The 53,279-nt window shown below is 39.3% G+C and carries 51 protein-coding genes and 2 pseudogenes; 34 read left to right on the top strand and 19 right to left on the bottom strand.

What is annotated here, in order from left to right; all coding sequences use genetic code 11:
• The 5 genes and pseudogenes from FTV09_RS05430 to rapA form a co-directional block, all read left to right on the top strand.
• Positions 1 to 438, top strand: a pseudogene (locus tag FTV09_RS05430) (ISNCY family transposase); the annotation flags it as partial.
• Between the two features lie 193 nt (positions 439 to 631).
• Complete coding sequence (locus tag FTV09_RS05425) at positions 632 to 928, top strand: hypothetical protein (protein WP_180057154.1); 297 nt, start codon at positions 632 to 634, stop codon at positions 926 to 928.
• 143 nt (positions 929 to 1,071) lie between these two features.
• On the top strand, positions 1,072 to 1,776 hold the full coding sequence (locus FTV09_RS05420) for a phosphopantetheine-binding protein (RefSeq protein ID WP_180057152.1): 705 nt from the start codon (positions 1,072 to 1,074) through the stop codon (positions 1,774 to 1,776).
• Between the two features lie 132 nt (positions 1,777 to 1,908).
• On the top strand, positions 1,909 to 2,553 hold the full coding sequence (locus FTV09_RS05415; RefSeq protein WP_180057150.1) for an RluA family pseudouridine synthase: 645 nt from the start codon (positions 1,909 to 1,911) through the stop codon (positions 2,551 to 2,553).
• Between the two features lie 142 nt (positions 2,554 to 2,695).
• A complete protein-coding gene (gene rapA, locus FTV09_RS05410; RefSeq protein WP_180057148.1) occupies positions 2,696 to 5,533 on the top strand; it encodes an RNA polymerase-associated protein RapA in 2,838 nt (945 codons plus the stop codon).
• 614 nt (positions 5,534 to 6,147) lie between these two features.
• Here rapA and FTV09_RS05405 read toward each other — a convergent pair.
• Entirely contained in the window at positions 6,148 to 6,447 is a 300-nt protein-coding gene (locus FTV09_RS05405; protein ID WP_180057146.1) for a hypothetical protein, read from the bottom strand.
• A gap of 232 nt (positions 6,448 to 6,679) precedes the next feature.
• Between FTV09_RS05405 and FTV09_RS05400 the strand changes: the two genes are divergently transcribed.
• Both FTV09_RS05400 and FTV09_RS05395 read left to right on the top strand, forming a co-directional pair.
• Positions 6,680 to 6,943 carry a PAAR domain-containing protein gene (locus FTV09_RS05400; protein ID WP_067762114.1) on the top strand — a complete coding sequence of 88 codons (264 nt, stop codon included), beginning with the start codon at positions 6,680 to 6,682 and terminating at the stop codon, positions 6,941 to 6,943.
• Between the two features lie 163 nt (positions 6,944 to 7,106).
• On the top strand, positions 7,107 to 7,913 hold the full coding sequence (locus tag FTV09_RS05395; protein ID WP_180057144.1) for an alpha/beta fold hydrolase: 807 nt from the start codon (positions 7,107 to 7,109) through the stop codon (positions 7,911 to 7,913).
• A gap of 82 nt (positions 7,914 to 7,995) precedes the next feature.
• Here FTV09_RS05395 and fabR read toward each other — a convergent pair whose 3' ends face one another.
• Complete coding sequence (gene fabR, locus FTV09_RS05390; RefSeq protein ID WP_245668191.1) at positions 7,996 to 8,670, bottom strand: HTH-type transcriptional repressor FabR; 675 nt, start codon at positions 8,668 to 8,670, stop codon at positions 7,996 to 7,998.
• A gap of 166 nt (positions 8,671 to 8,836) precedes the next feature.
• Here fabR and FTV09_RS05385 point away from each other — a divergent pair, with 166 nt between their 5' ends.
• Both FTV09_RS05385 and FTV09_RS05380 read left to right on the top strand, forming a co-directional pair.
• Complete coding sequence (locus FTV09_RS05385; RefSeq protein ID WP_180057142.1) at positions 8,837 to 9,904, top strand: ferredoxin reductase; 1,068 nt, start codon at positions 8,837 to 8,839, stop codon at positions 9,902 to 9,904.
• Between the two features lie 12 nt (positions 9,905 to 9,916).
• On the top strand, positions 9,917 to 11,011 hold the full coding sequence (locus tag FTV09_RS05380; RefSeq protein ID WP_067762105.1) for an acyl-CoA desaturase: 1,095 nt from the start codon (positions 9,917 to 9,919) through the stop codon (positions 11,009 to 11,011).
• 74 nt (positions 11,012 to 11,085) lie between these two features.
• Here FTV09_RS05380 and FTV09_RS05375 read toward each other — a convergent pair whose 3' ends face one another.
• The 3 genes from FTV09_RS05375 to FTV09_RS05365 form a co-directional block, all read right to left on the bottom strand.
• The gene (locus FTV09_RS05375) at positions 11,086 to 11,289 is read right to left on the bottom strand and encodes a hypothetical protein (protein ID WP_067762103.1); all 204 of its coding nucleotides are present in this window, start codon (positions 11,287 to 11,289) and stop codon (positions 11,086 to 11,088) included.
• Positions 11,290 to 11,465: 176 nt separating this feature from the next.
• Positions 11,466 to 12,095 (bottom strand): HAD-IB family hydrolase, encoded by a 630-nt coding sequence (locus tag FTV09_RS05370; RefSeq protein ID WP_067762101.1) that lies wholly within the window; start codon positions 12,093 to 12,095, stop codon positions 11,466 to 11,468.
• Entirely contained in the window at positions 12,062 to 13,267 is a 1,206-nt protein-coding gene (locus FTV09_RS05365) for a DUF1615 domain-containing protein (protein WP_180057140.1), read from the bottom strand. Before FTV09_RS05365 ends, FTV09_RS05370 begins: the two co-directional genes overlap by 34 nt.
• 276 nt (positions 13,268 to 13,543) lie before the next feature.
• On the opposite strand from FTV09_RS05365, the gene FTV09_RS05360 reads away from it, so the two are divergent.
• Positions 13,544 to 13,726, top strand: a complete 183-nt coding sequence (locus FTV09_RS05360; protein WP_067762098.1) for a hypothetical protein — start codon at positions 13,544 to 13,546, stop codon at positions 13,724 to 13,726.
• Between the two features lie 93 nt (positions 13,727 to 13,819).
• Positions 13,820 to 14,029: an acyl-CoA thioesterase gene (locus tag FTV09_RS05355; RefSeq protein ID WP_180057138.1), complete on the top strand. Its 210-nt coding sequence runs from the start codon at positions 13,820 to 13,822 to the stop codon at positions 14,027 to 14,029.
• A gap of 49 nt (positions 14,030 to 14,078) precedes the next feature.
• On the opposite strand, the gene FTV09_RS05350 is transcribed toward FTV09_RS05355, so the two are convergent.
• Both FTV09_RS05350 and FTV09_RS05345 read right to left on the bottom strand, forming a co-directional pair.
• A complete protein-coding gene (locus FTV09_RS05350) occupies positions 14,079 to 14,264 on the bottom strand; it encodes a hypothetical protein (protein WP_150923002.1) in 186 nt (61 codons plus the stop codon).
• 354 nt (positions 14,265 to 14,618) lie between these two features.
• Positions 14,619 to 14,999, bottom strand: a complete 381-nt coding sequence (locus FTV09_RS05345) for a hypothetical protein (RefSeq protein ID WP_180057136.1) — start codon at positions 14,997 to 14,999, stop codon at positions 14,619 to 14,621.
• Between the two features lie 417 nt (positions 15,000 to 15,416).
• Here FTV09_RS05345 and dusB point away from each other — a divergent pair, with 417 nt between their 5' ends.
• Positions 15,417 to 16,421 (top strand): tRNA dihydrouridine synthase DusB, encoded by a 1,005-nt coding sequence (dusB, locus tag FTV09_RS05340; RefSeq protein WP_373685024.1) that lies wholly within the window; start codon positions 15,417 to 15,419, stop codon positions 16,419 to 16,421.
• A gap of 89 nt (positions 16,422 to 16,510) precedes the next feature.
• On the opposite strand, the gene FTV09_RS05335 is transcribed toward dusB, so the two are convergent.
• Positions 16,511 to 17,554: a nitronate monooxygenase family protein gene (locus FTV09_RS05335; protein WP_180057132.1), complete on the bottom strand. Its 1,044-nt coding sequence runs from the start codon at positions 17,552 to 17,554 to the stop codon at positions 16,511 to 16,513.
• A gap of 208 nt (positions 17,555 to 17,762) precedes the next feature.
• Here FTV09_RS05335 and FTV09_RS05330 point away from each other — a divergent pair, with 208 nt between their 5' ends.
• The 3 genes from FTV09_RS05330 to FTV09_RS05320 are packed head-to-tail and all read left to right on the top strand — an operon-like array spanning position 17,763 to position 20,383.
• Positions 17,763 to 19,022, top strand: coding sequence for a putative DNA modification/repair radical SAM protein (locus tag FTV09_RS05330; RefSeq protein WP_180057130.1), 1,260 nt, complete (start codon positions 17,763 to 17,765; stop codon positions 19,020 to 19,022).
• Between the two features lie 9 nt (positions 19,023 to 19,031).
• Complete coding sequence (locus FTV09_RS05325; protein WP_180057128.1) at positions 19,032 to 19,808, top strand: TIGR03915 family putative DNA repair protein; 777 nt, start codon at positions 19,032 to 19,034, stop codon at positions 19,806 to 19,808.
• A gap of 53 nt (positions 19,809 to 19,861) precedes the next feature.
• Positions 19,862 to 20,383: a hypothetical protein gene (locus FTV09_RS05320; protein WP_180057126.1), complete on the top strand. Its 522-nt coding sequence runs from the start codon at positions 19,862 to 19,864 to the stop codon at positions 20,381 to 20,383.
• A gap of 42 nt (positions 20,384 to 20,425) precedes the next feature.
• Here the strand turns inward: FTV09_RS05320 and FTV09_RS05315 are convergent, their stop codons facing one another.
• The 5 genes from FTV09_RS05315 to metK form a co-directional block, all read right to left on the bottom strand.
• The gene (locus FTV09_RS05315) at positions 20,426 to 21,637 is read right to left on the bottom strand and encodes a YeeE/YedE family protein (protein WP_180057124.1); all 1,212 of its coding nucleotides are present in this window, start codon (positions 21,635 to 21,637) and stop codon (positions 20,426 to 20,428) included.
• 188 nt (positions 21,638 to 21,825) lie between these two features.
• Positions 21,826 to 22,527 carry a VIT family protein gene (locus FTV09_RS05310; protein ID WP_180057122.1) on the bottom strand — a complete coding sequence of 234 codons (702 nt, stop codon included), beginning with the start codon at positions 22,525 to 22,527 and terminating at the stop codon, positions 21,826 to 21,828.
• A 151-nt stretch (positions 22,528 to 22,678) separates the two neighbouring features.
• Positions 22,679 to 23,023, bottom strand: a complete 345-nt coding sequence (locus FTV09_RS05305) for a hypothetical protein (RefSeq protein ID WP_180057121.1) — start codon at positions 23,021 to 23,023, stop codon at positions 22,679 to 22,681.
• A gap of 325 nt (positions 23,024 to 23,348) precedes the next feature.
• Positions 23,349 to 23,525 carry a hypothetical protein gene (locus FTV09_RS05300; protein WP_180057119.1) on the bottom strand — a complete coding sequence of 59 codons (177 nt, stop codon included), beginning with the start codon at positions 23,523 to 23,525 and terminating at the stop codon, positions 23,349 to 23,351.
• Between the two features lie 222 nt (positions 23,526 to 23,747).
• On the bottom strand, positions 23,748 to 24,914 hold the full coding sequence (gene metK / locus FTV09_RS05295; RefSeq protein ID WP_067762073.1) for a methionine adenosyltransferase: 1,167 nt from the start codon (positions 24,912 to 24,914) through the stop codon (positions 23,748 to 23,750).
• Between the two features lie 438 nt (positions 24,915 to 25,352).
• On the opposite strand from metK, the gene FTV09_RS05290 reads away from it, so the two are divergent.
• From FTV09_RS05290 to FTV09_RS05275, 4 genes are all read left to right on the top strand, one after another.
• Complete coding sequence (locus FTV09_RS05290) at positions 25,353 to 25,781, top strand: pilin (protein WP_155857593.1); 429 nt, start codon at positions 25,353 to 25,355, stop codon at positions 25,779 to 25,781.
• Positions 25,782 to 26,210: 429 nt separating this feature from the next.
• Positions 26,211 to 28,199, top strand: a complete 1,989-nt coding sequence (gene tkt / locus FTV09_RS05285; RefSeq protein WP_067762068.1) for a transketolase — start codon at positions 26,211 to 26,213, stop codon at positions 28,197 to 28,199.
• Between the two features lie 135 nt (positions 28,200 to 28,334).
• A complete protein-coding gene (locus FTV09_RS05280; RefSeq protein ID WP_067762066.1) occupies positions 28,335 to 28,550 on the top strand; it encodes a hypothetical protein in 216 nt (71 codons plus the stop codon).
• 114 nt (positions 28,551 to 28,664) lie between these two features.
• On the top strand, positions 28,665 to 29,108 hold the full coding sequence (locus FTV09_RS05275) for a GNAT family N-acetyltransferase (RefSeq protein WP_067762064.1): 444 nt from the start codon (positions 28,665 to 28,667) through the stop codon (positions 29,106 to 29,108).
• 67 nt (positions 29,109 to 29,175) lie between these two features.
• Here FTV09_RS05275 and FTV09_RS05270 read toward each other — a convergent pair whose 3' ends face one another.
• On the bottom strand, positions 29,176 to 29,697 hold the full coding sequence (locus FTV09_RS05270; protein ID WP_180057117.1) for a nuclear transport factor 2 family protein: 522 nt from the start codon (positions 29,695 to 29,697) through the stop codon (positions 29,176 to 29,178).
• Positions 29,698 to 30,055: 358 nt separating this feature from the next.
• Here FTV09_RS05270 and FTV09_RS05265 point away from each other — a divergent pair, with 358 nt between their 5' ends.
• Positions 30,056 to 30,652 (top strand): YceI family protein, encoded by a 597-nt coding sequence (locus FTV09_RS05265; protein ID WP_067762062.1) that lies wholly within the window; start codon positions 30,056 to 30,058, stop codon positions 30,650 to 30,652.
• 94 nt (positions 30,653 to 30,746) lie between these two features.
• Here the strand turns inward: FTV09_RS05265 and FTV09_RS05260 are convergent, their stop codons facing one another.
• On the bottom strand, positions 30,747 to 31,376 hold the full coding sequence (locus tag FTV09_RS05260; RefSeq protein ID WP_067762060.1) for a LysE family transporter: 630 nt from the start codon (positions 31,374 to 31,376) through the stop codon (positions 30,747 to 30,749).
• A gap of 65 nt (positions 31,377 to 31,441) precedes the next feature.
• Positions 31,442 to 32,152 carry a glutamine amidotransferase gene (locus tag FTV09_RS05255; RefSeq protein ID WP_067762058.1) on the bottom strand — a complete coding sequence of 237 codons (711 nt, stop codon included), beginning with the start codon at positions 32,150 to 32,152 and terminating at the stop codon, positions 31,442 to 31,444.
• A 281-nt stretch (positions 32,153 to 32,433) separates the two neighbouring features.
• On the opposite strand from FTV09_RS05255, the gene FTV09_RS05250 reads away from it, so the two are divergent.
• The gene (locus FTV09_RS05250; protein ID WP_180057115.1) at positions 32,434 to 32,709 is read left to right on the top strand and encodes a hypothetical protein; all 276 of its coding nucleotides are present in this window, start codon (positions 32,434 to 32,436) and stop codon (positions 32,707 to 32,709) included.
• A gap of 97 nt (positions 32,710 to 32,806) precedes the next feature.
• Here the strand turns inward: FTV09_RS05250 and FTV09_RS05245 are convergent, their stop codons facing one another.
• The 3 genes from FTV09_RS05245 to FTV09_RS05235 form a co-directional block, all read right to left on the bottom strand.
• Positions 32,807 to 34,816, bottom strand: a complete 2,010-nt coding sequence (locus FTV09_RS05245) for a TonB-dependent receptor plug domain-containing protein (protein WP_373687694.1) — start codon at positions 34,814 to 34,816, stop codon at positions 32,807 to 32,809.
• A 343-nt stretch (positions 34,817 to 35,159) separates the two neighbouring features.
• Entirely contained in the window at positions 35,160 to 36,140 is a 981-nt protein-coding gene (locus tag FTV09_RS05240) for an ABC transporter substrate-binding protein (RefSeq protein ID WP_067762054.1), read from the bottom strand.
• Between the two features lie 3 nt (positions 36,141 to 36,143).
• Positions 36,144 to 36,731 carry an ANTAR domain-containing response regulator gene (locus tag FTV09_RS05235; RefSeq protein ID WP_180057113.1) on the bottom strand — a complete coding sequence of 196 codons (588 nt, stop codon included), beginning with the start codon at positions 36,729 to 36,731 and terminating at the stop codon, positions 36,144 to 36,146.
• 443 nt (positions 36,732 to 37,174) lie between these two features.
• Here FTV09_RS05235 and FTV09_RS05230 point away from each other — a divergent pair, with 443 nt between their 5' ends.
• The 13 genes and pseudogenes from FTV09_RS05230 to FTV09_RS05170 all read left to right on the top strand — a co-directional run bounded on the left by FTV09_RS05230 (position 37,175) and on the right by FTV09_RS05170 (position 53,032).
• On the top strand, positions 37,175 to 38,524 hold the full coding sequence (locus FTV09_RS05230) for an MFS transporter (RefSeq protein ID WP_067762050.1): 1,350 nt from the start codon (positions 37,175 to 37,177) through the stop codon (positions 38,522 to 38,524).
• Positions 38,525 to 38,571: 47 nt separating this feature from the next.
• Positions 38,572 to 41,118 (top strand): nitrite reductase large subunit NirB, encoded by a 2,547-nt coding sequence (nirB, locus tag FTV09_RS05225; RefSeq protein WP_218949744.1) that lies wholly within the window; start codon positions 38,572 to 38,574, stop codon positions 41,116 to 41,118.
• 20 nt (positions 41,119 to 41,138) lie between these two features.
• Entirely contained in the window at positions 41,139 to 42,749 is a 1,611-nt protein-coding gene (gene nirD, locus FTV09_RS05220; protein WP_067762045.1) for a nitrite reductase small subunit NirD, read from the top strand.
• Between the two features lie 271 nt (positions 42,750 to 43,020).
• Positions 43,021 to 45,801: a nitrate reductase gene (locus tag FTV09_RS05215; protein ID WP_180057111.1), complete on the top strand. Its 2,781-nt coding sequence runs from the start codon at positions 43,021 to 43,023 to the stop codon at positions 45,799 to 45,801.
• Positions 45,798 to 46,424 carry a molybdenum cofactor guanylyltransferase gene (locus tag FTV09_RS05210; protein WP_067762041.1) on the top strand — a complete coding sequence of 209 codons (627 nt, stop codon included), beginning with the start codon at positions 45,798 to 45,800 and terminating at the stop codon, positions 46,422 to 46,424. The genes FTV09_RS05215 and FTV09_RS05210 overlap by 4 nt, the downstream gene beginning before the upstream one ends.
• Positions 46,425 to 46,610: 186 nt before the next feature.
• Positions 46,611 to 47,735 carry a GTP 3',8-cyclase MoaA gene (gene moaA / locus FTV09_RS05205; protein ID WP_180057159.1) on the top strand — a complete coding sequence of 375 codons (1,125 nt, stop codon included), beginning with the start codon at positions 46,611 to 46,613 and terminating at the stop codon, positions 47,733 to 47,735.
• A 2-nt stretch (positions 47,736 to 47,737) separates the two neighbouring features.
• Positions 47,738 to 48,004 carry a MoaD/ThiS family protein gene (locus FTV09_RS05200; RefSeq protein WP_067762039.1) on the top strand — a complete coding sequence of 89 codons (267 nt, stop codon included), beginning with the start codon at positions 47,738 to 47,740 and terminating at the stop codon, positions 48,002 to 48,004.
• A gap of 2 nt (positions 48,005 to 48,006) precedes the next feature.
• Entirely contained in the window at positions 48,007 to 48,615 is a 609-nt protein-coding gene (locus FTV09_RS05195; RefSeq protein ID WP_180057109.1) for a molybdenum cofactor biosynthesis protein MoaE, read from the top strand.
• A 43-nt stretch (positions 48,616 to 48,658) separates the two neighbouring features.
• Positions 48,659 to 49,581 (top strand): annotated as a pseudogene (gene moaCB / locus FTV09_RS05190) (bifunctional molybdenum cofactor biosynthesis protein MoaC/MoaB).
• Positions 49,578 to 50,870: a molybdopterin molybdotransferase MoeA gene (locus tag FTV09_RS05185; RefSeq protein WP_180057107.1), complete on the top strand. Its 1,293-nt coding sequence runs from the start codon at positions 49,578 to 49,580 to the stop codon at positions 50,868 to 50,870. Before moaCB ends, FTV09_RS05185 begins: the two are co-directional and overlap by 4 nt.
• An 84-nt stretch (positions 50,871 to 50,954) precedes the next feature.
• Positions 50,955 to 51,707, top strand: a complete 753-nt coding sequence (modA, locus tag FTV09_RS05180; protein ID WP_180057156.1) for a molybdate ABC transporter substrate-binding protein — start codon at positions 50,955 to 50,957, stop codon at positions 51,705 to 51,707.
• Positions 51,708 to 51,719: 12 nt separating this feature from the next.
• Positions 51,720 to 52,400: a molybdate ABC transporter permease subunit gene (modB, locus tag FTV09_RS05175; protein WP_067762030.1), complete on the top strand. Its 681-nt coding sequence runs from the start codon at positions 51,720 to 51,722 to the stop codon at positions 52,398 to 52,400.
• 2 nt (positions 52,401 to 52,402) lie between these two features.
• Positions 52,403 to 53,032, top strand: a complete 630-nt coding sequence (locus FTV09_RS05170) for an ATP-binding cassette domain-containing protein (protein WP_067762028.1) — start codon at positions 52,403 to 52,405, stop codon at positions 53,030 to 53,032.
• Positions 53,033 to 53,279: the final 247 nt, after the last annotated feature.

The raw sequence follows: 53,279 nt of genomic DNA, 5'->3' as shown, positions 1-53,279 counted from the left end.
AACCTGCATCGACCATTAACCGAATCTGATCTTGAACTGGATGATATTTTTACCTGGCAGGAACCGCGTAAGGTCACCAAGAACCTGACGATTACCTATGACAAATGTATTTATCTGCTTGAACCGATAGAGCTGAATCATAAGCTTGCTGGGCAATACATTGCATTTCTGGAGTATCCGGATGGCACTGTGGCCCTCATGCATGAAGGACGAAAGCTCAACTACAGCATCTTCAATAAATTGGCTGGGCTACAGCAAAATGAGATTGTTGAGAATAAACGGTTAGGTTCAGTCCTGGCGCATATTCAACAGCAGCATGAAGAACTAGAAAAACAGAATAAACGTTCCCGGGCCAAGAAAAGTATGCCAAGTCGTAAAGCTCAGAAAGCTGTTGTTGAACAAAGAAACTTAAATCCTGTGCTTGACTCTTGTGGTTAAAAACAGGACATTTTAAATGGTTTATCGCATAGACATTTTAATTGGTGAATAACAAAAAAACCTAGGCACTGGCCTAGGTTTTAAATTTTAAAAAATACATAAAAATTAAGGCTATAGCCTCAATTTTTTAACCTCACATAACGTGTATTATGTTAATTTTAGAAATAATTAAAAGTTTAGGAATGCTAGTAGAATGCAGCTTATAGAAATAGAACCTCATTTTTGGGAACTATATGAGGATTGCGAAAATATATATCTCAATGTTCTTATAAATATGAGTGCAACTTCTTGGGAGAAAACTATCTGCCTAGATGAACAAACGATTCAGCAGTACCAGACTCAAGGAAAAGGTTTTATTGATGGCTTAGCTAAAAGAATTGAAAATAGCCAATTTAGAAATGATTATGAAAGATTTTACTCATATCCAGATGCTTCCAAAGAACAGAAAGAGGAAATGCTTCAAGCATTTAATCAATATAAGGCTATGTAAAATTAAATCCATTTAACATAATGGCGTTATACGAAATGTTTATGTTTACATAGGTAAATAAGTATAGAGCTAAGAACTTATCATTTTTGTGTATCTACGCTAGCATAAGTTTAACTTATGAATAATTAGCTGACTCATCTCCCATGCTGTACCCCATGCCCAAGAAAATCCAACTTTCTCCCTCAAAAGCCAAATGGCAACTCTTATCCTCCGCATCTGTTTTAGTCCTCGTAGGTTTACAAAATCTACGCATGATGCAAGGAATCCAAGACAGCGCATTGATGCAAAACCTGATTCAGGTCACTAATAAAGCCAAAGCACTGGAAATCCCAATTATCGATTTATATGGGGATGATTTACTGCAAGGCATGCAACAGCTCGGTGAATATGCAACATCACATCCGCAATTAATATTTGCAGGCCAAATTCCCCCCATGCTGAAACAGATATTGCCACACTTACAAAGCGTGACCGAGCAGATCTGCGTGGTGGATGACGCAATTGAGTTAAGTAGCCAAGAACAACATATACAATGGGTAGATAGCCTGACAACACAGGGATTTCACCACATGAACAGCTATAGTGTAACGCGACTATGGAGTTTGAGTGCACCGACTGATTATGTGTTGTCTGCTAAAGGCATATTACTTGCAGTTGCTGAACAGCTAGAAATGGAACCTTTACAAATTGATCCACTCACAGATTTACGCAGTTATGGATTAGATTCTGTGGGGATGGTGAACTTGGTTGGCCTTTGGCGTGCGAGCGGGGCAAATATTCGTTACGAAGACTTTTTACAAGATGCGAGCCTGAAAGCTTTGCTCGAAAAATTGCTTAGTAATTCCTAATTAGGTCAAATTGGAAAAATTTTTGTTCTAAATCGGAAAATACATCGGGAAATAGGGCTTTTTGCATTGTAATTGTTGGCTAAGCTTTTTATCATTGCCGCCTTGTTTTTCGTGATCAGACTGGATTGAGCTTTGAGTAACTTTCTAACAGAACACCTGATACATCGTGATACGGACTTTATGGTGATCCATAAGCCGGCAGGTTTACTCACAGTTCCGGGAAAAACAGCAGATTTACAAGATTGTGTAATCAATCGCTTATTGAAAATCGAGCCGAAAACATTACTGATTCATCGTCTTGATCGAGATACTTCAGGTATTTTAGTTTTTGCTTTGACACGTCAAGGACAAAATCGAATTTCACGCCAGTTTCAAGAACGTCAAACGTCTAAAACCTATCAAGCATTGGTGGCAGGAACACTAGAGGGTGAGGGAACTGTTGATGTTCCTGTGGTATATGACCCAGAACATCCACCTTTACATATCGCTGATCCTGCCCACAACAAGCCAGCACTCACACATTGGAAAGCTACTGAACATTTTGAAATTCAGGGACAACCAGTAACACGTGTAGCGTTAACCCCAATTACAGGTCGTTCACATCAATTACGTGTACATATGCAATATTTAGGTCATCCGATTGTTGGTGACACGCTATATGCAACTCCTGATCAGCAAAAACTCATGCCACGTCTTTGTTTACATGCTGAACACCTCAGTTTTACTCATCCTGAAACGGAACAGCCAGTTGAATTTCATTGTGCCGTACCATTTTAGGATAATCATTTAAATCCCAAAGAATTCTGCTCACTAATTTGGTGGGCTTTATGTCAAAATATATTGCTTAAAGGTCTAGATTTTTGCTCAAATAACATTCAAAGTTTGAGCTTAATATTTTCAGACCTAACTTGAGAAAAAGGTGGAAAAATTGCAGCAGTTTGCTATTGGTCAACGTTGGTTATCAGATACAGAAACAGAACTCGGTTTAGGTGTTCTTATTGATGTTGATGAGCGATCGGTCAGCATTTTATTCCCAAAAAGTGACGAAACGCGTGTTTATGCACGCCACAATGCGCCTTTGTCTCGAATCATTTTTAATGTGAATGATGAAGTGCAAGACCAAGAAGGCACAATTTGGCTTGTAGAGTCATTTGAAGACCGTGGTGGAGTTGTACGTTATAACGCAGTACGAAAGCTTGAAGATGGCTCAGAAGAGCGTAAATCACTCAATGAAACGCGTATTGGTGCAAGCATTCAGTTGGCGAAACCACTTGAGCGTTTACTTGCAAGCCAAGTCGATTATAAAGAATGGTACGACTTACGTATTGAGGCTTTATTGCTTCAAGCCAACATGAAATCAAGCCCATTGCGTGGCTTAGTAGGTTCGCGTGTCGGTTTGATTCCGCATCAGCTATATATTGCACATGAAGTTGGTAAACGTTTTGCACCACGTGTATTACTTGCTGATGAAGTAGGCCTAGGTAAAACCATTGAAGCAGGTTTGATTATTCATCAACAGTTGAAAACTGGCCGTGCTGAACGTATTTTGGTTCTGGTGCCAGATTCATTGCAATATCAATGGATGATTGAAATGCGTCGTCGTTTCAATCTTGAGTTCTCTTTGTTTGATTTGACCCGTACCGCATCAATTAAAGAACATGATCCTGATTTAAATCCATTCCTAACAGAACAGTGCATCATCGCAAGTGTTGACTTGATGATTGATCATGATGACTTGCGTGAACAAGCGCTTGAAGCTGGTTTTGATCTACTGGTAGTCGATGAAGCCCATCATTTGATGTGGTCTGAAGAAGAGGGCGGCAATGACCGTTACGACCTTGTAGAAGAACTTTCAGAAAAAACACCAGGTGTATTGTTACTTACGGCTACACCAGAGCAGTTGGGTGTAGAAAGCCATTTCGCACGTTTACGCTTACTTGATCCACAACGTTTTAGTTCTTTAGACCGTTTCTTGGACGAAGAAGAGCAATATCATCAAACTGCAAAAATTGCAGAAGTTTTAATGTCTGATATGCCGCTAGAAGAAGCGCATATTGCTGCAATTGAAACTTTACTTGGTCACCGTATTAGTGATGAGCCTGAACAGCGTTTCCGCGCGATTCACGAATTATTAGACCGTCATGGTACAGGTCGTATTTTATTCCGTAATACACGTGAAGCAATTCAAGGCTTCCCGGGTCGTGACTGTCAGCCAGCGCCACTTCCAGCACCAGAAAATTGGTCTAAAGATGGCAAGCTACGTGAACAAATGTGGCCTGAAGAAGCACAACTTGACGGTTCTTGGATGGAAAGCGACCCACGTGTTATGTGGTTGATGGAACGTTTACGTACTGATCTTAAGCACAAAAAAGTGTTGTTAATTGCACGTAGTGGCCCAGTGGTTGAATCACTTGAAAATGTACTTCGTTTACATGCTGGTATTCGTACCGCAATGTTCCATGAAGGCATGAGCTTGTTAGAGCGTGACCAAGCGGCAGCATACTTTGCAGAAGAATCGTATGGTGCGCAAATCTTGCTGTGCTCTGAAATTGGTTCTGAAGGTCGTAACTTCCAGTTTGCATCAGACTTAGTTTTGTTTGACTTACCTGCAAACCCAGATGTACTTGAACAGCGTATTGGTCGTCTAGACCGTATTGGGCAAGAAAACCGTATTCAAATTCACGTGCCTTATTTGGTTGATACAGCACAAGAACGTATGTTCCGTTGGTATAATGAAGCGTTGAATATTTTCAGCAACATTTCTCCAACTGCGCAAACTTTGCAAGAAAACTTTATTGTTAACCTAAAAGATTGTTTACTTGCTGATAAAGGCCAAGAGTTTGAAGATTTACTTGAAGCAGTAAGCGTACAACGTGAGGCTTTAGAAGCTGAGCTTCAATCTGGCCGTGACCGTTTGTTAGAATACAATTCATGTCGTCCAATTGTGGCGCAAGAGATTGTGACAGCACTTGAAGATTACGACGACAACACGACTTTGCCAATGTTCATGAAGCGCTTTATGGCGTCAACGAATATTGATTTTGATGAGCAAAGTAACGGTACGGTGATCATCAAGCCAACTGATCAAATGCAAGTTCAGGGCTTAACCCTTGATGAAGAAGGCATGACGGCGACTTTCTATCGTGACCAAGCACAAATTCGTGAAGATGCTCAGTATTTAACACTTGAACATCCATTCACAGAAAGCGTGATGGAAATGATTAATACTCAAAGCTTTGGTAGTACGAATGTGGCGGTATTAAAATCAGCTGCATTACCACAAGGTTCTGTGTTGATGGAAGTGTGGTTCAAAGTGGATGTTGTTGCACCAAAAGCATTGAACTTGCCATCAAGTCTGCCACAACAGTTGGTTCGTGTATTGTTGAGTGAAAAAGGTCAAGACTTATCACAAAAAATTGCACCTGAAATTTTACGTCCTTATTTACATCATCTTGATGGCAATAGCTGCCGCCAAGTGGTTAAAGCGCGTCGTGATGTGATTGAACAGCGTTACACTCAAGCTTTGGAAATTGCGCGTGGTGCATTACCTGGTTTCAAACAGCAAGCCAAAGAAATGTACGGTAGCAAATGGCAATATGAAATTGACCGTTTAACTTACCTCAAACAGTTCAACCCAAGTATTCGTGAAGATGAAATTACACGTCTACAAAAGCTACAAAAAGAAGGTTTAACATTGCTTGATGGTTTGGCTGTGACACCTGAAGCAATTCAAATTATGGTGGTGGTAAAACCGTAATAGGTCTTTCTTGATATTAAAAAGCACCTTCGGGTGCTTTTTCTTTGGCTGATGGTTTTAATAGGTTGTAAATTGTATTTGGCGGTAATTATCAATTTAATCCGTTGTATCTTCACTGCCTCATAAGAAATAGATGTTTTTTAAATCGCCTATGGCACTATCAAAGTTTTCTTCTGCATCTATCATGTAAACAATATATTGAAATATGGGCTATGTGTATCGAATTGTATTTGGATACAGAAGCGTGACGCTTTCGGTTGTTTAAAATAATAGTGTTCTAGGGCTATAAAATCGATTTTGTCGCAAAGGGGTTGTTTCAAAGCGATTGCACCACAGTAATGCTGAATTTCAGGGAGCAGACGAAGTATATAATTAGCTTCAATCCGCAGCAACTATAACTTCAGGCTCTGCATTTTTGCAAAGCGCTAAAAAATCTGCCATGAGTCATTCATCATTTTGGGTTGAATCAAGATGAATTTCGCGTTGAGGTTGCTTTAAATAAAAATCATCAATTAAAATCATTATTTATACTCCTTATAATTTTTATAAAAAAATTGGGCGGTTTTGTTGCTCCCAAATAAAATGGAGAAGTGAAATCTATAAAAATTGAATTTTCAGACGTGATATTTTAAAGCCAAAGCATGAATTAAAATTGCGGCTTGAGTGCATTGTTTAATATCTGCATCCAGCCCCATAAAATCGCGTTCAATACAAATCAACTCATCACGATAATCTTCAATCTGGGTATTGGTGCTTTCAGCCAAAATCAATAAATCATGTAAGTAGCTATCATATTCATCAGCCATATTTTTTATATCACTAATGCCAATCGGATCCCAATTATTCAGTAAAATTTGGCGCAACTCATTTACAATTGGGTGCTGTACAAGGTTGTCATTCGTATCTCGGGGCATAATCATTTCCTTAAAAATGAGGAATAATGCGTGTGTTAAAAATTGGTTTATTGGTCAATGTATAGATTATTTTTATAGACACATTATACAGTTTGGTTTAAATTTAATTTGGTTTTGACGTGAATAGTTGTCGCTAAATTTTGTTTTTTATAACAATTCATTGCTAGAGTGAAATATTGACATGCGTTAAAATGCCTCGAATTTTATGGTGTACTAAAAAGAATATAACAATATGAAAGCATTAATTACTTTAGGTAGCAAAACTTCACATGGCGGCGTAGTAACAGAATCTGAGCCAAGTTTTGTTATTAATGGTATTGCCGTACATTTAAATGGGATGAAACATTACTGCCCAAAATGTAAAACTACAGTCAGTGCGATCGCTAGCGATCAAAGCACGACAGTAAAAGGGCGAGGCGTGGTGATCGTTGGGGACAAAACGACCTGTGGTGCAACTTTCTTGCCACAGCAAAATATGGTCGTATCTGCTAAATAGCAGCTGCCAAGTTGGGATTGCTCAAGCTCCGTATAGATTGCTTTCATTAATCGATAGATTTGGCTGAATTGTCAGATGAGTTTGTCTATTCAGGCTATTGTTTTAAAATTTATGTTGGCTAAGCTTTATGTTCAAAATGGTTTGCGATCAAGGATTCTAGTTGATGAAAACCCCGATACATTTTACTCATGCCAATGGCATACCGGGTCAAAGCTATCAGAAGTTCTTGTCGCAGTTTACCTCAGACTATGAGGTTGAATATATTCCATTGATTGGTTTGGAGGCGCAGTATCCGATTACCAAAGATTGGCGCTATTTGGTTGAGCAAGTCATAGCTGATATTGAACAGAAATTTCCGCAGCAAAAAGTCATTGGTTTAGGCCATTCATTTGGTTCATTGCTCACCTTAATGGCTGCCTATAAACGTCCAGATTTATTTTCACAATTGGTGATTATGGATCCACCGTTCGTGATTGGGCGTAATGCAGCATTGTTTGAATTGGTGAAAAAATTCAATCTTAAAGCCATTCATAAATTTACCCCATCGGGTATGACTTTGAAACGTAAAGATCAATGGCTGAGCAAGCAGGAAGCATTTGAATCATTGCGTAATAATCGATTATTTAAAGATTTTGATGATCAATGTTTTCAAGATTATGTGAATGTAGGCATTCAAAGGAATGCAATGGGGAGTGGGGTAACTTTGACCATTCCCAAAATAGTCGAAGCTGAAATTTTTAAAACGGTACCTGCGTGGTGGTGGCGAACGCCACGTAAAGCACCGAATATTCCAGTGCATTTAATGACTGCTGAGCAAAGTCCGTTTTATCAGCAAGGCTTTCCGCAAGCCATGAAGAAAATATATAAAATTCCATATACTGTCCTGCAAGGTGGGCACATGTTTCCTTTGGAGCAGCCCATTGAAACAGCCGAGCATGTCATGCATGTATTAAAAAATATTGCTGCCTGAATAGTATTATTTAGTATGCATGAATATAAAAAAGGAGACATATTGTCTCCTTCTTAATTTGGTTTTTCTGAAATTTAGATGCTTATCGAATCTGTGCTTCGTCCAAATGACGAGCACCTTCTAACAACATGCGAATCATAATCATGGTTTGTTCCGCCACTTGCTTGCGTTCTTCAACAGGCATATCAATCACTTTGGCACCCATGTTAAATACAATTTGAGTAATGCCCATTGCAACAATATCTGGATGCGCGAGTTTGCTTTGATTCAGTCGTTCCAAAACAATTAAATCTTCTTTTAATTCTTGTTGGAAATAATTTAATTGACGCTCAACCGCATTTTTATATGAATGCGACCCCGTATAACCTTCGCGAAGTAGTAGGCTTAAATTTCCTTCATCAGCATCAAGCTGTTCAATAAAAACTTCAACTGAACTACGGATAATACTGCTTTGGCGTGATGCCTTTAAACGTGCTTCATGCAAAATCTGACGTAATACGCCACCAGCACGATCAATTAACTCAATTGCCAATTCATCCGTGTCTTTAAAATGGCGATAGAAGCTATTCGGTGCAATGCCAGCTTCACGTGCAACTTCACGCAAGCTTAAAGAAGAGATACTTTTTTGTGGGCCGATCAAATTCAGCGCTGCTTGAAACAGTTCTTCCTTGGTAATCGTTGCTTTACGACCAACTGTACGGATTGTAAGTGGCGCTTCAGCTTCTGTATGTAATTCTTCCTGGTACATGTTAACCATATTCGTCTGTGCAGACTGAGTCATATTTTTCAATGGATTAGAAACATTAACATATTATAGCGATAGCGAGTAGATTTTGTGAAATGCATATTAAGTGAACAACTGTATATACAAATATATATACATGTGTATAATAATTAAAACCTCCCATGAAATGTGTTCGACTATGCATGTACTTGAAAAAGCGAAAAAGCCTTTAAATGCACTGAAAGACAGTGTGGTAGATGTAAATGCAGTAAATTTTTGGCTACAGAAATTCAATCCTTTATGGTCGGGCAGTCAAGCCCTCGGTAAAGTTGTTCAAAAAGAAAATGCAGCGAATGACATGGTAAGTTTTACCATTCAGATCAATCGCTTATTTAAATTTGGACAAGCTGGTCAACATCATCCTGTATTTATTCGGGTTAATGGTATCCGCTATGAACGTACTTATAGTTTGACGCAGCTTGATGCACAACACGTTTTACTGAGCGTAAAAAAAGTTGATGCGGGTATTGTTAGTTCATATTTGGTTGAAAAAACACAAGTAGGTGACATTATCGAGTTTGGACAGCCGTTTGGTGAGATGAAACTTCCATCAACTCGTAGTCCACTGATTTTGTTGGCGGCTGGCAGTGGCATTACACCAATGCTTAGTTTGCTTAAAGCATTAAGTCAGACCAAAGACATGTCGGAACAACCAATTCAATTGCTTTACTGGGTTAAGCGTCATGCAGATGCGGCTTTCAAAGCGCGTTTTGATGAATTAGCTGCGCAGTATCCTAATTTTAAATTTCAAATATTTTTTACTCAAGAAGCGCAAGCGGATGCACGTTTAGGTGCATCGCATATAGCACAAATTGAAAACCTTGGCGCGAGTACGATATATGCATGTGGCCCTTCAGGCTTTGTAACCCAAGCAGAACAGCTATGTTCTAGTGCGCAATGCTTTATGAGTGAAGCATTTAGTATGAGTGCTGTAGATAACGATGAAGTGGGTTTTGTGAATATCACATTAACTCAGTCCAATAAAACAGTCAGTATTCCAAAAGGGCAGTCAATTTTGTCTAGCTTGGAACAACAAAATATTAAGCCGAACCACGGTTGCCGTATGGGTATTTGTAATAAATGTGCTTGCAATAAAGTCGAAGGTTCAACCAAAAACTTGGTGAACGGTAGCCGAAATACTGAACCGGGTAATTTATTAAAAATTTGTGTCAATTCAGCACAGACTGATTTAGTTATTGATTTATAAGGTAGTAAAACTATGAACATGCCTGTAAAAATTGAATATTTTAAAAATCCTAAAAACCGTGAATTAACTCAAACTCAACTTGATGAACTTGCCCGTGAGTTGGATGCGATTAAGCAAGAAGTACTTGATGATTTAGGTGAAAAAGACGCGAAGTATATTCGTCGTGTATATTCTACGATTCGCTATTCGTCTATGGCTGGTCGTGCATTACTGTTTGCAGGATGGTTCCCACCAGCTTGGGTACTCGGTACAGGTTTACTTGGTTTTGCCAAAATCATGGAAAATATGGAACTTGGCCATAATGTGATGCACGGTCAATATGACTGGATGAATGATCCGAAGCTCAATGGCCAGACTTACGAATGGGATATTGTCGGTACAGCGGATAACTGGCGTCAAACGCATAACTTTAAGCATCATACCTATACCAATATTAAAGGGATGGATGATGATATTGGTTATGGTCTGGTTCGTTTATTCCCTGAGCAGCGTTGGAAGCCGGGCTATTTATTACAGCCAATCTACAGCATTCCATTTTGCTTGCTTTTCCAATGGGGCGTCGCGATTCAAAACCTAGAATTGGGTAAATATTTCAAAGGCCGTAAAACTAAAGAACAGACCAAAGCAGAATGGAAGCCAATGCAAGCAAAAATTGGCAAACAACTGTTTAAAGATTATGTTTTTTTCCCATTGATCGCTGGGCCTGCAGCATTACCCGTATTCACCGGTAATTTAGTGGCAAATGGCTTACGTAATATTTGGACATTCAGTATCATTTTCTGTGGTCATTTCACTAAAGATGTTGAAGTGTTCCCAAAAAAAGTACTTGAAAATGAAAGCCGCGGTCATTGGTATATGCGTCAAATTCGTGGTTCTTCAAACCTGACTGGTTCTGAAGCTTTTCATATTCTAACAGGGCATTTGAGTCATCAGATTGAACACCATTTATACCCTGATGTTCCTGCACGCCGTTACCGTCAGATGGCACCAAAAGTGCAAGCTGTATGTGAAAAGTATGGTTTGAACTACAATAACGCGAGCCTTGTGAAACAATATGGCAGCGTAATTAAACGTATTGTGAAATATGCATTCCCGTTTAAAAAATAATATGAATTGGAATAAAAAAAGCCATGCATTTGCATGGCTTTTTTTATGAAGAGGAGGGCGTTGGCTGAGTAACATTATTTTTTAATGTGCAGTCGAAGGATTTTGATCAAATTCATGTAATTTCCATTTTTCGCCATGCGAATTACCACTTCAATTTCTTCTTTACTCCACATCTGGCGTGTGGCAGAGAAGGCAAACTGTGCGAGTAATACAAACGGATTCTCACCGAATTTGATGTTGAGGCCTTTTACATATTTTGGTGGATTGAATTGATTCATATTCTATTCCGGCTTGTAATGTTGGACCGCATTAATTGTAATTATTGTGAAAAATAACACAGAATATGAATGATTGAAAAGGCTAATTGTATGAAATTATTTATAGTTTAGAACAGCTTAATTTTACAATATTGATTATTTAATCAAATTAAAAAAACCAAGTAGAATGCTCTGTTTTAGGTGAGTTCAGGTAGAGTATTATCATGGCCATTCATAAAAAAATGGGTTGCTAATTCAAACATCGCTAAGTCTTCATCACTATTGCCATAGGCATAAATACACTCATAATCTTGCACATTAAAATGTTGCAATATACGAATTTTCTTTTGCTCTCCACTACAGTCCAGTGTGTGATATTTACCTGTTAATTTACGATCATGGCTATCTGTTTCCGTACAAATTAATTTCACACCGAGTTTTTTTGCTATGGGTTTTAAATATAAATCAACAGACGCAGACACTAAAGCGACATCATGGCCGAGTTGTTGATGTTGCTGAAGCTGTTTATATAATTCGGGGTTAAGTTTAGACATAAGCGTTTCAGCATAGACTTCAGCCTGGCTTAAAATATGTTGTTGATCCGCTTGCTTAAACATTGCGGCATAAAGTTTTGGACGCATGGCGTGCGCAGGATAAAGGTTTAAGTAATAACCCTGTATCCATGGTAAGAGCTTGATGCCTTGGCGCACAATATGGCGTTTAGAGAGAGAATGGAAGATGAACCCTGTAAAACTGTCGGTTTTGCACAGGGTACCATCAAAGTCAAAGAGAGCTAGAGCTTTAGGTTTTTGATGCGGCGCATGCATGTTTGATAACGTCCATCGACACGAGTTGCAAACCAATTGGTGTTGTAATCACGGCTTAATTTAGGTCCCGAAATGACCACTTCTGGCATCATTGCATAGAAGGGTTCTTTACCTGTTTTTTCTTGATAAAGTTTTTTTACCGCTTTATATGTGAGTGTACCTTCAAAATTTTCATCCTTTTCTTTTTTCAAGTCTGAACGAATTTGACGTGGTGTGGCAATCACATTATTTTCTGCAAATACAGCAATGAGTGCTGTCTCAGATTGGCTTTTCGCTGCTCGAGGTGAACCGTCTTTGCTATACAAAAGTAAGTCACCATCCAAGCTTAGCTCTGCAGGTGTTAAGTCATTTAACATACTTTGGAACGCGGCATTACGACTTGAATAACGGCCAGAGTTATAGTCAGCAAAGCGATAGATTGGCTTATCATATTCAGCCGGATACATCATAAGGCGGTGTATACCATAATATAACCCGCCATATTGGGTATACATGTCAGTACGAAGTTCTGCAATATTGCCACCTTGACGTTTATGATCTTTGGCATAACCAATATGAACTTGCATTGAACCTAAGGTAGTAATAGGGTTTAATTTTTCCCCAATATCTTGACCAACGAGTTTAGCTGCACCAGTCAGCGCACTAACATGATAGTGCTTGGACATGTAATCGAAGATTTCACGATATAGCTCATCAAGTTCGCGTTCCGTTTGCACGCGACGCATTTGACTTAAATAGTTGTCTTCTGGGCTAGGCTGATTTTTAAGGACATCTTGGAAATAACCTGCAACCGTACCACCAATACCATCACCTAATTTATCTTTAAACTTTTCTTCAAGTCGGCCCTGAACTTCTTTCACCGCTTTTTCACCTAAACCCGGCACATGCGGGTCAGCCACGAAGTTTGACTCTTGATCAACTACAGCAACAATAGTACAAACATTTTTTTTCGTGGTGGGAATACCTAACTGATCACTAATATCGTAAATATCATTGGCCCATGATTGGCGCTCGTTTACACGAGGTGGAATGGCTTTTTTAATTTGTTCAGCTTCCATGGTCGGTTCATCTTTCGACCACCATGAACCATTTCCACAAGCGCTTAAGCTTATAGATAAAGCCAGTATAGACATTGATTTAAAGCAAAAAGCTGCAGAAAAGGTTTTGTTCATATCTTCCAGAAACGTCAGCCACATAAGGGGAAAGAGGCACGGGCAGTATACTATGTACATGACAAAATTGATGAATTATTATGTATATGCCTCGTTGGGTACTGTCAATATGTTTTTAGCGTATAACTCGAGTAAAAACAAAGTGATTGGATTTGATGATGGGAAATAATAACCAAATTCAGATTCTTATATGATTAATTCAATCTATTATTTTTTTAATTATGAAAATTGAAGGTATATACTGAATAAAACCATAATTTTTTAAGGGGATTAAATATGCCAGCAAAGTTTTTCAGTATTTTCTTTGCATGTATTGCTTTGGTGATGGTTGTTGGAGCACTCATAATCAACATAGGTTTTGATAAACCAATGGTGGAATATTGGATTTTATTGTTACTTCCTTGTTTTGGTGTGCCGATTTTAACCTCAGTCATGATTACAAAGGATGAAAATCTGTAATATTTTCTGCTATAGGTTTAGTCAAAGGTTATGAGCTCACTTCGGTGGGCTTTTTGCAGTCTGATTTACGCGCACATTTGTTATAATGCATTCATGCGTAAATATGAACGATCTAAATTGAAAAACCAGCTTGATGTGCAGTGGACAACAGAGCAGGATTATTACTTAATTGAAAATTCGACAATCCCACTTGCACAGCTGATGAATGTACTTAATTTCTCAGAAGATGAAATTCATCAACGTAAAGAGATTTTAGGTTTATATCGTCGTGAGCGGCAAATTCAACGGATGAAAATCAAATAATTCAAGCAAAAAAAGCCCACTATAATGTGGGCTTTTAGCAAAATATAGATTATTTTGCAGCTGCTTCAGATGCAGCACTCACTTCAACTGCTTCTTGAGTTGTTTCAGCAGTTTGAACTTCAGATGCCGCAGATTCAGTTGCAGCAACTTCAACTTTTTGTTCTTCAGCAGCGAATGTAGTTGCAGCAGCAGCAGAAATAAGAGTAGCGAAAAGTACTTTGTTTAAAGTTTTCATTAATTCATCATCGTTCATTTAATTGGAGGTGGTAATTTAATGAATAAATCATGAGAAAAGTGTAATTATACTAAAGCCTTCTGTGGCAACTCTGTATCATTCAAAGTTGTTATTTATCATAAAATTAAAATTATTAGAACTACATCACTTTTATTGAACATGGCTTTTTTATTAGGCATTGCTTGATGAAAACAGTAATCGCTTTGATCCAATTAGAACCAGTCTTGAAAAAAGAAAACCCGAAAATAAATCGGGTAGCGGATTTTACTTTGTTATTGCAGCGACGGAGTGATTTAATCGCTTGATTCATAATTTAAACGCTTATTATGAACGATTGATGAAATCCTAAAACAATTACTTCGGGCATTGGATGGAGAGTTTCTTAGCATAATAATCTTGTGAAATGTGCAAATCATTCAGCATTTTTTCAGTTGTGTATTCCTGTGGAGCAATTTCTAACATGGCCGGTATGTAGTTGTTTTTATATTCATTTGGATAATCGATACATAAGACTTGTTGTTTCACATCTAAAGTCGTATTTGCTGAATCTAATTGATCCAGATAGTGACTGATTTTTTCATCTGCATGAGCAAAACGTTGTTGAGGTGTGTCTAACTGGGCATTTCTACTATGATGATTTGGGCTTATTGATTCTGCATTTGCATCTTCAGTCGGTTTTTGGCAGCCAACTAATGCAGAAGACACAACGACTAAACTCAATAATTTTATATGCATGTTAAATATCATTTTCCAATACTTTATGTAGATCCCGCTTTGAACTTCAGTATAAAAGTTTTCATCAAGAAAATATTGATCATTTTGTTTTGCGGTATAAAAGGCTTAATTCAATAAGATCGAGTCGATACAAAACTAAATGCATAGAAATTTAGTGTTAAAGACACTAAACTAACGGCATATTTTTCTCTCCTATTTCAATTTTCCTAGAGTTTTATTTACTCTTAATAAAGGGCATGAAGCGCTCTAGCAATTTAACCCAATGATATGAATTAGTAATGTGGAATTGCTTATAGCTAAGTCAGTTCCCATGGTTTTATTTATATGAAGGGTTAATTGAAGTCATAACTACGAGATATTTACGAGGTTTAAGCTTTGAGTCAACATAACGTCATTCAAGAACTATTCGATCGTCCAATCGAAAGAAAGTTATGGGTTGCTCCCATGGCAGGCGTAACTGATCGACCATTTCGAACCTTGTGTAAATATTTTGGTGCAGGTCATGCGGTCAGTGAAATGATGACTGCAGACAAAACACTGCGCATGAGTAAAAAAAGCTTATATCGTGCGAATTTTGATGGAGAAATTGCACCAATTTCTGCACAAATTGCTGGTTCAGATCCGCATGAATTAGCAGAAGCTGCACGTTATCAAGTAGCGAATGGTGCTCAGATTGTTGATATTAATATGGGCTGCCCAGCGAAGAAAGTCTGTAATAAATTAGCTGGTTCTGCTTTATTGAAAGATGAGGATCTCGTTGCACGTATCCTCGATACTGTTGTGGCAGCCGTAGATGTTCCTGTTAGTTTAAAAACCCGTCTTGGCTATTTAAATGGTCATGAAAATATTATGCGTGTGGCGAAACGTGCTGAAGAAGCGGGCATTGCAGCTTTGGCATTACATGGTCGTACACGTGAAGATATGTATTTAAATACTGCACGTTATAGTTTAATTAAAGACGTAAAGTCATTTATTAATATCCCCGTTATTGCCAATGGAGATATTGATACTCCTGAAAAAGCCAAGTACGTTTTAGATTATACAGGCGCGGATGCTGTGATGATTGGCCGTGCTGCTCAAGGTCGACCTTGGATTTTCCGTGAAATTGCGCATTATTTAACAACAGGTGAACATTTGGCTGCACCGACCATAATTGAAGTTCGCGATGTATTGTTGGGGCATTTATCTGAATTGTACGAGTTTTATGGTGAGTATTCGGGTTGCCGTATTTCTCGTAAACATATTGCTTGGTATACCAAAGGTTTGCGTTCTAGTAATGAATTTCGCCAAAACATGTATAAGGTTGAATCGACAGCAGATCAATACAAAGTGGTTGAAAACTATTTTAATAACTTGCTAGAACATGGTGAAATCATGAGTGATGTTCAAGTGGAGCAAGTGAATTTGCTTGAAACTAAATAAATGAAAATCCTGATTCTACGATGCAAAAGGCCCTCAAAATGATGAGGGCTTTTTGCATTTGTGTAGTTGTATAAAAGCTAAATTTTGCTTTAATTAAAACGCATTTCTAAAATCAGTTGATTAATGAGGTCAGGTGCTTCTAATTCACGGATTTGCGATACATTTGTTCCTGCCCAAAAAGCACCATAACCCTGTATGCCTTTTTTGCTTGCAGCAGCATGTAGCTGTTTGCCTAAGTCATACGTATATGGATAAGGTGGAACTGTAGGGCGCGTAGGAGTATCAACATCGGTATGCCAGTTATTAATAATGCCACGGGCTGGTCGTCCAGAAATGCTCGCTGTAATTTGTGTAATCGGGGCATCAAACAGTGCTTTACGATAAGCCTCATTCGCATTTGATGTTTTACATTGAACAAAAGCTGTACCGAGTTGAACAGCATCGGCGCCGAGTTCCATGAGGTTATATGCTTGATGACCATTCATAATGCCGCCAGCAGCAATGATTGGACACTGTATATGTTGTTTTAACAGTTGTACTAAATCACGTGTTTTTACACTGCTATCAAAGCTTTCATTGAAAATGCCGCGATGCCCGCCAGCTTCAACCCCTTGAGCAATGACAATATCAATGCCCGCAGCTTCAATCAGTTTTGCTTCAGCCAAATTTGTTGCTGAAACCATTGTAACGATACCAGCTTGTTTTAGGGCTTGAATCTGATGTGGGTGTGGTATGCCAAAATGAAAGCTGACAGCTTTGGGACATGTTTCCAAGACTAAATTTAAAAAGTGGTCATCGTCTTTAAAACTTGGATATATGCAATTTAATGCTTCAGGCGCTGCTGCATCAAACTCAGTGAAAAGTGAATTGAATTGTAAGATCCATTGTGCTGCTACTTGTTCATCCAACTCGACACTATCATGACAAAAGAAATTGACCTGAAAGGGTTGATCCGTGAGTTCCTGAGTTTGCAAAATTTGTTTTCGTGCATTCTCTACACTGCTTGCGCCTAACCCAAGAGAACCTAACCCACCTTGGTTAGAGACTTCTGCTGCAAGTTCAGGTGTGGAAACACCAGCCATTGGGGCAAGTAAAATTGGGTGCTTAATGCCAAGTTTTTCTAGTAAAGTCATGTGCATACTCCAGTTACTTTATTTACTTTGCCCAAGCTTAAAAAATTAAGCAAATAATATTCGTTATTTCATTTTTAAATGATGGTCTTTCAACGGCGATCGACTTACAAATACAGCGACATCTCATGTCGTAGAGTTGATGAATGACATATTCAATAGAAATCTAAATATTAAAATAGAATCGTATTTAATCAATTGTATTCTCCCCATGTCTGATCGTATCCGTGAAAAACTGCAAATTTTAGCTGATGCTGCCAAATATGATGTTTCTTGTTCTTCAAGTGGTAGCAAACGCCAAAATAAAGACAAAGGTTTAGGCAATACTGGTAATGGTATTTGTCACAGTTATACCGAAGATGGTCGCTGCGTATCCTTACTCAAAATATTATTTTCTAATGTGTGTATTTTTGATTGTGCCTATTGTGTATCGCGGCGCAGTAATGATGTCAAACGTGCGGCGTTTACGGTGCAAGAAGTGGTTGATCTCACCATGAACTTTTATCGCCGCAATTATATTGAAGGGCTATTTCTAAGCTCTGGTATTTTTAAATCAGCGGATTACACCATGGAGCGTATGTTGCAAGTGGTGAAAAAGCTGCGTTTAGAAGAAAACTTTAATGGCTATATTCACCTCAAAACCATTCCGGGTGCTTCACAAGAAATTATTACAGAAGCCGGTTTATATGTTGACCGTATGAGCATTAACTTAGAAATGCCAACTGAAGCCGGTTTACAACAATTTGCTCCAGAAAAAAACCATGCTGAAGTGCAAAAAGATTTAGGTATTGTGCGAGATCGGTTGATTGAATTGAAAGACGAACGGAAAATAATTCGCTCAGTACCGAAGTTTGTTCCAGCTGGACAGACCACACAAATGGTGGTTGGGGCGCATCAAGAGTCTGACCGCGATGTCATATTGATGGCCGATCATCATTACAAAGAGTTTAAGCTGAAGCGGGTGTATTACTCGGGCTATATTCCAATTAATGAAAATGAACGTGCACTTCCTGCTGTCGGTTCCGCACCACCTTTGTTACGCGAGAACCGCTTATATCAAAGTGATTGGCTCATGCGCTTTTATGGTTTTGCTGCCGATGAATTGGTTGATGAAGAACATCCTAATTTAGAATTGGATATTGACCCAAAACTTGGTTGGGCACTGCGCCATCCTGAGCAATTTCCAGTAGATATTAATCGTGCTGAATATCAAATGATATTACGTGTGCCGGGTATTGGTGTGCGTTCGGCTAAGAAAATTGTTCAAGCACGTCGCTTTGGTAAAATTCAAATTGATCAGTTAAAGCGTATGGGGGTGTCCTATAACAGGGCACAGCATTTTATTCGCTGTGAAGATTCTCCAAAATTTATTCGTGAGCAGCTGCCATATCAAATTCGACAGCAAATTTTGCAAAGTGGTCAATCTAAATATACCCAACAAATTAGCCCACAATTGAGCTTAGGGTTTTAGTCCGTAGTCATGAGTATTTATATTTTTGATGGCACCATGACTGGATTACTTAGCTGTATATTTCGTGCTTTTCAATTTAAAGAATTTGATGTGCAGGTTTCTACTGATGCAAATGTGCAAACGGGTTTATTTGCAGAGATTGATGTTGCTAGTAATGATGAACACGCGCAGCGGGTTTGGCAGGGATTAAAATTAAAAGCTTCGGATAGTGCTTTGAAGCAGTTTTATTATGCCTTTTTGTCAGAGCAGCAACAGGCTTTTCAACATTGTTTTAATTTTGCGATCTATGTGTTTCAGCAGCAGCGTGATGTGTCTAAAAATTATGGCCATGCCGATGTATTGGGAATGAGCCAGTGGGCGAAGCAAGTAGGGCGTGAAAAGCATAGGATGGAAGCCTTTGTTCGCTTTAAAAAATGTCAGGATGGTTTATTCATAAGTTTGGTTTCACCTGATTTTAATGTTTTACCCATTATCGAACGACATTTTAAAGCACGTTATCAAGATCAACGCTGGCTTATATACGATGAAAAGCGCAATTTTGGTATCTATTATGATTTGCATAAAGTTCATCAAGTACAGATGGATGCAGGAGCAATAGATCGTCAAACTGCGAGTGGGCATAGTCAATCTTTTTGTATTGAACTGGATGATGAAGAAGTCTTGTATGATCAGCTTTGGAAGGATTACTTCCGTAGCGTCAATATTGAGGCTCGCCGAAATATGAAATTACATGTGCAATATGTGCCACGGCGCTATTGGCGTTATATGAATGAGAAAACCCTTTAGTTGGTTTTTCAGGCATAATGGCTGCGCTTTAGAATGTTTTAAGTGAGACCTTGATGAAATTGTTTCTTGCATCGACAGTGTTGACTGCGGTTATGCTCAGTGCTTGCTCTGCCAATGAGCAAGAAAAGTCAGCTGTAAATTCTCAGAGTTATCAAGTGGCAGATGCTACAACTTTGCAACAGCGATTTGAGCAATTAAATCAAAAGTTTGCCAATGATTTTGCTCAGCTTAAAAAAATGGAAAGTTTGGCATTTTCAGATCAATCTGCTTTAGATGTGACAAACTTAAAAACATTGAACCAGCATTTTGTAGCGAATACCGCATTGAAGTCATCCAAAGTAGCTTATTGCAATGTAATGAATGGACATTTCGCTGAAATGTATCGACTTGGACATTTTAATTTAGCTATGGTGAAAGATTTGAAACTGCCGAATGCAGGGCAGGAGGATTGGTCACAAGTTTTTTCTAATGCTGATCAATTTTATGATTTTATTATCAATCGTTATACCACCTATAAGCAGGCGCAAGAGACCATGCAATATGGCTGTAATTTAAAAGCAGCACTTAGTAATTAAAAAATCCCCTCAATAGAGGGGATTTTTTTTGTGAATATGAAATTAGCAACCAGTTAATTTTTCAGGTTGAGGGCGTTCACCAGGGAAGAAGATTGGGCGCAGCTTGACCCCAATACCATTACCAATGAATGCAAATACAAGCCATAACCAGCCGTGTAAGCTGCCGGATGCAATACCACTGAAATATGCACCAATGTTGCAACCGTAAGCTAAACGTGCACCATAACCGAGTAATAAACCACCAATCACTGCTGCCATGAGCGAGCGTTTTGGAATATTAAAGTTGGGTGCAAACTTACCAGCAAGGCTAGCTGCAAGTAGTGCGCCTAACATGATGCCGAAGTTCATCATCGATGTTATATCAAACCATAAAGATTCAGTCAGTGCTTTAGCATTGGCAGGTTGCTGCCAATATGCCCAAGATGCAACATCAATACCCATGACATTTGCAGACTTAGCAGCCCAAACAGCCAGTGCTGAGGTTACACCCCATGGGCGGCCAGCCAGCGCCAAGGTTGCAAAGTTAAGTAAAGTTAAGATGATGCCACCCCAAACCAAAGGCCATGGGCCACGCAGAAAGCGTTTCCAACCTTGATTTGTACTTTGTGGTTCAACTTCGAGACTGCCGTGACGTTTTTTCTCAAAGTAAACTGTTGCTGCTGCAATAACAGCAAATAGAACGAAATTGAGTAATAAAGCTGGCACGACTCCGAAACTTTTTACCAAAGAAATTGGTTCAAAGTGTGGTAAATCAAACCACCATTGAATATGTGAAGTCGCGATAAGTGAACCCGTACAGAAGAAGAACAAGGTCACAATCATGCGCGCACTACCAGCACCCACAGTATAAAGCGTACCTGATGCACAGCCACCGCCCAATTGCATACCAATACCAAAGATAAAGGCGCCAATCATCACGGACATAGACACAGGATTTACGTTGCCTTTAACAGGATTACCAAATAATTCACCTGCACCCAAGGCAGGGAAAAATAGTAAAACAGCGAGTGCAAGCATAATCATTTGTGCGCGGAGTCCACGACCACGGCGCTCTTTAATGAACACACGCCAACTAGAGGTGAATCCAAAAGAGGCATGATATAACGTCATACCTAGAGCACCACCAATTAAAAATAACAATGCTTGGTTAATACCAACGACGTAATAAGCACCGATAGTGCCTAAAATTAATAAAACAAATGCCACCCAAACCGAGGTGTTTGATCGGTTTGCTGGCTCAGCTAAAACAGACATGGGAGGAGGAATATTGATTTAAAGTGTGTCTATTCTAAAGTTTTTATATATTGTAAAAACCAATACTGATTAAAAAAAAGGCAAAAAAAGCTCTGTAAAATTGATTTAAATAATCAAATTTACTTATATGTTATGATATTTAAAAGAATTTCATTAGAGCCCAATTTCTAAATTGGACTCACACTCATCTAAATTGGATTTACATTAAACAACGAACCGATCCAACTTGAGAACAGCATCGCAGCAATACCCCATAATGCAACACGAACACTACCTTTCCAGATAGACGTACCAGCTGCATAGCTGGCCAAAGCACCTAATAATGCTAATGAAATGACACCAACGGCCATTACAGCTTTTTCGATATGTTGATCCGCACTAATTAAAATAGCGACCATTGGAAATAGCGCACCAACTGAAAAGGCAAGTGCCGATGATAAAGCTGCTTGAATAGGCTTGGCTGCTGTATTGTCATGGATGCCTATTTCATCACGTGCATGAGCTGCAAGTGCATCATGTGCAGTCAGTTGAATTGCAACTTCATGCGCCAGTTGTGGTTCTAAACCACGTGCAATATAAATTTGAGTTAATTCTTTGAGTTCGAGATCAGGATTTTTTTGGAGTTCTTTATGCTCCATGTGTAAATCTGCCTTTTCGACATCTTCTTGAGATTTTACAGAAATATATTCACCAGCTGCCATTGATGTGGCGCCAGATATTAATCCCGCGATACAGGTAATCAATAGGGTATGGCTCGATGCACCACTCGCAGCCATACCCATAATTAAGCTTGTGACGGAAATAATGCCATCATTGGCACCCAGTACAGATGCACGTAACCAACCCGTTCTTTCAATATAGTGTTTTTCAGTATGGTGTGAATAAGACATTATTTTCTCTAATTAAAATCTTATGGTTTACCTTTATAGGGTGACGTGTCGATTTGCATTCTGCAAGTAGGTAATTCGATTAATTTAGTTTTTTACGATTGTATAGGCAATAAAAAAGCTCCAGTCCAGGAGCCTTTTTATCACGCAACAATTATTGTTGAGCTTTCTCTTTCACATTTGCCGCACCTTGCTCAACAGCACCAGCTGCTTCAGCAGTTACGTCTTTCGCAGCTTCTTTTGTATCGTGAGCAGCTTGAGCTGTTGCATCCGCAGCATTTTCAGTTGCTACTGCTGTAGCAGTTGCAGCATTATCCACTGCTTCTGCAGTCGCTGTTGTAGCTTCAGAAGTTGCATTTGCAATATCATGGCCTGCTTGGTCAGCTGCATTTTCTAGGTGTTCGCCTGTAGTCGCACCCGTTTCCGGGGCTTTATCTTTGTTACAGCCAACAAGAGCAACAGTTGCAGCTAAACCTAAAGCAACAAGTAATTTATTCATTTTGATCGTTCCTATTTTTGTTATGCCCGTAGCATGGGCTGAATTTATATTAGCTGAAAAAATATTCAAAAATCGATCAAAAATTGTTGATTTAGTGTAATTTTTATCAAGCTAATTTTTGAGTAAAAATTATTATTTAAATCTTAATCTCAAAAAATTGTTTACATCAAGTCTTCGATGGAAGCAGTAATGTAATTGATCATTTCATCATCATGGTGCCATATGTAAATTTCTTCACCTAAATTGACGCCATCTTCATCTTGTAATAATAAAGAGTGGCTAGCGCTTTTATGTACGATGGCAAGAAAGCTCTCAGGGAAACTACCTATTTCGCGAATAGATTGAAGCTCAGCGCTAAGGTGATCAATTGTCCGTTTAATTTTTTGATATCACTAACGTCTTGAAATGGAAGTCGCCACCACGCTTCAATATCGTCCTCATCATATTTGTGCTCTGAGTCGAAAATATCAATGTAGATTTTAACACCGTTATCAATTTGCATTTTGACTTTATTTTTTTTAGAAATTTAAATCCTAATCGACTTTTGATTGCCGTAATAAATTTATATTCTAAGGGGAAAGGCATCGGCGTTTTCTTTATTTATTTTAGCTTTTTATGAATAAGCTAAGTTTATCTTTTGTCATAATAATTTATATTTATGGTTTAGCTTATAAAAAAGCCTGCAATGAATGCAGGCTTTTTTTAAGGAATTAATCAAAAATGATTAAAGACCAGCTGAAGCTTTAAGCGCTTCCACTTTGTCAGTTTTTTCCCATGTAAATGCAGTATCTGAACCTTCGCGACCAAAGTGACCATAAGCAGCTGTTTGTTGGTACATTGGTTGAATAAGGTCAAGCATACGAGTAATACCGTATGGACGTAAGTCAAAATGTTCACGTACTAGTGCAATGATCAAATCTTCAGACACTTTTGCAGTGTTGAAAGTATTGATTGAAATTGAAGTAGGTTCAGCAACACCAATGGCATAAGACACTTGAATTTCACATTTGTCTGCGAGACCAGCAGCGACAATATTTTTGGCTACATAACGGCCTGCATAAGCTGCAGAACGGTCAACTTTAGATGGATCTTTACCAGAGAAAGCACCGCCACCATGACGTGCCATACCACCGTAAGTGTCTACAATGATTTTACGGCCAGTTAAACCACAGTCACCTACAGGTCCGCCGATCACGAACATGCCTGTTGGGTTGATATGGAATTTAGTGTCTGCATGGAACATTTCAGCAGGGATCACTTTTTTCACGATTTCTTCAATTACTGCTTCTTTAAGTTGAGCTTGAGTAATTTTCGGGTCGTGTTGTGTTGAAAGTACAACAGCATCTAAGCGAACAGGTTTGCCATTTTCATAAGCAAAAGTGACTTGGCTTTTAGCATCTGGACGTAACCAAGCCAATTTACCTTGTTTACGTAGTTCAGCTTGTTTTTCCATTAAGCGATGCGCGTATGAAATTGGAGCTGGCATCAGCACATCAGTTTCACGGCTAGCATAACCAAACATTAAGCCTTGGTCACCTGCACCTTGATCTTCAGGTTTTTGACGGTCAACGCCCTGAGCAATTTCAGGAGATTGTTTACCAATCATGTTAATCACGGCACATGTTGAACCATCAAAGCCAAGATCAGAGTGATGATATCCAATACCATTTACGGTATTACGAACAATCGCTTCAAAATCGACATTTGCAGTTGTTGTGATTTCACCGGCAAGTACAACCGCACCCGTTTTTACAAGCGTTTCACAAGCAACCCGCGCATATGGGTCTTCTTTTAAAATAGCATCCAAAATAGCATCGCTGATTTGGTCAGCCATTTTATCAGGATGGCCTTCGCTTACAGATTCCGAGGTAAATACAGCGTACTCGCGCATAAGTCCTATCACAGTTAAATTTAAAGACGCAATATGTTACATCGAGATTGGCTTGAGGACTAGCTTAACATGACCAAAATGGATGAAATTAATTCATTTCAATGACTTTTTAATTGATATAACCATCTAAAAAATTGATATGACACGCTTATTTAGGTTTTTCATATTTGAGTTATAGGGAAAATAGATAAATATGGATTAAGAAGAAAAAGATTAACTGAATTTGAAAGTAGATTTTTTGTTTTAGGTGAAACTAAAGTATTTAAAAAATATTGATATAAAAATCAATTTCAAAGGAATAATTATTGTCATAAATTGCCATAGATGCGGTAAAACAATCATTTATTTGTCGGTTAGCAATTCAACAAGTGATGTAAATATGGGTATTTGTGACTTGGTACATATATTGCGTAGTTTCTTTACATGTTAAGGGGAAACATGATGAAGCAAGCTGGATTTACATTGATTGAAATCATGATCGTTGTTGCAATTATTGGTATTTTAGCTGCGATAGCAACTGTGTCCTATAACGTTTATGTAGCTCGTGCACAGGTGTCAGAAGTACTGACGATGTTGTCACCGTATAAATTAAAATTAATTGAGCAATATTCAGATGAACTCAGTTGTGCAGAACTTGATGCAGCCGTTAATGAACATATCACGACCAAATACATCGCCAACAGTCAGATAGCGGATATTTCAGGGAACTGTTCAGTTATTTTTACTTTTAAAGCGACAGAGGTAAATTTAGCGCTACGCTCGAAGCGCATTTATTTTAGTATTCCTGATGGTTTAAATGGTGCTTGGAATTGTCAATCTGATGATATTGCTCAGCGTAATTTACCTGTAACGTGTACAGGAATTTAAGTTTTGAACTGCTTTATTTCCAATTAAAAATTTACTTATTCAGGTTGAAAAGCATTAGCTGAATAAAATTCACAATGCTTTTTACCATATTAGCAAAAAAGAATCTAATAACAAAAAAAATTAACTATGAAGTAGGGGATTATCAATACTTTAAATATAAAGAGGTCGGTGTTTTAAAGGTGATTAAAACGATTAGATGGCAATATCATGTCATTGTTTGGTCACATCAAAGTGACACTGTTTATAAAACAAACGGCGATTGCAGACTTGAAATTGACCAATAAGCGCCCAAAATACAGGTGGAGCTGGAATAATTAGCGAAATATTGCCCATTAGGCTTTACCCATTCCGCTTTTTTTAAGACAATATGCCCATCTTTGAATTCTTATTCATCTTACTCTTTTAAACCATTTGTTTGGACTCTGACCTATGACAACCCCGCTTAACGAACGTCGTATTGCAAACGCAATTCGTGTATTGGCAATGGATGCTGTGCAAAAAGCAAATTCAGGACATCCAGGTGCTCCAATGGGGATGGCAGATATTGCTGATGTGGTATGGCGTGAATTTTTAAACCATAACCCTGCAAACCCACAATGGGCAAACCGTGACCGTTTTGTATTGTCTAACGGCCATGGCTCTATGTTGCAATATGCGTTATTGCACTTAACTGGTTATGACCTTTCAATTGAAGATTTAAAATCTTTCCGTCAATTACACTCTAAAACTCCAGGCCACCCAGAATTGGGCTATGCACCTGGTATCGAAACAACAACTGGTCCATTAGGTCAAGGTATTGCGAACGCTGTTGGTTTTGCACTTGCTGAAAAAACTTTAGCGGCTCAATTCAACAAAGATGACATTAAAGTCGTTGATCACAACACTTATTGTTTCCTGGGTGATGGTTGCTTAATGGAAGGTGTTTCTCATGAAGCATGTTCATTGGCGGGTACGTTGGGTCTAGGTAAATTAGTTGTTTATTATGACGACAACGGCATCTCAATTGATGGTGAAGTAGAAGGTTGGTTCTCTGACGATACAGAACAGCGTTTCCTAGCTTACGGTTGGCAAGTGCTTAAAGTTGATGGTCATGATGCTGATGCAATCCGTGCAGCAACTGTTGAAGCAAAAGCTGAAACTGCTAAACCGACATTAATTATCTGCAAAACGATTATTGGTTTAGGTTCACCAAATAAACAAGGTAAAGAAGATTGCCATGGTGCGCCGCTTGGTAATGATGAAATTGCTTTAACTCGTGAAGCTTTGGGCTGGACAGAAGGTCCATTCGAAATTCCTGCTGACGTCTATGCAGCTTGGGATGCAAAAGCAAAAGGTACTCAATCAGAATCTGCTTGGAATGATGTATTTGCAGCATATGCAGCGAAATACCCAACTGAAGCTGCTGAGTTAAAACGTCGTCTATCAGGTGAATTACCAGCTGATTTCGTTGCTCAAGCAGATGCATATATTGCTGAAGTAAATGAAAAAGCTGAAACAATTGCGACACGTAAAGCAAGCCAAAATGCCATTCAAGCATTTGCACCAAAACTTCCAGAAATTCTAGGCGGTTCGGCTGATCTTGCAGGTTCTAACCTGACTTTATGGAAAGGTGCAGAAGGCGTTGAATCTAATCCAGCGGGTAACTACGTACACTACGGTGTACGTGAATTTGGTATGACTGCAATTGCGAATGGTGTAGCGCTGCATGGCGGTTTCGTTCCTTATGTAGCAACATTCTTAATGTTCATGGAATATGCGCGTAATGCAGTACGTATGTCTGCATTGATGAAACAACGTGTGATCCATGTTTATACACATGACTCAATTGGTCTAGGTGAAGATGGCCCTACACACCAACCTGTAGAGCAAATTGCATCTTTACGCGGTACACCAAACCTGAACACTTGGCGTCCATGTGACACTGTAGAAGCGTCTATTTCTTGGAAATCTGCACTTCTTCGTTCAGAAGGCCCTACAGCGTTAATTTTCTCTCGTCAAAACTTACCATTCCAAACTCGTACAGCTGAGCAAATTGCTGACGTAGCGAAAGGTGGTTACGTGCTTGCGAAAGAAAAAGGCGAATTGAAAGCAATCATTATTGCGACTGGTTCAGAAGTTTCATTGGCAATGGATGCTTACGCTCAACTTGATGGCGTACGTGTGGTATCTATGCCATGTGCTGAAGAATTCGTGAAACAAGATGCAGCTTACCGTGAAGCGGTTCTTCCATCTAACATCCGTGCACGTGTTGCTGTTGAAGCTGCGCATGTGGATTACTGGTGGAAATTTGTTGGTTTAGATGGTCGTGTCATTGGTATGACAACTTACGGCGAATCTGCTCCAGCAAAAGATTTGTACCAACACTTCGGTATTACTGCTGAAGCTGTGGTTGAAGCAGTGAAAGAAATTACAGCTTAATACCTGTTATTAACAGTCTTTAAAAGGCGCTCTCAATTGAGAGCGTCTTTTATTTTTGAACTTTACAGCACTGATTTTTATTTTTGCTGTAAATGATTCATTCATACATTGGCAAAACGAAGAAGTGAGATAGAGATGAGTTTATATGAGCAAATCAGTGATGAGATCACTTTAATGGATGCAGGCGAGCAGAAGTGGATTGGTCAAGACCTTCCATTAGAAGCAATGGTTGCAGTTGAGCTGTTGTTGCAGGATATGGCTGAAGAAAAACTGATTAAAGTACGCCGTAAAAACCATGAAAAAACCACGGGTTTAAAACAGATTGATCGCATTTTGATTGAAAAGCTCTAAGTTTTTGAATGTAATGCTAAAAAAGCTTTGTTTCTAGAAGGAAATAAAGCTTTTTTTATGTGCGTATATTGTTTATAAAAAAGCCTATAAGATTTAAAACAGTCGATCATCACTATGTTAAATATTCAGGCACTCTCATCAGGTAGTATTCAATATTCAGATTGGTTACCGTTATGGCAAGGCTATCAAGAATTTTATCAGGTGCAATTAAGTGCAGAAGTGAGTAAAAACACTTGGCATAAGCTTAGTGACCCACAGCAAGATCACATTTATGGCTTTGTGGCTTATATTGATAATCAAGCAGTTGGGTTGGTACATGTGATTGAGCATGATAGCTGCTGGACTGTACAACCGTATGCCTATTTGCAGGATTTATTTACACTGGAAAGCGCGCGAGGGAAAGGTGTTGCTCGGGCTTTAATTCAGGCTGTGCAAGAATATACCCAACAGAGAAAATGTGATCGCGTGTATTGGCTAACACATCAAGACAATCAACAAGCACAAAAATTATATGATCAAATTGCGAGAAAAACAGGCTTTATTCAATATCGTCTTTAATGCGATTTAGATACCCAAAAAATAAAGCCCCGAATGTAAGGGCTTTATCAATTCTATAGCTTCAATATTATGAGTTTGCTGAAACATTAAAGCGTTTTGAATTATCTGCATCTTGTTGAATGGTCCATTCACCTTCAACACGGAATGAAGCGGCAGAAGCATAAGTATCTTCTAAGAATTGAAAATACGTAATTAGGCCATCTTTTACCGTAGCTTTAATTGCAAACGGAGATGTGAAGGTGTTTTTGGCAATGACAGAGGTATAGGTAAATTTACCAAATACGGCCACAGTTTCGTCTTCGCCAATTAGATCTGTAACTTGAAAATCGTCAACATTCCAATAGGTGCCAACATTTGAGAAGGTATATACATAAACTTCACGGCCAGTTGAAGTACCTGCCCATGGTTCAATTTGTTTAAGTTCAGGGTTGTTAAAATTTAGAGAGGTATAAATTGCATCTTCTGCGACCAGTTTTTCTGCAGCATTGGCAACTAATTCTTTTGAGGTGTTAAGTAAAAAGGCCAATACAACATCTTTAGGTTGTTTTGTGCTGATTGCTTTTTCAATTGCTTGTAAATTTTCTGACATAACAATTCAACTTTATTTATACAGATGAAGAAATTATTTTAGTCATTATAAATAAGGAGAAAAGGGCTTATTATAAGCAATAGTATCCTAAAATTAGGAAAATATATGCCAAATAATTGTTATATCTTTAGATTGTTGCAATTAGTTTGATTTAAAGTGTTTGAAAATGGTAAATCTGTCTTGTAGATTAGTGTGCTTATAGGCCAAAAAGCTCAAACAATTGAGCGCGCGGAATGCGGTAAACACTTAGGGTTTACAAATCTATCGTTCTAAAGATGCAACATATCGTTTTATCTTTAACAGTGTTTTCAGTTTAAAATTCTATAGACTAATCAGTATTCTAAAGCGAGATAAGAACATGAACTTCAAAGTATTAACATTAGGTCTGGCGGTAGTGTCAGCAGCGACTGTTTCAATGGCTAAGCCTGTCACATATCAAATTGACCCAACGCATACAGCAACTGTATTTACTTGGAATCATTTCGGTTTCTCAACGCCTTCTGCGAACTTTAGCGACATTCAAGGCACAATCAATGTTGATAATGCAAAACCTGCAAATTCATCTGTAAATGTAACGATTCCACTTGCAAGCTTAAATACCAACGTGAAAGCGTTAGATGATCATTTAAAAACTGCAGATTTTTTTGACGCAGAAAAATATCCAAATATCACATTTAAAAGTACAAAAGTACAAGCAATCAGCAAGAATAAATACAAAATCACAGGTAACTTAACTGTTAAGAATGTGACTAAACCAGTGGTATTGGATGCTGTGTTAAACAAGCAAGCTGTTCATCCGATGACAAAAGCAGAAACCGTTGGTTTTAATGCAACAACTTCGTTTGATCGTTCAGCATTTGGTGTAGGTGCTTACGTACCAAATGTTGGTGATAAAATCACTGTGAACATTACGACTGAAGCATCAGTGCCAGCTGCACAACCAGCTGTAAAATAATTTTTAGCAACTCCCTCAGCTAAAAATAATAAAGCACCCAATTGGGTGCTTTTTTTATGGATGTGGCTCTATAGATATTCGCACGAAAATGTGACTAGTCACGATTTAATATAAGTAGACAGCCAAAACTAATAAAAATTCCGCCCGTTATCGCATCGATTTTTTGGCTAAACTTTTGATAATAGCCCGTCATTTTTGGAGCAGAAAAGACTAGAGCGACAACCGCAAACCAAATTAGACTTTCAACAAATACTAAAGCCAATAATGAACTTTGTTGTAAAAGGCTAACATCGGTACTAATGGCAATAGAAAAAACACTACTGAAATAAACCAAGGCTTTGGGATTTGCCATGTTGGTAAAGAAGCCCTGTAAGAGCAATTTTTTATGTGATTTGCTTGTAGTTTTCTTCAGTTCGGTTGCTGTAGCGGTGGTTTCCTTGGTTGCAAAAGCAGATTTAAGTAATTGTGTCCCTAAATAAAGCAGATACAAACCACCTAAAATCATGAGTACTTGTTGTAACCAAGCAATTTTCTGGAATAAGAAATGCAATCCACTAATTGCACAAATTGACCAAACGAGAATACTTAAAGAGACACCTAAGGCAGCGCATAGAGCATGCGTGCGAGATTGACGAATTGCACTTTGGGTAACAAAAAAGAAGTCAGGGCCTGGGCTAATCAAAGCAAAGAAATGAATGAGAGCAATGCTGAGTAAAGATGTCATTTATGAGATATGAGTATGCGGTAAATTTCATCTTTATACGGCATAGCTATAGAAAATAACAGCGCTTATTGGTACTTGAGTTGTCCAATAAAATTTTGAATGACACGTGAAGCAACCATTTCAAGTGCCACAGCATATTGTTGATTATCTCTTCGTAAGCTAGGAATATGAATGTCTGCTTTACGTAATTCACAAGTATGACCTATTAACCATTTCTCCATCGTATGAGCTTCAGCTTCAATATGGAATTGTAAGGCTAAAATATTATTTCCAACACTGAACGCTTGATTTGGATAAATAGCCGAACTTGCTAATAAGGTGGCTTGTGAGGGAAGTTCGAAGGTATCGCCATGCCAGTGCAGTACAGCATGATCTGCTAATACAGCAAGTGGATTGTTGGGTGTGGCTTTAATATCGAGTGGAGACCAACCGATTTCTTTGGCGTGTCCTGCATAGACTTTTGCGCCAAGTGCATGTGCAATGAGTTGAGCACCTAAACATATACCTAAGGTCGGTAAATTATTTTCTAAACGTACTTTTAGTAAGTCAATTTCTTGTTGTAAGAATGGATAATCTTCAGTTTCATAAACGCCAATTGGGCCGCCAAGAATAATAGTGAGACCTTTGTATTCTAGGGCTTTGCTTAAGTCATCAATACCTGCTTCAAAATACCGTACCCGATAGCCCATTTGATAAAATGTATCTTCAAGTGAGCCGAGGTCTTCAAAAGCAAGGTGTTGAATTGCATAAATAGTATCGGGAAGAGCAGTGTGCATATGCGGATACAGAATCAAGTGGACGAAATAAGAATGTAACGTGAAATATAAAAAAGGGAAGTGTTCTACCGTAAAAAGACAATGAAAGTATGCGAAAAAGACCATGATTCGTCATTTGAGAAATGGCGTAGTTGGAAATATTTTTTTAAAATCAATGGAAATCGCTTATTAGATGCGTATGATGAAAACTTCAGAAATCTACAGATAAATTTTTTCTGAACTATAAAAAAATCCCATATAAATGATTTTTAAAGTAAAAAAATATATGCCAGGGAAATTATATGGACTTAAAACCAAATCCCGATGCAAAATTATTGCATGCGATACACAAGATATTGTTGAAGGAATGGGATCCATTGGGTATTCGAAGAATGCCTTCAATGCGTGATGAATATGATGATTACTTGCCGAATATCTTTAAATTGATACGCGACAATTCAAGTGAATCAGAAATTTTTGAATATTTATGGTGGATTGAACTGAAAGTTTTAGAAAAAACTGGACGTAAAGAACATACTTTAAAAATAGCCAAATTACTCAAAGAAATTGAAAAATAACGCTTCGCTTAGAAATAAGAGAATAAATGTTAAATAGAAAAAAAGCCGACACAAATGTATCGGCTTTTTTGCAGCATATTTATGCGCCTTGACAACTTTAAAATTTCTTTTCGACGGTGAACATAAAGCTTGGAATCGCTTCATTTATACGTGATTGGTAAAGCGCGCCAGTGCGTTGATCACGTAATACTTCTTTGTAATCGCTACTTAAAATATTACGTGCATTTACGGATGCAGACCAATTTTGTTCAAATCGTTTGGTGAAACTTATATCCATATTTACACGTTCATTACTGGTGCGGTTGTATGGCTCATTACTGAGTGCACGGGTGTATTCTGGGGTGTAATTTAAATTGACACTTGTAGCAATTCGCCAAGGTTGGTAGTTATAGGAGATACCTGTACTCGCAGAATATGGTGCGACATCACTGGCTAGACGTTTTGTACCATTATCTTCTTCAATTTTTGCACGCACGGTAGAAAGCTGTGCGTTTAGCATAAATGAATGCCCCGAATCGGTTTGCTTCAACGTGTAGCGCCCCGCAATTTCTACGCCATAAGTCGTCGCACTGTCTTGGTTATATGGGCGTTCCACAAAGCGGCAATCACTATCAGCTGTACCACATAAATGACCTGTCACATTTTCACTATAAATCGATTTTTCAATATAGTCTTCGATTTCACGGTAATACGTGGTCAGGTTCACGCCACCTGCAGGGGTGTTATAGCCCAATGTGGTTTCGTAAGCATTGATCTTTTCAGGGCGTAAGAATGGGTTACCACCACGGTCAGGATTGTTTAAGCTGCCTGCATCACTATCCGTAGAAACAGAAACGGTTGGCATAAGTTGATTGCTACGAGGGCTTTTAAAGGCCTGACTCAGGTTGGTTTGTAATGACCATTGCTCATTAAAATCATAACGATGTGCGAGTACAGGACTTAAATGATTATCTTGATAATCCACTAAGCCTGAGCGATCAATCCATTCTTGACGTACTCCCAGTGTTAACGTTTGCTTATCTGTATATCGCCAACTGCCTTCGACATAAGCGGCATAAGTTTGTTCGTCCAAAGTGTTGGCAATATTGCTTTCTAACTCACTTGATCGAAGATCTGTACCAAACTTGATTTGCTTTTTCGCATCAAATTTACGTATACCATCATAAGCCAAACCATATTCATTAATTTGTTCATTAATATAAGATTGCTGACGCGTTGAATGGGTTAATTCAGTTTCTTGTTGCTGTTCTATCGATAAGCGAATTTTGTCTGAATCCCCCTGATTTTTACGTTCATAACGGGTATTTAAACGAATACTGTCATTTTTGTCTTTTTGAACTTGAGAACCGCTTGAACCTTCACTTTCATTGTTTCGGTAGAAGGCTTCGGCAACTAATTTCTGTTGATCATCGAGCTGATATTCAATACGTGGTGTCAACATTTGAGAAGTACGATTGGTAATACGTCGTTGTGTTTGTTCACCTGTTGCATTTTGGGTGCGTGTTAATGTGTCAGAATCATTCCACGATTGACTGCCTGATAGGCTATAGATCCAAGCATTATCACGACCATCCATTTGAAAATTTAGATTTGTGCGTTCCTCTTCACGTGTATTGGACTGCGTTAAACCATAACCTGCACGGACAGAACCACTCAAACGGGTGTCATTGAGCGGCTCTTTTAAAATGATATTGATGACTGCAGAAGATGCAACTGAAGCCTGAGCGACGCTTGGCTGCTTGGTAATTTCAATACGCTCAATCATTTCAGGGGTGATGCTGTCGACCACAGACATACCACCACGCGGCCCGCCTTGAACAGGTTCACCATTAATTAAAAATACGGGTGCACCGCCACCACGAAAACGCATGCCGCCAGCACTTGGGCCTCCACGCGGTCCACCTCCCGCACCTGGGAGTTGAAAACCTGCTGCTCGACGTAGTGCATCATTTATCGACTGATCACCGAATTTCAGCATTTCATCACGAGTGACAATAGTTTTTGCGACTGCGCTAATATCCGGATCTTTAGGTTTGATTGCTGCTGAACGCACTTCAAAAGTCAGAGCTTCCATTTGCTGAACATCTGCTTGTGGCTGTTCAGTCAATGTAGATGAATTTTCTGCTGCCCAAATTGAAGTAGACAGGGTAAGTAAGGCATAACTCAGTGTGTGGTCAGTTTTAATGGGGTGCGCAGGCCTTGCATTATTTGGTTATCCAAATGTAATTTTCGGCAAGAGTAGCGCACAATTATGGAGAAAATTTGTGGAAAAGCCATGTATTGAACATTTTAATTCTTTCTTAAATCCCTATAGATAATAGGTATATAGCTCTATAATTTACTTTTCATGTGAAGCGTAATTTTTCAAATTGAATTGTTGCTTTGTTCTGGCTATTGCTTTGATTTTGAGTACCAAGAATGTGATTAATTGAATCTAAAAACTGGCGTCTTTAAACAATACATTGCTTGCAAAGCTCTTCAAAGTTAGCTTCTGATTTGAGCCCTAGCCATTTTTGCATTTGGGTAAAAATCCATTGCATATCTTCAGTTTTGGGTGTGCCATCGTCTTCAATAAAGTGTCGAATAATATTTTGAATAGACGCATATTTATGCACATGGATTTGTTCAGAGCATTCAAAACGAATAATTTCATAGTGTTGGAGCAGGCCCCAAACTTGTGAATAATCTTCAAGATTTTTTAATTCTTGTTGTGCTTTTTGTATAGCTGTACACAATGCCTTTAATGTATTTGGATGTTGCGCTGCCCATCTTGAAGTCACGGCTAGTACCTTATCGGCTACTGTGGGGATGATATCGCTACTCTGCGCAATGATTTGACTGATACCCATAATCTCACCTTGGGTATTCCATGGCTCGCCGACACAAAATCCATCAATAATGCCATTGTTGAGTGATTCGACCATAAAAGGTGGTGGTACGGTACGTAAGGTTAATGCTTTAGCAGCAGCTTCGTTGGCAAGCGCCAACCATTCACGTAAGCAAAAGTGATGAATTGAATGCTTAAATACGTGAGCTAAGTGAATCGTTTGACCAGAGTGAATCGCTGCAAATATTTTTGCTGCAGATTGGGCGGGACGATCCGCTGAACTAATGTTTAATTGATAGCACAATTGTTGTGACAAACTGATAAAAGCCCGATTGGTACTGAGGACAAGAGGTGTTTGGAGGGGTATACCTAGTTGATCTTCACCTAAGGCAGCAGCTGGTAACATGGCCGACAAGCAATGTGCAGCATCTAAAAAGCCAAATGCAAGACGATCTCTCAAACTTGCCCAAGAGGCTTCTTTAACCAATTCGACATTGAGACCTTGTTGTTCAAAATATCCTTGATGTTTCGCCCATAGGATTGCGACGCAGTCGAGTAGGGGAATATAGCCAAGCTGTAGATCGGTTTTTTCAAGAGTAGACATGGCTTATTCCTTAAATTGTGATTGTAAAAGTGCTTGAGCATCGAGTAATCGACGTGCCATTTCACCCATGGTCATACGATGGCTCATGGCATTTTTACGTAATAAACTAAAAGCTTGTTCTTCTGTTAATGCATGCATTTGAATTAACAGCACCTTGGCTTTCTCAATATCTTTACGGTCGGCCAATTTACATTTGGTTTCAGCCAAATCATTGAGTAATTTTTTATGCTTTTTATATTGCTCAATCGATATTTCTAAAATGCTATTAAGACGGGTGGGATTTATACCATCAACAATATAAGCCGTTACTCCAGCATCGATAGCATTTCGGATCGTATCTTGGCTCGAATTTTTAGTAAAAAGTACCGTTGGTAAGTCAAACTGAGAAACACAACTTTCGATAATATCTCGGTGTGGATGATCCATATCTAATAAGATGACATCAGCTTTAATTTGCTGTAAATACCCCATATTTAAATGGTCAATCATCAGGCAAGCAACGACATCAAAGTCGTGCTGAAGTAATGAGGCTTTGGTGAAATCAGCACGTTCTGGGTCATCATCTATTAATGCAATTTTAAGTTTTGGCATGCGAAAGCTCGCGCAGAGCAAAAAAACAAATACGTATAAATATGCTTAAGCAATTTAAGTGCCAAAATCAAAACGAATAAACCTGTATTTTTTTAAGTTTATTGAGGGTGTACGGACGACAGGCATTGATATCTAATCAATTTGCACTGTCGTGGTGCATGCCATCTTTATTCTGCACATAAATGAGCGGCTGAATGAAGGGACAGAATTGAATCTGATCTTTACAGTCGAATAAATTTAATTTGATAGATTATTGAATAAGCAAATTACCTTATATATTTGCTATTTATTAAATTTGGCACGAGATATGCTTATTAAACACTGAGTCAAAGAAGACTCTAAAAATTTGTAAGACGGCCAACGACGTCCGTTCTGATCGACTCTGCAATGTGTTAGCGACATAGCAGAGTACCCAATGCGTTCAGTTCAGTCAGGAGATGGTTATGTCTTCAAATTTAAATGCTAAAAAAGCGACAAAAATAAATCTATTTAACTTTACTTCAGCAGCAATGCGGGCCTTCCACATGAGTTGGCTCGCATTCTTTGTTTGCTTTTTCGCTTGGTTTGCCTGCGCCCCCTTAATGCCAGTCATTGCAGGTGAATTCCATCTGACCAAAGACCAAATCGCCAATATTAATATTGCTGCGGTCGCTATCACGATTTTAGTCCGTCTAATTGTTGGGCCTTTATGTGATAAATACGGCCCACGCAAAACCTATACGGCTTTGTTGATTATTGGCAGTATTCCAGTGTTTGGAGTGGCTTCAGCCAATAGTTATGAATCCTTCTTATTCTTTCGTCTCCTCATTGGCGCGATTGGCGCAAGCTTTGTGATTACGCAATATCACACCAGCATTATGTTTGCACCAAATGTAGTTGGAACAGCAAATGCTGCAACTGCGGGATGGGGTAATGCAGGCGGCGGCGCGACTCAAGCCCTAATGCCATTAATGCTAGGCGCTTTGGTGATGTTTGGTGTTGAGCAAGCGATGGGCTGGCGAATTGCGCTGATTGTTCCAGGTGTAATGATGCTGATTGTTGGCGCTTTATATTGGAAATTTACACAAGATTGCCCGCAAGGTGATTTTAAAGAGCTACGTGCGCAAGGCATTGCTGTTGGTTCAGATAAGAAAGGCGGTGTAGCGATATTAATGCACGCAGCACGTAATTACCGTGTATGGATTTTATTTGGTGCTTATGCTGCATGTTTTGGTATTGAAATCTTCATTCATAACATCATTGCACTTTACTACGTCGACAATTTCCAATTTGGCTTAAAAGAAGCAGGCATGGCTGCAGGGATCTTTGGCTTGTTGGCGCTATTTGCTCGTGCGCTTGGCGGCATTGTTTCAGATAAAGTTGCAACTAAAAAAGGACTGGATGGCCGTACCAAAGTGTTGTTTGCGATGATTCTGCTTGAAGGGCTGTTCCTTATTCTTTTCTCACAAATGCACACGCCAATTTTAGCCATCCTTGCGATGACGGTATTTGCCTTATTTACCCATATGGCGTGTGGTGCAACTTATGCTTTGGTGCCATTTATTGATCGTGATGCCTTAGGTGGTGTGGCAGGCATTATTGGTGCGGGCGGTAATGTGGGTGCAGTGGCAGCAGGTTTCTTACTCAAAGGTATGTTGGATATTCAAACGACTTTAATGGTGCTGGGTGGCCTGGTGGTAATTGCAGCAAGTTGCGTACTGATGATTCGCTTTTCTGTCGAGCACAAAGAAAAAGAACAGCGTTTATTTGAACAAGCCGTACATGAACGCAGCTTAGCTGAAGCACAAAACTAAAACCCTAAAGAATCAGCCTACATAAGCACAGAATTTGGAGAAAGAATATGAAAATTATCATGATTGGTCATGGCATGGTCGGCCATAAATTTATCGAATCAGTTTTAGAACATGCAGGCGATGAGGTTGAAATCACTATTTTGGCGGAAGAACCTCGTTTAGCCTATGACCGTGTACATTTAACTGAATATTTCAGCGGTAAATCGGCAAAGGATTTAACCTTGTGCCGCAGTGATTTTGCAGATGCTTATGGCATTGATTTACGTCTAAGCACTAAAGCAGTCGAAATTGATCAAGTGAATAAAACGGTTACGACCAATCATGGTGATGTTCTTGCTTATGATAAGCTAATTCTTGCTACAGGTTCTTATGCGTTTGTGCCGCCTATTCCGGGTAATGACCGTAAAAATTGCTTTGTGTACCGTACGATTGAGGATTTAGATGCGATTCGTGCTGCAAGTTTAAATGCTAAATCAGGTGTAGTGATTGGCGGTGGATTACTTGGTTTAGAAGCTGCCAAAGCCTTACGCGACTTAAACCTAGAAACGCATGTGGTAGAGTTTGCTCCACGTTTAATGGCAGTACAGATTGATGATTTGGGCGGTAAAGTTTTACGTTCAAAAATCGAAAATCTAGGGGTGAAAGTTCATACGCAAAAAGCTACGTCTTGTATTGAAGATGGCGCAAATGCTAAGCATGTGATGAAGTTTGGTGATGGTTCAGAGTTAGAAACCGACATTATTTTGTTCTCAGCGGGTATCCGTCCACGTGATGAGTTAGCGCGTCAAAGTGGTTTAAGTATTGGTGAACGTGGCGGTATTACTATTAATGATTACTGCCAAACCTCGAACCCAGATATTTATGCCATTGGTGAATGTGCACTTTGGCAAAATAAAATTTATGGCTTGGTGGCACCGGGTTATGACATGGCACGCATTGCAGCCAAACATGTGATGGAACAAAGCTGTACTGAGTTTGCAGGTGCAGATATGAGCACCAAACTCAAACTGATGGGGGTAGATGTGGCATCGGTAGGTGATGCACATGCGATGACGCCAAATTCGCTCAGCTATTTTTATGCGGATGAAGCAGCGCAGGTGTATAAAAAGATTGTAGTGGATGCCGCAAAAACTCAACTGCTTGGCGCTGTGCTGGTGGGCTGCGCCAAAGAATATAACGATTTACTGCAAATGATGCTGAATGGATTGGCTATTCCAGAAAATCCTGAAAGTTTAATCATGCCAGGTTTTGAGCAATCTTCTGCAAAAGCAGGTGGTAGTGGTGTTGATCTGTTGCCTGACAGCGCCACCATTTGTTCATGCAATAACGTGTCTAAGGCAGATATTTGCGAAGCGATTGCAGGCGGTTCAACATCACTCGGCGCATTAAAGAAATGTACTAAAGCCGCAACGGCTTGTGGAGGATGCGCGCCGCTGGTGACTCAAGTTCTAAAATCGGAATTGCAGCGTCAAGGAGTTACAGTCAATAACCATCTGTGTGAGCATTTTGCGTATTCACGCCAAGAGCTGTATCACTTGGTTCGCGTCAATGAAATTAAAACTTTTGATGATTTGATTCAGCATCATGGTCATGGATTGGGTTGTGATATCTGTAAACCAACGGCAGCTAATATTTTAGCTTCTTGTTGGAATGATTTTGTGCTGAAGCCAAGCCATGCAGGCCTGCAAGACAGTAATGACTACTATTTGGGCAATATTCAAAAAGACGGTTCATACTCAGTTGTACCACGTATGGCAGGTGGTGAAGTCACCCCAGATGGTTTAATTGCAGTGGGTCAGATTGCGAAAGAATATGGCCTGTACACTAAATTAACGGGTGGTCAGCGTGTAGACATGTTTGGTGCGCAAGTGCATCAATTGCCTGAAATTTGGGAAAAGTTAATTGCAGCTGGCTTTGAATCTGGGCATGCCTACGGTAAGTCATTAAGAACAGTGAAATCATGCGTTGGCAGTACATGGTGCCGCTATGGTGTAGATGATTCTGTGGGTTTAGCCATCTTCCTAGAAAATCGTTACAAAGGACTGCGATCTCCACACAAACTTAAAATGGCAGTGTCTGGCTGTACTCGTGAATGTGCAGAAGCACAAAGTAAAGATGTGGGCGTGATTGCCACAGAAAAAGGCTGGAACCTCTATGTATGTGGCAACGGCGGTATGAAACCACGTCATGCAGAGCTTTTAGCATCTGATTTAGACACACAAACTTTAATCAAATATATCGACCGGTTCTTTATGTTCTACATCCAAACTGCGGATCGTTTACAACGGACTTCTGTGTGGCGCGACAATATGGAAGGAGGTTTAGATTATTTAAAAGATGTTGTTGTGCATGATTCTTTAGGTGTCGCGGCTGAATTAGAACGTCGCATGAGCCATGTTGTCGGAACTTATCAAGATGAATGGCGTACTGCGGTGGAAGACCCTGAAGTGCGCAAACGCTTTGTCACTTTTGTGAATGCCAAAGCTGAACAGCAAAATGATCCGCATATTCAATTTGCTTCGGTCCGCGGTCAAATTCGCCCTAAAAATGAGGCAGAACGTGATGGTAGCCGTATTCCAGTGGTAGAAGCGTAAATAGAATAAGGATAATGAACATGACAATTTTAAAAGAAATGAATGAACTGGACTGGGTTGAAATCTGCGCATTAGAAGATATTACGCCTAATACAGGTGTTGGAGCACTCATTGAAAATCAGCAAATTGCTATTTTCCGTGTCGGTTCAGAAAAACGCGTCTATGCGCTCAGCAATCAAGATCCATTCAGCAAAGCCTTTGTGATGTCGCGCGGTATTGTGGGGGATTTACAGGGTGAGCGTGTGGTAGCGTCGCCAATTTATAAACAGCATTTTAGTCTCGCTACAGGGCGCTGCTTGGAAGACAAAGAGCAAAAACTGCTGGTGTTTCCAAGCAAGATTGAACAGGGCAAAGTTTTTGTTAGCCCAACGGCGCAAAAAACCTATATCACCAACAATGGATTAGCACAGGAAAAAATGAAGCTGGTGCTGATTGGTAATGGGTTGGCAGGTATGCGCTGCTTAGAAGATCTGCTGGATATGGCACCCGAACGTTATGAGATTACCGTGATTGGTGAAGAGCCTTGGGGCAATTACAACCGTATCATGCTGTCTCCAGTGCTTTCTGGTGATAAAACCATTGAAGATATTATGCTGCATCCACCTGCGTGGTATGCAGACAAAGGCATTCATTTTATTGCTGGTGATCGCGCGGTGCGCATCGACCGTCCTCGCAAACAGGTTTATACCGAAACCGGCATTGTGGTGGATTATGACCGTTTAATATTAGCCACTGGTTCGACGCCTTTTGTACCGCCAATCGCTGGTGCTGATTTAAAAGGCGTACTGAGTTTTCGGGATATTTACGATGTAAACATAATGCTGGATATGGCTAAACGTGCGAAAAATGCAGTCGTAATTGGTGGTGGATTGTTGGGATTAGAAGCGGCTTATGGCTTAAAACAGCGTGGTATGAATGTCACGGTATTGCATTTGATGGATCGAATTATGGACCGTCAATTGGATACTAAAGCCAGTCATATGCTAAAAAAATCGATTGAGCAAAAGGGCATCCGTATTATTACTGAAGCCAATACCGAAAGCTTAATTGGAGAAGATGGTCATGTTAAATCTGTGCATTTAAAAGATGGCACAGTATTGGATGCAGATTTAGTGGTCTTTGCTGTGGGGATTCGTCCGAATATGGCATTGGCGCAAAGTGCGGGGCTACGCTGTAACCGCGGCGTGTTGGTTAATGACACCATGCAAACTTATGACCCAAGTATTTATGCAGTTGGTGAATGCATTGAACATCGAAATCAAACTTTTGGTTTGGTTGAACCGCTTTGGGGGCAAGCCTTCATTTGTGCATCGCACTTGGCTGAGCATGGCAGCCTGACCTTCAAAGCACCCACGGTGCCTACACAGTTAAAGGTGAGTGGTTGTGATGTGTTTTCAGCTGGAAACTTTGAACCATTAGATGATTTTGAGGACATCATTTTAAATGATGAAAAACGTCAGATTTATAAACGCATTATTATTCAAAAAGATAAGGTCATCGGTGCGGTTTTATTTGGCGATACTGATGATGGTGCATGGTATGCCGAACTGATTGCGGATCAAAGCTCAATTTCTTCTATTCGAAATAAATTATTGTTTGGTAAAGATTTTGCTTTAAAGAAAGCGGGTTGATTCATTATTCATCGGAAGAATAACAATCACGACCTCAATTTTTCATTTTACGTTAATTCTATTTGCATAGGTATTGACTCACTTTTGAAGGATCAAAAGTGACAAAAATCCTTTGTTGGGCGAGGGGTACATCCATGTACCCCCGCCCAACGGTGGCATCCATGCCACCACGTGATAGCCACTATCATCTTGAACCTAGATTTTTAGTCAGTTTTTGAAATCGATCATAACCCCCAATTTATTAAGATTGGATGTAAGGAGCAAAGCAGAAATGAATAGTATTCCTCTTGTGGAACTGCATAGCTCCACCGCAGCAAATGTAAAAACTACACAAACCACATGTCCATATTGCGGTGTTGGATGTGGAGTAACGGCCAAAGTAACACAAACAGCTTTGGGGCAAAAAGTTACGGTAGAGGGAGATTTAAATCATCCTTCAAACTATGGAAAACTTTGCATTAAAGGCAGTAATTTGGCAGATACACTTGGCTTAGAAACTCGTGTTCTGCATCCAATGCTTGGGCGAAAAGCGAACCGCATACAATCTAATTGGGATACAGCAATTACAACCATAGCTGATAAATTTCAACAATGTATTGATGATTATGGCCGTGACAGTATTGCATTCTATGTGTCAGGACAGCTGCTGACTGAAGACTATTATGCGGTGAATAAATTTGTTAAAGGCTATTTGGGCACAGCCAATATTGATACCAATTCACGTCTTTGCATGTCGTCTGCAGTGGCTGCACATAAACGTGCTTTTGGGGAAGACTTAGTTCCAGCGAGCTATGAAGATTTTGAACATACAGACATGGTCGTGCTGGTGGGTTCAAATACTGCTTGGTGTCATCCTGTGCTGTATCAACGCATTATGAAAGCCAAAGAGCAGCGCGACTTATTTGTTGTGGTTATTGACCCGCGTTTTACCAGTACTTGTGAAGCAGCAGATTTACATTTGCCAATTTTACCTGGGCAAGATGTAGCGCTGTTCAATGGCTTACTGCAATATCTCTCTAAAAATAACTATGCAGATCATGCATTTATTCAGAATTATACCGATGGTTTGGCGCAAGCTCTAGAGAGCAGCACATCAGAATCTGAAATTGAATCTGTAGCAACGCGAACAGGTATTTCAGTTGAAAAATTACAGTTATTTTTTGAAAAATTTGCTCAAACTGAAAAAATCATGAGCCTATTTTCAATGGGGGTGAATCAATCTTCGCGTGGGGTAGATAAAGCCAACAGTATTATTAATTGTCATTTGCTGACTGGAAAAATTGGCAAATTAGGTGCTGCGCCATTTTCAATGACAGGTCAGCCAAATGCTATGGGTGGTCGTGAAGTTGGCGGTCTGGCCAATATGCTGGCAAGTCATATGGATTTGGACAATCCAAGTCATCGTCAATTGGTACAGCAGTTTTGGCAAAGCCCGTACATTGCAGATTCGGTTGGGCTAAAAGCAGTCGATCTATTTCAGGCAGTGGAAAGCGGCAAGATTAAAGCCATTTGGATTATGGCGACGAATCCTGTGGTCAGCATGCCAGATGCGGATCAAATCAAACGGGCTTTAGAGCAATGTGAATTGGTGGTGGTATCAGACATATGCCAAGATACAGATACCACTGCATATGCAGATGTATTGTTACCTGCGCTCGGTTGGGGAGAGAAAGACGGCACGGTCACTAACTCTGAACGCCGTATCTCACGGCAACGCGCATTTTTAGATGCGCCTGATGAGGCTAAAGCCGATTGGTGGGCGATTGCACAAGTAGCAAAAAAAATGGGCTTTTCTGGCTTTAATTATATAAATAGTCATGAGATTTTTATTGAACATGGTCAGCTTTCTAGCTATGAAAATGCACCATTAGCAGAGCGGAATGAAACCAGTCATTTTCGCTATTTTAACTTACAAGGTTTAAGTCATTTAACAGCTGAAGAATATGATGAACTAGCGCCAATACAGTGGCCTGTTATAGATAAAAATCAAGTAGATGCTGATGTCTCAAGATTATTTCAACAAGGCGAATTTAGCCATGCCAATGGCAAAGCTAAATTTATTGCGACTAGCGCCATAGATCCTGTAAATCAAACGGATCAAGAATACCCGCTGATTTTGAATACTGGCCGAATCCGTGATCAATGGCACACCATGAGCCGCACAGGATTATCTGCAAATTTAGCCACGCACCGTGCAGAGCCTTATTGTGAGCTGCACCCTAATGATGCACTTAAATATGGCATTAAAGATGGCGAACTTATTGAGGTGCGCTCGAAGTGGGGATTATGTGTATTACGCGCACAGATTGGCGACAATATTCGTCGCGGGCAAATCTTCGCGCCGATTCATTGGAATGATCAAGTTGCATCTGATGCCCGAATTGGCAAAGTGGTTAACCCCGTGGTGGATGCGATTTCAGGTGAACCTGAATTTAAGCATACGCCTGTGACAATTCAGCCCTTTTATACCCAGTGGCAAGGTGTGCTGTATGTGCGTCAAGGATTTGAGCACATTGTTCAGCCCACGATTCAAAAAACGGTGTGGTGGACAAAAATTCAAACAGCCAAAGCCATTCGTTACGAGTTGGCAGATCGACGAAAATTCAGCACGACCACAGAACAGTTAAAACATTTGTTGCCATTTACCGATGAAGATTTTGAATGGCTCAATTTAGAAGATCAATCGGCACAAATCTCCCACAGTGTGGTGCTGAAAAATGGCGTGCTTATTGCAAGTTTATATATTGCACCTACAGATTTATTGCCTGATCGCGACTGGGTGGCAAGCCTATTTAAACGTGAACGTTTAAGTGCAATGCACCGCAAAGCATTGTTGGCGGGACAAGCGATGTCAATGGGTAATAATGATGGACCTTTAGTTTGTAGTTGTTTTAAAGTTGGTAAAAACAAAATCATTCAAACCATTAAAGAGAACAATATTAGCAATGAAAAACAAGTCACTGCTTGCTTGAAAGCAGGTGGAAATTGCGGGTCTTGTTTACCTGAAATACGCGGCTTAATTAAAGCGTGTCAAACGGAGTATGCAGAATGACAAGAAAACAGCGAATCCCTGTAACCTATGCAGAAACGGATGTGGTGATTTTGGCGGGTGGGCAAGCACGCCGAATGAATGGCATCAATAAACTTTTGCAAAAATTTGATAATGAAATTCAACTCATCAAAATTCATCAGCAGCTCAAATCTCGCGCTGAAAAAGTTTGGGTTAATAGTCATCGTGATCATTCAATTTATGAACGGATCATACCATCGATTCAATACTTCCAAGACGATGAAGCGGGCTTTCATGGGCCACTGATGGGAATGAAAAGTGCATGGTCACATGTGCAATCGGACTATGTGCTATTTGTGCCTTGTGATGTGACTTACATTCCGAACAAAGTGATTTCCAGATTACATCAGGCAATCCAGCGTAATCCAAGATGTGAAGTGGCAGTTGTAGAGATTAATGGAAAAGCCTTGTATCCATTTTGCTTGCTCAAAAGAAGTAGTCTGCCGACCATAGAACATCATCTTGAGCAAAATCAGCGCAGTTTAAAGCACTGTTTTGTTGAAATGCACATGCAAGTGGCAAGTTTTAAAAACCGTGCACTGTTTTTTCACAGCATTAATTCCTTTGATGAGCTGCAACAGCACCGACAACTGAACTTTCTGTAATTCAATCTGATTTTTAATCTATCTCACGCTGTTGATCAGTGTGAGTAGGAAATTTTTGTCTTTAGATTCAATCATTTTTTACATAAGCCCAAAGTTGGAACACTTTTTGCAATTTATTCAGCATGGAAATAGGGCGTCATTTTTATGCTGTGCAATAACAGCGCAATCGACGTCATGGATATGATGATGAATAGCATGACATACCTAAATCAGCACCGCGTGTTCCAAGATCAATTTGGACGGCAAAAGCGCAAGCTCCGTATTTCGGTGACGGATCGCTGTAATTTTAAGTGTGTCTATTGCATGCCTGAACATCCTGAATGGATGAAAAAGCATGCGTTATTAAGTTTTGACGAACTTTTTGTATTTTGCCAATTTATGGTGCAGCAAGGGATAGAACAAATCCGCATTACTGGCGGTGAACCTTTAATGCGTCATGGGGTCGTACATTTTATAGCGCAGTTACAACAGCTCAAAAGCATAGGGTTAAAACGCATTTCAATGACCAGCAATGGTCATTATTTAGTGAAATATGCAGCAAGTTTAAAGCAAGCAGGTTTGGATGATCTAAATATCAGTTTAGACAGTTTAGATGCAGCTCAATTTAAGGTATTAACACAAAAAGAAATTAACCCTGTATTGGCAGGAATTGAAGCCGCAGCACAAGCTGGTCTGAGCATTAAGATCAACACGGTATTGATGAAAGGCATAAATGAAGATCAAATTATTCCTTTAGTGAAATGGGCACATAACAATCAATTTGAACCCCGTTTTATTGAGTTTATGCCCCTCGATGGTGATCAAAAATGGTCTTCCGATGCTGTGGTGACTGAGCAAGAAATTTTAAATGCATTATCAAAAGAATTTACCGTACGCATACACTATGGACAGGGTTCGAACCCAGCACGTAATTACAATATAAATGGCAAATCTGTCGGTATTATTTCAACGATTAGCAATTCATTTTGCGGAACCTGTGACCGTCTAAGATTGAATGCACAGGGTGAATTTTTTAACTGCTTATTTGCACAAAACGGTTTGAAACTGAAGTCTGAAATTCAGCATTTAACTGAGGCTTTTCTAGAAAATGGCCTCACACAGCATCTATATACACAATCAATCGACTTAGCACACGCTTGGCAAGCTCAATCAGATGTAATGCAAGCGCAATTGGAGCTGCAAGATCAATTAGCCAACTATATTTGGCACAAAGCGCAAGGCTATGATGCGATTCAAAAAGCATTAAAACAAGAACATACGAAGCAACCCTCTTATGCACGAAAGATCAGCATGCACATGATTGGAGGTTAAAAATGGCTGAATTACTCATACAGATGATCAACATTAAAATTGAAAGTTATGGCGCAATTCAGCGTCAGTTACCTGAAGATCTAAGTTTGCAATGCACGGTCGGATCTACAGTGGATGATGTTTTAGATTATGTGATTCGTGCCTATCCAGATGCATATGGCTCGTTAGAGCGCTGTGCTTGTGCAATGGGTGAAGACATCATTAGCCGAAATACGATTTTAAAACATGACGCTGTCATCGTGCTGTTATCACCTGTAGCAGGAGGTTAAAGATGGAACTGAACAATTTTAACCGTATTCAGGACACTGTACTTCAACAAGCTGTATTTGATGGAATTCAATCTTTTCCTGAATGTGGTGGTATTGGCATTTTTATTGGCACAGTGCGCAATCATCATGAAGGCCGCGCGGTGAAAGCACTGAAATATACAGCTTATGCGCCAGTGGCTGAAAAAATGATTCGGCAAATCGAACGAGACATTCAGCTTAAATATGGTGTGTCTTATGTGCGCGTGGTACACCGTATTGGCGCACTTGGTATTGGTGATACCGCAATTATTGCTATGGCTTATGCCCCACATCGTCGTGAGGCCTTTGAAGCATGTGAAGAAGCTGTAGAGCGGGTCAAACATGAAGTGCCTGTGTGGAAAGAGGAATTTTACATGGATGGCAGCAGTCAATTTGTAGAAGGCTGTTGTATTCGTAAAGATCAACAAAATCATTCAGATCAATTATCACAACTTCATGTTCTTACTGAAGCTAAAACGCCATCATCACATTCACATTGTTTACATACACATGAACATCCGCACGGTGATGATCATCATTTGGTTCAAAAAAATATTCAGCAGAATGCCAATATCTATCAATGGCATCTGTAAAGCCTCAAAAAAATAGCAATACACAAATAAACAGGAAAAAAACATGAAAAATGTGGGCATGAAAGCAGAAAGTTACCGCACAGCTATTGCAATAGGTATATTGCATGCGCCCCCACATTGCATTGAACTGTTGCGAAATGGCAATACTGAAAAGGGTGATGCGCTAAAAACAGCTCGAATTGCCGGCATTTTAGGCGCAAAGCGCACAGATGAACTCATTCCTCTTTGTCATCCCTTACCGATTTATCGTGCTGATGTGGAATACGAGCTTTTTGATGCGTATGTGGAAATTTCAGCAGTGGTGGAAACCATTGGCCCGACAGGGGTTGAAATGGAAGCGTTAACAGCAGTCAGTCTTGCAGGATTGACCTTATATGACATGCTGAAACCGCATTGTGAACCTGAAGATTTGTTATTGGATGGGATTAACTAGAAAAGAAAAAAGGTGGGAAATCGCATTTTACCCGTGTATTGAAAGAAAGCTTGTCTGCTTCAGTCATCGTACTTTCAGACACTGTGGCTTCAGGTAAAAAGCCAGATACAGCAGGGCAGAATGTCCTAGAAATCTTACAAGAAGCCAATTTTAGCGATATTAACTATCAAGTCATTCCAGACAGCCCAGAACAATTAGTGGCTTTAATTGAGCAGCAAAAAAATCAATATCCTTTGATTCTCAGCGTAGGTGGAACAGGACTTGGGCCAAAAGATTTAACCGTAGAGACCATCCAGCCTTTACTGCAACGTGAAATACCGGGGCTAATGGAAGCATCCCGCAGTTTCGGACAAAAACGTACGCCGTATGCAGCGCTAAGTCGTGGAGTAGCAGGCTATATTGATACAAGTTTAGTCATGACTTTACCGGGCAGCCGTCAAGGTGCAAAAGAGTCCTTGATTGCGGTCTTACCTGCATTAGTTCATTTATTTGACGTGCAAAAAAATATTCCGCATGCAGGGGGCTATCAATGAATCAAGCACTAAGTAAAGAATTAAAACCTACAAAAAACCTTACTGTATCGCATGGCGGTTGCGGATCTGAAGAGGGACTCATCTCAGTGGATCAGGCATTACAAATGTTACTTGATCATACGCAGAGTCTTGACATAGAGACACTTACACTAGATCAAACCTTAAATCGCTATCTTGCCAAAGCGGTTTATTCAAAGATCAATTTACCTTTATTTTCACAAAGTGCAGTCGACGGTTATGCCATTTGTGCCGCGCCAGCAACACTGGGTATGGGCACTTCATTTGAATTGATTGGAGAAATTCGAGCAGGACAAAATTTAGAGATTCAACTCCAACAAGGGCAAGCCATTCGCATCTTTACAGGCGCAAAAATTCCGGCCAATACTTCCACTGTTGCACGTCAAGAAATTGTGCAGCTACTAGATAATGGTGAAACTAGGAAAATCGTACTCACTGAACCACTTCAATCTCACGCTGATATACGTGATGTAGGGGAAGAAGTCGCATGTGGGCAATTGTTAGCAGATTTAGGTCAAAAACTCAGTGTGGGTGCAATTGCAGCATTGAGCATGGCCGGTGTGAAAAATATAGAGGTTTTCAAATATCCAAAAATTGCCGTGGTGATTACTGGAGATGAAGTTTCAGTAAATGTAGAGGATTTAGCATCAGGTAAAATTTTTGATGCCAATGCCCCGTTGATTCAAGCGTGGTTTCAATCTCGAAGCCAAGAGGTCGATATCATGCATGTTGCAGATACAGAGCAAGCCGTAACAGCATTGTTGAATCGATTGAAAAATGAATATGACCTTATTCTCACCACGGGTGGTGTGTCAGTGGGTGATTATGACTTTGTTCGCCCTGTTACTTTAAAACTGGGGTTTGAACAGATCTTTTGGAAAGTCAAACAAAAGCCTGGGAAGCCAATGCTGTTTGCAGATTTACTACGTCAGGATGGCAGTCATTGTTATTTATTGGGGCTACCGGGTAATCCTGCTGCTGTTTATGCAGGTATGCAAATTTATACAGCGACTTTAGTTAAAGTCCTACAAGGTCAGAAAAAACTTCCTGAATGGTTTAGCGGCACGATTCAGCATGAGTTAAAAGCCGATACGCGAGAGCGATTCCTTAGGATGACTGTTCAATTTAATGATGGTCAATTACTGTTAAATAGCCTAAGCAAGCAGCAATCTCACATGTTGAGCAATTTAATGCACGCGAATTGTTTAGTACGTGTTCCCGCAGGTGAGAAAATGGTTGTAGGTACAAAGTTACAAGGACTATTTATTTAAGTTTTTAACTTCTAGCTGTGCCATATATTTTTTATTGAAAAAGCATAGTTGTTAGATAAGCCTTAAAAAATGAGAAAAATCATGATGAAGAAAATTCTATTCAGCTTTGCGACTGTGATTTTTTCCAATTTAGTCCAAGCGGAAACAGTCAAAATTTATGCAGCAGCCAGCCTGACTAATGCTATTACTGATATTATCAAATTGTATCAAAAACAAAATCCTAAGATTGAGATAATACCTGTATTTGGTGCATCTGGTGCTTTGGCGAAACAAATTGAAGCTGGAGCAAGCAGCGATGTTTTCTTTTCAGCTGATCAAGACTGGATGAAATATTTGGTGCAAAAGCAAAAAGTACAACCGACTCAAGTAAAGCCTTTTTTATTAAATGAATTGGTTTTGATTAGCCCAATCAATACAAAAATGCAGTTTAAGGCAGTCCCGCAATTTAATTTTTCGCAATCCTTCCAAGGGCATTTGTGTACAGGGCAAATGGAGTCCGTGCCAGTTGGTAAATATGCGAAGCAAAGTCTCATCAAACTAAATTGGTTGAACAGTTTAAACGGCCGTATTGTTGGAACAGATGATGTGCGCTCAGCATTGGCCTTTGTTGAGCGTGGTGAATGCCAAGCAGGCATCGTTTATAAAACGGATGCACTCATCAGTAAAAAAGTCAAAATGGTGGGAGCATTTCCAGCAAACTCGCACAGTCCAATCATTTATCCAATTGCATTAACCATGCAAGGGCAAAAAAACAAGGATGCAATTCAGTTCGCCCAATTTATTAAAGCGAATGGGCAAGCCAAGCAAGTGTTTTTCCAATATGGATTTAAATTGTAGACAGGCCTTGCAATGTTATCGCCTGAAGAGTTAAACGCGCTTTATCTATCGGCCAAAGTTGGTGCTTTTGCAGTGATGATATGCCTTCCTTTCGCGATAGCGCTTGCGTGGGTATTAGCACGCTATGATTTTCGATTCAAATTTTTAGTTGAAGCCTTACTTCAATTGCCAATGGTGTTGCCACCTGTGGTGCTTGGATATCTCTTATTGGTGCTTTTTGGTAATCAGGGTCTCATTGGGAAATACTTTAATCAAATAGGTGTTCAATTCGCATTTAACTGGAAAGGGGCAGTATTGGCGTCAATGATTGTCGCTTTTCCATTAATGGTGCAACCAATCCGCTTATCCTTTCAAATGATTAATCAACAATTAGAGCAAGTAGCAGGCTCACTGGGTGCGAGCCCGTTTAAAGTCTTTTGTAGTATTAGTTTACCTTTAGCGCTGCCAGGTATTTTGATTGGGAGTATTCTCTGTTTCAGTCGAAGTCTTGGTGAGTTTGGGGCAACGATAACGTTTGTCGGGAACATTCCAAATGAAACCCGTACCATTCCAATCGCAATTTATTCCTTGCTACAGCAGCCTGATGGTGAACAAATGGCCATGCGCTTAGTTACATTGTCTTTGGTTTTGGCTTTCTCTGCATTGGTTGTAAATTATTGGATTATGCAAAAATATTATAAAATGGTGGGTTGATATTGCTTGTATGTAAATTTGATTATCAAAATGAATCTATCAGTCTGAATGTTGATTTTAAGATGGAAACTGGTGTACTCGGTATCGTGGGGCGCTCAGGTGCAGGAAAATCTACGTTCTTAAAAAATATAGTCGGGATTCATAAACCAACAAGAGGTTTAATTGAATTAAATCATACTAAAATTGTGGATATAGAAAATAATATTTTTATACCGATGCATAAAAGAAAAATTGCATTGGTTTTTCAACAAGCAACATTATTTCCTCATTTAAATGTTAAGCAAAATTTACTTTACCCTTTAAAGTATTTAAAGAGAAATAAGACAAAATTTGAATATGATCAGATTATTGAGGTCTTAGATATTGAGAAATTATTAACTAAAAAATCCAGTCAATTATCTGGCGGGGAACTACAAAGAATTTCTATTGGAAGGGCGTTATTTTCTTCACCTGAGTTATTGTTGTTAGATGAGCCACTCAATGGTTTAGATATTGAGCTAAAAAATAATGTGATTCAGTTTATTAATAAAGTAAATCATGAACTACATATGCCAATCATCTATGTTACTCATCAAAAAGAAGAATTGGTAAAATTAAATGCTCAATTAATTAATATTGATAAGTTTAAATAAAAATAATATTAACTCATTATTAATAAAATACATTTGTATAAAAAATAACGAAAATAAATCAAATTAATACAAAATTGTGTGAAATAGGTTGAATATTTACATGAATATTATAGATTGTATTGGCTTTGTTGCACAAAGATTTGAAATGCAAAGCGCCCCTAATTGAGCCAAATTTAAGGCGTAACTTGGGTAAGTGGTCGACCTAATTCCGTAAATCTGTTAAGAACTGCTACACGTGCATGGATCT

Source organism: Acinetobacter sp. YH12227 (assembly GCF_013417785.1).
Classification (GTDB): domain Bacteria; phylum Pseudomonadota; class Gammaproteobacteria; order Pseudomonadales; family Moraxellaceae; genus Acinetobacter; species Acinetobacter gandensis.
Note: the sequence above shows the minus strand (reverse complement) of the source record. Positions and strands in the feature narration are given on the sequence as shown.

Coding starts and splice junctions, on each gene's coding strand:
- modB (WP_067762030.1), top strand. CDS start 51,720: ATGTTATCGCCTGAAGAGTTAAACGCGCTTTATCTATCGGCCAAAGTT.
- FTV09_RS05265 (WP_067762062.1), top strand. CDS start 30,056: ATGAACTTCAAAGTATTAACATTAGGTCTGGCGGTAGTGTCAGCAGCG.
- FTV09_RS05355 (WP_180057138.1), top strand. CDS start 13,820: ATGCGTAAATATGAACGATCTAAATTGAAAAACCAGCTTGATGTGCAG.
- moaA (WP_180057159.1), top strand. CDS start 46,611: ATGAATAGCATGACATACCTAAATCAGCACCGCGTGTTCCAAGATCAA.
- nirB (WP_218949744.1), top strand. CDS start 38,572: ATGAAAATTATCATGATTGGTCATGGCATGGTCGGCCATAAATTTATC.
- metK (WP_067762073.1), bottom strand. CDS start 24,914: ATGCGCGAGTACGCTGTATTTACCTCGGAATCTGTAAGCGAAGGCCAT.
- FTV09_RS05320 (WP_180057126.1), top strand. CDS start 19,862: ATGAAATTGTTTCTTGCATCGACAGTGTTGACTGCGGTTATGCTCAGT.
- FTV09_RS05290 (WP_155857593.1), top strand. CDS start 25,353: ATGATGAAGCAAGCTGGATTTACATTGATTGAAATCATGATCGTTGTT.
- FTV09_RS05185 (WP_180057107.1), top strand. CDS start 49,578: ATGAATCAAGCACTAAGTAAAGAATTAAAACCTACAAAAAACCTTACT.
- FTV09_RS05335 (WP_180057132.1), bottom strand. CDS start 17,554: ATGACTTTACTAGAAAAACTTGGCATTAAGCACCCAATTTTACTTGCC.
- modA (WP_180057156.1), top strand. CDS start 50,955: ATGAAGAAAATTCTATTCAGCTTTGCGACTGTGATTTTTTCCAATTTA.
- FTV09_RS05350 (WP_150923002.1), bottom strand. CDS start 14,264: ATGAAAACTTTAAACAAAGTACTTTTCGCTACTCTTATTTCTGCTGCT.
- FTV09_RS05230 (WP_067762050.1), top strand. CDS start 37,175: ATGTCTTCAAATTTAAATGCTAAAAAAGCGACAAAAATAAATCTATTT.
- FTV09_RS05400 (WP_067762114.1), top strand. CDS start 6,680: ATGAAAGCATTAATTACTTTAGGTAGCAAAACTTCACATGGCGGCGTA.
- FTV09_RS05280 (WP_067762066.1), top strand. CDS start 28,335: ATGAGTTTATATGAGCAAATCAGTGATGAGATCACTTTAATGGATGCA.
- FTV09_RS05215 (WP_180057111.1), top strand. CDS start 43,021: ATGAATAGTATTCCTCTTGTGGAACTGCATAGCTCCACCGCAGCAAAT.
- FTV09_RS05255 (WP_067762058.1), bottom strand. CDS start 32,152: ATGCACACTGCTCTTCCCGATACTATTTATGCAATTCAACACCTTGCT.
- FTV09_RS05200 (WP_067762039.1), top strand. CDS start 47,738: ATGGCTGAATTACTCATACAGATGATCAACATTAAAATTGAAAGTTAT.
- FTV09_RS05360 (WP_067762098.1), top strand. CDS start 13,544: ATGCCAGCAAAGTTTTTCAGTATTTTCTTTGCATGTATTGCTTTGGTG.
- FTV09_RS05240 (WP_067762054.1), bottom strand. CDS start 36,140: ATGTCTACTCTTGAAAAAACCGATCTACAGCTTGGCTATATTCCCCTA.
- FTV09_RS05250 (WP_180057115.1), top strand. CDS start 32,434: ATGGACTTAAAACCAAATCCCGATGCAAAATTATTGCATGCGATACAC.
- FTV09_RS05365 (WP_180057140.1), bottom strand. CDS start 13,267: ATGAACAAAACCTTTTCTGCAGCTTTTTGCTTTAAATCAATGTCTATA.
- FTV09_RS05325 (WP_180057128.1), top strand. CDS start 19,032: ATGAGTATTTATATTTTTGATGGCACCATGACTGGATTACTTAGCTGT.
- FTV09_RS05310 (WP_180057122.1), bottom strand. CDS start 22,527: ATGTCTTATTCACACCATACTGAAAAACACTATATTGAAAGAACGGGT.
- FTV09_RS05345 (WP_180057136.1), bottom strand. CDS start 14,999: ATGCATATAAAATTATTGAGTTTAGTCGTTGTGTCTTCTGCATTAGTT.
- FTV09_RS05420 (WP_180057152.1), top strand. CDS start 1,072: ATGCTGTACCCCATGCCCAAGAAAATCCAACTTTCTCCCTCAAAAGCC.
- FTV09_RS05315 (WP_180057124.1), bottom strand. CDS start 21,637: ATGTCTGTTTTAGCTGAGCCAGCAAACCGATCAAACACCTCGGTTTGG.
- FTV09_RS05395 (WP_180057144.1), top strand. CDS start 7,107: ATGAAAACCCCGATACATTTTACTCATGCCAATGGCATACCGGGTCAA.
- FTV09_RS05425 (WP_180057154.1), top strand. CDS start 632: ATGCAGCTTATAGAAATAGAACCTCATTTTTGGGAACTATATGAGGAT.
- FTV09_RS05195 (WP_180057109.1), top strand. CDS start 48,007: ATGGAACTGAACAATTTTAACCGTATTCAGGACACTGTACTTCAACAA.
- FTV09_RS05235 (WP_180057113.1), bottom strand. CDS start 36,731: ATGCCAAAACTTAAAATTGCATTAATAGATGATGACCCAGAACGTGCT.
- FTV09_RS05370 (WP_067762101.1), bottom strand. CDS start 12,095: ATGCATGCGCCGCATCAAAAACCTAAAGCTCTAGCTCTCTTTGACTTT.
- fabR (WP_245668191.1), bottom strand. CDS start 8,670: ATGGTTAACATGTACCAGGAAGAATTACATACAGAAGCTGAAGCGCCA.
- FTV09_RS05375 (WP_067762103.1), bottom strand. CDS start 11,289: ATGAATCAATTCAATCCACCAAAATATGTAAAAGGCCTCAACATCAAA.
- nirD (WP_067762045.1), top strand. CDS start 41,139: ATGACAATTTTAAAAGAAATGAATGAACTGGACTGGGTTGAAATCTGC.
- FTV09_RS05210 (WP_067762041.1), top strand. CDS start 45,798: ATGACAAGAAAACAGCGAATCCCTGTAACCTATGCAGAAACGGATGTG.
- FTV09_RS05260 (WP_067762060.1), bottom strand. CDS start 31,376: ATGACATCTTTACTCAGCATTGCTCTCATTCATTTCTTTGCTTTGATT.
- FTV09_RS05270 (WP_180057117.1), bottom strand. CDS start 29,697: ATGTCAGAAAATTTACAAGCAATTGAAAAAGCAATCAGCACAAAACAA.
- FTV09_RS05385 (WP_180057142.1), top strand. CDS start 8,837: ATGCATGTACTTGAAAAAGCGAAAAAGCCTTTAAATGCACTGAAAGAC.
- tkt (WP_067762068.1), top strand. CDS start 26,211: ATGACAACCCCGCTTAACGAACGTCGTATTGCAAACGCAATTCGTGTA.
- FTV09_RS05275 (WP_067762064.1), top strand. CDS start 28,665: ATGTTAAATATTCAGGCACTCTCATCAGGTAGTATTCAATATTCAGAT.
- FTV09_RS05330 (WP_180057130.1), top strand. CDS start 17,763: ATGTCTGATCGTATCCGTGAAAAACTGCAAATTTTAGCTGATGCTGCC.
- FTV09_RS05405 (WP_180057146.1), bottom strand. CDS start 6,447: ATGCCCCGAGATACGAATGACAACCTTGTACAGCACCCAATTGTAAAT.
- FTV09_RS05305 (WP_180057121.1), bottom strand. CDS start 23,023: ATGAATAAATTACTTGTTGCTTTAGGTTTAGCTGCAACTGTTGCTCTT.
- FTV09_RS05300 (WP_180057119.1), bottom strand. CDS start 23,525: ATGCAAATTGATAACGGTGTTAAAATCTACATTGATATTTTCGACTCA.
- FTV09_RS05380 (WP_067762105.1), top strand. CDS start 9,917: ATGAACATGCCTGTAAAAATTGAATATTTTAAAAATCCTAAAAACCGT.